Source organism: Bradyrhizobium sp., assembly GCF_019244115.1.
Lineage (GTDB): Bacteria > Pseudomonadota > Alphaproteobacteria > Rhizobiales > Xanthobacteraceae > Bradyrhizobium.
On the sequence record NZ_JAFATE010000110.1, the window covers coordinates 1 to 54,266 of the forward strand.

56 protein-coding genes and 1 pseudogene (1 of these 57 running past the window's edge) are annotated in these 54,266 nt (G+C 64.2%); 33 read left to right on the forward strand and 24 right to left on the reverse strand.

All coding sequences use genetic code 11. The features are described from left to right. The 5 genes and pseudogenes from JOZ76_RS05110 to JOZ76_RS05130 all read left to right on the forward strand — a co-directional run. A pseudogene (locus tag JOZ76_RS05110) lies at positions 1–505 on the forward strand (ABC transporter substrate-binding protein); the annotation flags it as partial. A gap of 230 nt (positions 506–735) precedes the next feature. After that, a complete protein-coding gene (locus JOZ76_RS05115) occupies positions 736–1,479 on the forward strand; it encodes an ABC transporter ATP-binding protein (protein WP_291697542.1) in 744 nt (247 codons plus the stop codon). 5 nt (positions 1,480–1,484) lie between these two features. After that, positions 1,485–2,189: an ABC transporter ATP-binding protein gene (locus JOZ76_RS05120; protein WP_291697598.1), complete on the forward strand. Its 705-nt coding sequence runs from the start codon at positions 1,485–1,487 to the stop codon at positions 2,187–2,189. A 2-nt stretch (positions 2,190–2,191) separates the two neighbouring features. Then, entirely contained in the window at positions 2,192–3,046 is an 855-nt protein-coding gene (locus JOZ76_RS05125; protein ID WP_291697543.1) for a branched-chain amino acid ABC transporter permease, read from the forward strand. Next, complete coding sequence (locus JOZ76_RS05130) at positions 3,043–4,068, forward strand: branched-chain amino acid ABC transporter permease (protein WP_291697544.1); 1,026 nt, start codon at positions 3,043–3,045, stop codon at positions 4,066–4,068. The genes JOZ76_RS05125 and JOZ76_RS05130 overlap by 4 nt, the downstream gene beginning before the upstream one ends. On the opposite strand, the gene JOZ76_RS05135 is transcribed toward JOZ76_RS05130, so the two are convergent. Both JOZ76_RS05135 and JOZ76_RS05140 read right to left on the reverse strand, forming a co-directional pair. Next, entirely contained in the window at positions 4,029–5,198 is a 1,170-nt protein-coding gene (locus JOZ76_RS05135; protein ID WP_291697545.1) for a Gfo/Idh/MocA family protein, read from the reverse strand. The genes JOZ76_RS05130 and JOZ76_RS05135 overlap by 40 nt on opposite strands. Positions 5,199–5,321: 123 nt before the next feature. Continuing rightward, positions 5,322–6,314, reverse strand: coding sequence for an NAD-dependent epimerase/dehydratase family protein (locus JOZ76_RS05140; RefSeq protein ID WP_291697546.1), 993 nt, complete (start codon positions 6,312–6,314; stop codon positions 5,322–5,324). 184 nt (positions 6,315–6,498) lie between these two features. Between JOZ76_RS05140 and JOZ76_RS05145 the strand changes: the two genes are divergently transcribed. Together JOZ76_RS05145 and JOZ76_RS05150 are read left to right on the forward strand one after the other, a co-directional pair. Beyond that, positions 6,499–7,848: an aspartate aminotransferase family protein gene (locus JOZ76_RS05145; RefSeq protein ID WP_291697547.1), complete on the forward strand. Its 1,350-nt coding sequence runs from the start codon at positions 6,499–6,501 to the stop codon at positions 7,846–7,848. A 420-nt stretch (positions 7,849–8,268) separates the two neighbouring features. Continuing rightward, entirely contained in the window at positions 8,269–8,403 is a 135-nt protein-coding gene (locus tag JOZ76_RS05150; protein ID WP_291697548.1) for a hypothetical protein, read from the forward strand. Between the two features lie 159 nt (positions 8,404–8,562). Here JOZ76_RS05150 and JOZ76_RS05155 read toward each other — a convergent pair whose 3' ends face one another. Continuing rightward, positions 8,563–8,889 (reverse strand): PRC-barrel domain-containing protein, encoded by a 327-nt coding sequence (locus JOZ76_RS05155; RefSeq protein WP_291697549.1) that lies wholly within the window; start codon positions 8,887–8,889, stop codon positions 8,563–8,565. 82 nt (positions 8,890–8,971) lie between these two features. On the opposite strand from JOZ76_RS05155, the gene JOZ76_RS05160 reads away from it, so the two are divergent. Together JOZ76_RS05160 and JOZ76_RS05165 are read left to right on the forward strand one after the other, a co-directional pair. After that, positions 8,972–9,226 (forward strand): hypothetical protein, encoded by a 255-nt coding sequence (locus JOZ76_RS05160; protein ID WP_291697550.1) that lies wholly within the window; start codon positions 8,972–8,974, stop codon positions 9,224–9,226. Between the two features lie 131 nt (positions 9,227–9,357). Then, a complete protein-coding gene (locus JOZ76_RS05165) occupies positions 9,358–10,071 on the forward strand; it encodes an HAD-IA family hydrolase (protein WP_291697551.1) in 714 nt (237 codons plus the stop codon). Here the strand turns inward: JOZ76_RS05165 and JOZ76_RS05170 are convergent. The 4 genes from JOZ76_RS05170 to JOZ76_RS05185 all read right to left on the reverse strand — a co-directional run bounded on the left by JOZ76_RS05170 (position 10,002) and on the right by JOZ76_RS05185 (position 13,558). Continuing rightward, on the reverse strand, positions 10,002–10,778 hold the full coding sequence (locus tag JOZ76_RS05170) for an AAA family ATPase (RefSeq protein WP_291697552.1): 777 nt from the start codon (positions 10,776–10,778) through the stop codon (positions 10,002–10,004). The genes JOZ76_RS05165 and JOZ76_RS05170 overlap by 70 nt on opposite strands. A gap of 90 nt (positions 10,779–10,868) precedes the next feature. Then, positions 10,869–11,729: a PCC domain-containing protein gene (locus tag JOZ76_RS05175; RefSeq protein ID WP_291697553.1), complete on the reverse strand. Its 861-nt coding sequence runs from the start codon at positions 11,727–11,729 to the stop codon at positions 10,869–10,871. A 3-nt stretch (positions 11,730–11,732) separates the two neighbouring features. Next, a complete protein-coding gene (locus JOZ76_RS05180; RefSeq protein ID WP_291697554.1) occupies positions 11,733–13,361 on the reverse strand; it encodes an acyl-CoA synthetase in 1,629 nt (542 codons plus the stop codon). Next, a complete protein-coding gene (locus JOZ76_RS05185) occupies positions 13,358–13,558 on the reverse strand; it encodes a hypothetical protein (protein WP_291697555.1) in 201 nt (66 codons plus the stop codon). The genes JOZ76_RS05180 and JOZ76_RS05185 overlap by 4 nt, the downstream gene beginning before the upstream one ends. A 223-nt stretch (positions 13,559–13,781) precedes the next feature. Here JOZ76_RS05185 and JOZ76_RS05190 point away from each other — a divergent pair, with 223 nt between their 5' ends. After that, positions 13,782–14,054 carry a GNAT family N-acetyltransferase gene (locus JOZ76_RS05190; protein WP_291697556.1) on the forward strand — a complete coding sequence of 91 codons (273 nt, stop codon included), beginning with the start codon at positions 13,782–13,784 and terminating at the stop codon, positions 14,052–14,054. A 162-nt stretch (positions 14,055–14,216) separates the two neighbouring features. Next, on the forward strand, positions 14,217–14,384 hold the full coding sequence (locus JOZ76_RS05195) for a hypothetical protein (protein WP_291697557.1): 168 nt from the start codon (positions 14,217–14,219) through the stop codon (positions 14,382–14,384). Between the two features lie 65 nt (positions 14,385–14,449). Here the strand turns inward: JOZ76_RS05195 and JOZ76_RS05200 are convergent, their stop codons facing one another. Beyond that, a complete protein-coding gene (locus tag JOZ76_RS05200) occupies positions 14,450–14,857 on the reverse strand; it encodes a DUF3597 domain-containing protein (protein ID WP_291697558.1) in 408 nt (135 codons plus the stop codon). A 421-nt stretch (positions 14,858–15,278) separates the two neighbouring features. Between JOZ76_RS05200 and JOZ76_RS05205 the strand changes: the two genes are divergently transcribed. Beyond that, positions 15,279–16,193, forward strand: coding sequence for a DUF2189 domain-containing protein (locus JOZ76_RS05205; protein WP_291697559.1), 915 nt, complete (start codon positions 15,279–15,281; stop codon positions 16,191–16,193). Between the two features lie 197 nt (positions 16,194–16,390). Here JOZ76_RS05205 and JOZ76_RS05210 read toward each other — a convergent pair whose 3' ends face one another. Further along, positions 16,391–17,671, reverse strand: a complete 1,281-nt coding sequence (locus JOZ76_RS05210; RefSeq protein ID WP_291697560.1) for an ArgE/DapE family deacylase — start codon at positions 17,669–17,671, stop codon at positions 16,391–16,393. Positions 17,672–17,781: 110 nt separating this feature from the next. On the opposite strand from JOZ76_RS05210, the gene JOZ76_RS05215 reads away from it, so the two are divergent. Beyond that, positions 17,782–18,024 carry a DUF6719 family protein gene (locus tag JOZ76_RS05215; RefSeq protein WP_291697561.1) on the forward strand — a complete coding sequence of 81 codons (243 nt, stop codon included), beginning with the start codon at positions 17,782–17,784 and terminating at the stop codon, positions 18,022–18,024. Positions 18,025–18,095: 71 nt separating this feature from the next. On the opposite strand, the gene JOZ76_RS05220 is transcribed toward JOZ76_RS05215, so the two are convergent. Then, a complete protein-coding gene (locus JOZ76_RS05220) occupies positions 18,096–18,461 on the reverse strand; it encodes a hypothetical protein (protein WP_291697562.1) in 366 nt (121 codons plus the stop codon). A gap of 12 nt (positions 18,462–18,473) precedes the next feature. Further along, positions 18,474–18,632, reverse strand: a complete 159-nt coding sequence (locus JOZ76_RS05225) for a hypothetical protein (protein WP_291697563.1) — start codon at positions 18,630–18,632, stop codon at positions 18,474–18,476. A 365-nt stretch (positions 18,633–18,997) separates the two neighbouring features. Between JOZ76_RS05225 and JOZ76_RS05230 the strand changes: the two genes are divergently transcribed. After that, on the forward strand, positions 18,998–19,246 hold the full coding sequence (locus tag JOZ76_RS05230; RefSeq protein ID WP_291697564.1) for a hypothetical protein: 249 nt from the start codon (positions 18,998–19,000) through the stop codon (positions 19,244–19,246). A gap of 30 nt (positions 19,247–19,276) precedes the next feature. Here the strand turns inward: JOZ76_RS05230 and JOZ76_RS05235 are convergent, their stop codons facing one another. Further along, entirely contained in the window at positions 19,277–19,795 is a 519-nt protein-coding gene (locus JOZ76_RS05235) for a CreA family protein (protein ID WP_441299979.1), read from the reverse strand. A gap of 231 nt (positions 19,796–20,026) precedes the next feature. Here JOZ76_RS05235 and JOZ76_RS05240 point away from each other — a divergent pair, with 231 nt between their 5' ends. The 5 genes from JOZ76_RS05240 (at position 20,027) to JOZ76_RS05260 (ending at position 25,749) form a co-directional block, all read left to right on the forward strand. Continuing rightward, entirely contained in the window at positions 20,027–21,577 is a 1,551-nt protein-coding gene (locus JOZ76_RS05240) for a L,D-transpeptidase (protein WP_291697566.1), read from the forward strand. Positions 21,578–21,612: 35 nt separating this feature from the next. Next, a complete protein-coding gene (locus tag JOZ76_RS05245) occupies positions 21,613–23,235 on the forward strand; it encodes a hypothetical protein (protein WP_291697567.1) in 1,623 nt (540 codons plus the stop codon). Positions 23,236–23,440: 205 nt separating this feature from the next. Next, positions 23,441–24,004: a glutathione peroxidase gene (locus JOZ76_RS05250; RefSeq protein WP_291697568.1), complete on the forward strand. Its 564-nt coding sequence runs from the start codon at positions 23,441–23,443 to the stop codon at positions 24,002–24,004. A gap of 177 nt (positions 24,005–24,181) precedes the next feature. Beyond that, on the forward strand, positions 24,182–25,147 hold the full coding sequence (locus JOZ76_RS05255) for a polysaccharide deacetylase family protein (protein WP_291697569.1): 966 nt from the start codon (positions 24,182–24,184) through the stop codon (positions 25,145–25,147). Positions 25,148–25,215: 68 nt separating this feature from the next. Further along, complete coding sequence (locus tag JOZ76_RS05260; protein WP_441299980.1) at positions 25,216–25,749, forward strand: dihydrofolate reductase; 534 nt, start codon at positions 25,216–25,218, stop codon at positions 25,747–25,749. Here the strand turns inward: JOZ76_RS05260 and JOZ76_RS05265 are convergent. Then, positions 25,746–26,198, reverse strand: coding sequence for a DoxX family protein (locus JOZ76_RS05265; RefSeq protein WP_291697571.1), 453 nt, complete (start codon positions 26,196–26,198; stop codon positions 25,746–25,748). The two genes, JOZ76_RS05260 and JOZ76_RS05265, sit on opposite strands and share 4 nt — an antisense overlap. Before the next feature lie 176 nt (positions 26,199–26,374). Next, positions 26,375–28,663 (reverse strand): NADP-dependent malic enzyme, encoded by a 2,289-nt coding sequence (locus JOZ76_RS05270; protein WP_291697572.1) that lies wholly within the window; start codon positions 28,661–28,663, stop codon positions 26,375–26,377. Positions 28,664–28,840: 177 nt separating this feature from the next. Here JOZ76_RS05270 and JOZ76_RS05275 point away from each other — a divergent pair, with 177 nt between their 5' ends. Then, positions 28,841–30,820, forward strand: a complete 1,980-nt coding sequence (locus JOZ76_RS05275) for a hypothetical protein (RefSeq protein ID WP_291697573.1) — start codon at positions 28,841–28,843, stop codon at positions 30,818–30,820. 337 nt (positions 30,821–31,157) lie between these two features. After that, positions 31,158–31,994: an alpha/beta hydrolase gene (locus JOZ76_RS05280; RefSeq protein WP_291697574.1), complete on the forward strand. Its 837-nt coding sequence runs from the start codon at positions 31,158–31,160 to the stop codon at positions 31,992–31,994. A 90-nt stretch (positions 31,995–32,084) separates the two neighbouring features. Here the strand turns inward: JOZ76_RS05280 and JOZ76_RS05285 are convergent, their stop codons facing one another. Both JOZ76_RS05285 and JOZ76_RS05290 read right to left on the reverse strand, forming a co-directional pair. Continuing rightward, complete coding sequence (locus tag JOZ76_RS05285) at positions 32,085–32,591, reverse strand: hypothetical protein (RefSeq protein ID WP_291697575.1); 507 nt, start codon at positions 32,589–32,591, stop codon at positions 32,085–32,087. 12 nt (positions 32,592–32,603) lie between these two features. Next, the gene (locus tag JOZ76_RS05290; protein ID WP_291697576.1) at positions 32,604–33,434 is read right to left on the reverse strand and encodes a class I SAM-dependent methyltransferase; all 831 of its coding nucleotides are present in this window, start codon (positions 33,432–33,434) and stop codon (positions 32,604–32,606) included. Positions 33,435–33,525: 91 nt separating this feature from the next. Here JOZ76_RS05290 and JOZ76_RS05295 point away from each other — a divergent pair, with 91 nt between their 5' ends. Next, positions 33,526–34,497: a LysR family transcriptional regulator gene (locus tag JOZ76_RS05295; RefSeq protein WP_291697577.1), complete on the forward strand. Its 972-nt coding sequence runs from the start codon at positions 33,526–33,528 to the stop codon at positions 34,495–34,497. 85 nt (positions 34,498–34,582) lie between these two features. After that, the gene (locus JOZ76_RS05300) at positions 34,583–35,425 is read left to right on the forward strand and encodes an amidohydrolase family protein (RefSeq protein WP_291697578.1); all 843 of its coding nucleotides are present in this window, start codon (positions 34,583–34,585) and stop codon (positions 35,423–35,425) included. A 152-nt stretch (positions 35,426–35,577) separates the two neighbouring features. Here the strand turns inward: JOZ76_RS05300 and JOZ76_RS05305 are convergent, their stop codons facing one another. Further along, a complete protein-coding gene (locus JOZ76_RS05305) occupies positions 35,578–36,639 on the reverse strand; it encodes a ketopantoate reductase family protein (RefSeq protein ID WP_291697579.1) in 1,062 nt (353 codons plus the stop codon). Positions 36,640–36,801: 162 nt separating this feature from the next. Between JOZ76_RS05305 and JOZ76_RS05310 the strand changes: the two genes are divergently transcribed. Both JOZ76_RS05310 and JOZ76_RS05315 read left to right on the forward strand, forming a co-directional pair. After that, positions 36,802–37,575: a DUF899 domain-containing protein gene (locus JOZ76_RS05310; protein ID WP_291697580.1), complete on the forward strand. Its 774-nt coding sequence runs from the start codon at positions 36,802–36,804 to the stop codon at positions 37,573–37,575. Between the two features lie 117 nt (positions 37,576–37,692). After that, entirely contained in the window at positions 37,693–38,442 is a 750-nt protein-coding gene (locus JOZ76_RS05315; protein WP_291697581.1) for a DUF899 family protein, read from the forward strand. Positions 38,443–39,569: 1,127 nt separating this feature from the next. Here the strand turns inward: JOZ76_RS05315 and JOZ76_RS05320 are convergent. Beyond that, on the reverse strand, positions 39,570–40,046 hold the full coding sequence (locus JOZ76_RS05320) for a GNAT family N-acetyltransferase (RefSeq protein WP_291697582.1): 477 nt from the start codon (positions 40,044–40,046) through the stop codon (positions 39,570–39,572). A gap of 279 nt (positions 40,047–40,325) precedes the next feature. On the opposite strand from JOZ76_RS05320, the gene JOZ76_RS05325 reads away from it, so the two are divergent. From JOZ76_RS05325 to JOZ76_RS05335, 3 genes are all read left to right on the forward strand, one after another. Further along, the gene (locus JOZ76_RS05325; protein ID WP_291697583.1) at positions 40,326–41,390 is read left to right on the forward strand and encodes an aminoglycoside phosphotransferase; all 1,065 of its coding nucleotides are present in this window, start codon (positions 40,326–40,328) and stop codon (positions 41,388–41,390) included. Between the two features lie 436 nt (positions 41,391–41,826). Further along, a complete protein-coding gene (locus JOZ76_RS05330) occupies positions 41,827–42,633 on the forward strand; it encodes a hypothetical protein (RefSeq protein ID WP_291697584.1) in 807 nt (268 codons plus the stop codon). 244 nt (positions 42,634–42,877) lie between these two features. After that, positions 42,878–43,129, forward strand: coding sequence for a hypothetical protein (locus JOZ76_RS05335; protein ID WP_291697585.1), 252 nt, complete (start codon positions 42,878–42,880; stop codon positions 43,127–43,129). Positions 43,130–43,308: 179 nt separating this feature from the next. On the opposite strand, the gene JOZ76_RS05340 is transcribed toward JOZ76_RS05335, so the two are convergent. Together JOZ76_RS05340 and aspS are read right to left on the reverse strand one after the other, a co-directional pair. Further along, positions 43,309–44,151 (reverse strand): class I SAM-dependent methyltransferase, encoded by an 843-nt coding sequence (locus tag JOZ76_RS05340; protein ID WP_291697586.1) that lies wholly within the window; start codon positions 44,149–44,151, stop codon positions 43,309–43,311. Positions 44,152–44,461: 310 nt separating this feature from the next. Next, complete coding sequence (gene aspS / locus JOZ76_RS05345) at positions 44,462–46,237, reverse strand: aspartate--tRNA ligase (protein WP_291697587.1); 1,776 nt, start codon at positions 46,235–46,237, stop codon at positions 44,462–44,464. Between the two features lie 150 nt (positions 46,238–46,387). On the opposite strand from aspS, the gene JOZ76_RS05350 reads away from it, so the two are divergent. Further along, positions 46,388–47,863, forward strand: a complete 1,476-nt coding sequence (locus tag JOZ76_RS05350) for a protein adenylyltransferase SelO (protein ID WP_291697588.1) — start codon at positions 46,388–46,390, stop codon at positions 47,861–47,863. A 472-nt stretch (positions 47,864–48,335) separates the two neighbouring features. Continuing rightward, positions 48,336–49,484 (forward strand): ribonuclease D, encoded by a 1,149-nt coding sequence (gene rnd / locus JOZ76_RS05355; protein WP_291697589.1) that lies wholly within the window; start codon positions 48,336–48,338, stop codon positions 49,482–49,484. Positions 49,485–49,505: 21 nt separating this feature from the next. Here the strand turns inward: rnd and JOZ76_RS05360 are convergent, their stop codons facing one another. Beyond that, the gene (locus JOZ76_RS05360; protein WP_291697590.1) at positions 49,506–49,679 is read right to left on the reverse strand and encodes a hypothetical protein; all 174 of its coding nucleotides are present in this window, start codon (positions 49,677–49,679) and stop codon (positions 49,506–49,508) included. Between the two features lie 29 nt (positions 49,680–49,708). On the opposite strand from JOZ76_RS05360, the gene JOZ76_RS05365 reads away from it, so the two are divergent. After that, on the forward strand, positions 49,709–49,882 hold the full coding sequence (locus JOZ76_RS05365) for a hypothetical protein (protein WP_291697591.1): 174 nt from the start codon (positions 49,709–49,711) through the stop codon (positions 49,880–49,882). A 124-nt stretch (positions 49,883–50,006) separates the two neighbouring features. Here JOZ76_RS05365 and JOZ76_RS05370 read toward each other — a convergent pair whose 3' ends face one another. The 3 genes from JOZ76_RS05370 to purM all read right to left on the reverse strand — a co-directional run bounded on the left by JOZ76_RS05370 (position 50,007) and on the right by purM (position 53,291). After that, a complete protein-coding gene (locus JOZ76_RS05370) occupies positions 50,007–51,161 on the reverse strand; it encodes an autotransporter outer membrane beta-barrel domain-containing protein (protein ID WP_441299978.1) in 1,155 nt (384 codons plus the stop codon). Between the two features lie 398 nt (positions 51,162–51,559). Then, the gene (gene purN / locus JOZ76_RS05375; RefSeq protein WP_291697592.1) at positions 51,560–52,213 is read right to left on the reverse strand and encodes a phosphoribosylglycinamide formyltransferase; all 654 of its coding nucleotides are present in this window, start codon (positions 52,211–52,213) and stop codon (positions 51,560–51,562) included. 4 nt (positions 52,214–52,217) lie between these two features. Further along, a complete protein-coding gene (gene purM, locus JOZ76_RS05380) occupies positions 52,218–53,291 on the reverse strand; it encodes a phosphoribosylformylglycinamidine cyclo-ligase (RefSeq protein WP_291697593.1) in 1,074 nt (357 codons plus the stop codon). Positions 53,292–53,440: 149 nt separating this feature from the next. Between purM and JOZ76_RS05385 the strand changes: the two genes are divergently transcribed. Together JOZ76_RS05385 and JOZ76_RS05390 are read left to right on the forward strand one after the other, a co-directional pair. Beyond that, complete coding sequence (locus JOZ76_RS05385) at positions 53,441–53,983, forward strand: CDP-alcohol phosphatidyltransferase family protein (RefSeq protein ID WP_291697594.1); 543 nt, start codon at positions 53,441–53,443, stop codon at positions 53,981–53,983. Positions 53,984–54,005: 22 nt separating this feature from the next. After that, positions 54,006–54,266: the start of a DnaA ATPase domain-containing protein gene (locus JOZ76_RS05390; protein ID WP_291697595.1), read on the forward strand. The gene runs 411 nt beyond the window's last position; 261 of the gene's 672 nt are visible here — the first part of the coding sequence; its start codon is at positions 54,006–54,008; the stop codon falls past the right edge of the window.

A 54,266-nucleotide genomic window follows, 5' to 3' on the forward strand; every position in this document is an offset into this window, starting at 1 on the left:
CGCCGGCTACAGCCAGCTCGACAAGCTGCGCACCACGTTTGGTGCCGACATCGACAATTTCTGCAACATCGATCCGGTGCCGGCGCAATTGCTCGATTCGGCAAAGCTCGCTCCCGGTCTCGGCGACCTCATCAAGACCATGGTCGAGCGCTACAAGCACAAGACCGGCGCAACCGACGTGCCGCCGCATTGTTCGATGGGTTTCAATCAGACCTGGGTGCTGCTCAACAACGTACTGCCCGTCGCCAAGGAAAAATATGGTGGCTTCGATCCTGAAGCCGTTCGCAAGGCGGCGCTCGACGTCGACATCCCGCCCGGCGGCACCATCCAGGGCTACGGGGTCAAGTTCTTCCCGCCGGGCACGCCGCTGTCAGGCCAGAACGAGCGCTCGACACCGGTCGTGATGCAAAATGCCGGCGAACATATTTCGGTGGTCTGGCCGACCAATATCCGCACCCAAGACCCAGTCTTCCCACTGCCAAAGTCCTCGATCTACGCGGCGTAGCGTATGGCGCGGCTTTCCAGATCGGCCAGAATGCGGACGCTCTTCACCTCTCCGCGCTTGCGGGGAGAGGTCGAAATTCACGCGGCACGCGGGAATTTCGGGTGAGGGGGACTTTCCGCGAGCTCAGGCCCCTGAGACTCCCCCTCACCCCAGCCCTCTCCCCGCAAGGGGGGAGCCGACCGTCGGCGCTGCGGCAGTGTCAACCTGACCTCACCAGGGTGTAGTCGCCGATGCTCGCCGTCGAAGGTCTATCAAAACGGTTCGGCGGCTTTCTGGCTGTCAACCAGGTGTCCTTCGAGGTACGTGCCGGCGAGATTCTCGGTCTGATCGGTCCGAACGGATCCGGCAAGAGCACGACGTTCAACCTGATCGCCGGCAATCTGCGCCCGTCCTCAGGTTCGATCCGTCTCGAAGGCGCCGAGATCGGCGGCCTGCCCGCTCACATGATCTGTCACCGCGGCATCGGGCGGACGTTCCAGATCCCACGGCCGTTCCGCAAGCTGTCGCTGGTCGAGAACGTCACGCTCTCGGCCTATTACGGCGAGGCCGGCCGGTTTTCGCGCGCAGAAGCCGAACATCGCGCCAGGGAGGTGCTCGAACTGGTCGGCCTGCCCTGCGATCCCCAGGCGACCACGCTCGGCCTTGGTGCGTCGGCGCTGAAAAAACTCGAACTCGCCCGCGCCCTTGCCACGAAGCCAAAGCTGCTACTCGCCGACGAAAGTCTCGGCGGGCTCGATCGCGCCGAGATGGAGCGCGCGGCCGATCTGCTCGGCGACATCCGCAAGCGCCTCGGCATCACCATCATCTGGGTCGAGCACATCATGGGTGTCCTGATGCGGGTCGTCGACCGCGTGATCGTGCTCGATCACGGCGAAAAGATTTTTGAGGGCGAGCCGGCGCATGCGGCTATCGATGCCCGCGTCACCGAGGTCTATCTCGGCAAGTCACACGGCGAGAGGGCACAACCGGTGTGACCAGCATGCTCGCGCTCTCCTCTGTCTCAGCTGCTTACGGATCGTTCCAGGCGCTGTTCAGTGTCTCGCTGGAGATTAAGCGCGGCGAGGCGGTCGGCGTCATCGGCCCGAACGGCGCCGGCAAGACCACGCTGATGCGGGTCATCTCCGGCCTGATCGCGGCACACGAGGGGACAATGACGCTCGAAGGCCGCGCCATCACGGGCCTGCCGGCGCATCAGGTGGTCGAACAGGGCATCGCGCATGTGCCGGAGAACCGGCGCCTGTTCCCTGCTTTGTCCGTTGAGGAGAACTTGCGGATCGGCGCCTTCATCCCATCAGCGCGCGCGCGCTTTTCCGAGCGGCTCGACTGGGTCTATCAGCTGTTCCCGCGGCTGAAGGAGCGCCGCGCCCAGCTTGCCGGCACCATGTCCGGCGGCGAGCAGCAGATGTGCGCGATCGCGCGGGCGCTGATGTCGAAACCAAAGGTGCTGTTGATGGACGAGCCGTCGGCCGGGCTGGCGCCGCTGGTCGTGGCCCAGGTGTTCGAGCTGGTGCGGAAAATCCGCGCCGAGGGCCTCACCGTGCTGATCGTCGAGCAGAACGTGCAGCAGGTGCTCGAGGTCGTTGATCGTGCCTATCTGCTCGAAGTCGGCGCCATCAGGCTTGCGGGAAGCGCAGCGGAGCTGAAGCAGAACAGCGTCATCCGCGAAGCCTATATGGGGCTTTAGCGATGGACATCTATCTCCTCGAAGCCATCATCAACGGGATCCTGCTCGGCGGCGTGCTGGCGCTGCTGGCGCTCGGGTTGAACCTGATTTTTGGCGTCGTCGACGTGGTCTGGATCTGCTACGCCGACATCGTGATGTGCGGCATGTATGCGATCTATTTTCTCTACGCCCAATATGGCGTTCCCCTGCCGCTCGCTTGCGCGATCGCAATATCAGGCCTTGCCGGGCTCGGCGTGCTCGTCCACGTCCTGATCATTGCGCCCGTGCTGCGCTCGCCGCCGCTCAATCAGCTCCTGGCGACGGGCGGGCTGCTATTCTTCCTGCAGAGCTTTGCAACGCTGCTGTTCGGGACCGATTTCCGCAACATCGGCGTGCGACTGCCGGTGCTGGAAGTTGCCACCATGTATCTGAGCTTTGCCCGCCTGATCGCCTTTGCGATCAGCCTGGTCGGCGCGGTTGCGCTCTATTTCTTCCTCAAGCGCACTTATCTGGGCACCGCGATCCGTGCCATCGCACAAGATCGCGAGATCGTCGGATTGATGGGCATCGACGACCGCCGCATTTATCTGGCGGTCTCCGCCATCGGCGGTGCGCTGGCGGGACTGGCGGCCTGCCTGCTCGCGCTGCAATACGACGTGCATCCGTTCATCGGCAACACGTTTGGTCCGGTCATCTTCATGATCTGCGTGCTCGGCGGGCTCGGCAACATGATCGGCGGCTTCATCGCCTCCTTCGTCATCAGCCAGATCATCGCGATCGGCGGCTACTACGGCAGCACCGAGCTCTCTTATGTCTTCGCCTTCACTTTCTTCATCGTGCTGATGCTGATCCGGCCGCGGGGACTGTTTGCGCCATGAGCGGCAGCCGCCTCGTCGCAGCCATCGTCCTGCTCGCGGTCCTGAGCGCAATCCCGGCTATCCTGCCGCCCTATTTCCTGCACCTCGTGATCCAGATCCTGATCTGGTCCTTCATCTACACCGCCTGGGCCCTGATGGGCCGGTTCGGCTTCGTCTCCTTCGGCCACGGCGCCTTCCTCGGCGTCGGCGCCTATGTGCCGGCGCTGCTCTGGAATTTTTACGGCCTGACGCCCTGGCTCGGGATTCCCTTGAGCATCATCGCAGCGGTGCTGCTCGCTGCCGTTGTCGGCTATCCCTGCTTCCGCCGCCGGGTGGTCGGACACTATTTTGCGCTGGTGACGCTGGCGCTCAGCCAGGTCGTGCTGCTTTCGCTGGTCGCGGCGCGCGACGTCACCGGCGGCTCGCTCGGATTTACGCAAAAGGCGGTCGGGCATTCCTGGTATGCCCTGCAGTTTCCGGAGAAGGGCTACTTCTACGCCATCGCAGTGCTGCTCTGGCTGGCCGGGCTTGCAATCTGGCGCTGGATCGATCGCGGGATCGGGCGCGAGGCGCTCGAGGCGATCTCGGAAGACGAGGACGCCGCAGCATCCATCGGCATCGACGTGATGCGGGCGAAGATGCGCGTCACCATCATCAGCGCAGGCCTGACCGCGCTCGGCGGCGCGATCTACGGGCAATATGTGATGTATCTCAATCCCGAGACGGTGGCGGGGATCGCGGTGTCGCTGCAGATCGTGTTCGCGGCGATCGCCGGCGGGGTCTATTCACTGCTCGGCCCAAGCGTCGGCGCCCTGCTGACGCTGTCGCTGACCGAGGGCCTTCGGGTGTGGTTCGGCACCAATTTCATCGGCGCCGCCAACACGATCTACGGCATCCTGCTCGTGCTCTGCATCATCTTCATGCCCCAGGGCATCGTCGGCGCCTTGCAGCGCGTGACGCTGCCGCGCCGCGCGCCGGCCAAGGCGAACGCGACCGAAACGCCTCAGAGCGTGACGCGTCGCCCCTCTTCGGCGGCCCAATAGCCGGCGTAGTTGACCTTGATCGTCTCGAAGGCGAGCGCCAGGTCGGACAGCGGCTGCCGCCCGGTCGCGACGCACTCCATAAAATCCTGGATTTCCTGCTGATAGCCACGCGTCCACTCCTCTTCGAGGCAGACATATTGCCAGCCGGTCTTCCGGTCGACCTTCTCGGTGATGTAGACGGAGGCGAGCTTCTCCTCGGAGGTCTGATAGCTCATCATGTGGGTGTTCGGCGTGATGTTGGCGAACAGCGAACCGCCCGAGGTATAGGTCTCGATCACGTTGCGCACGCCGCCCATGATCATGTCACCCGAAAACACCGCCGCCTTGGTGCCGTCGGAGAACGTGATGGTGAGCATCCCAAAATCCTCGACGTCGACCGGATTGGCCTTGATGTAGGCGCGTTCGTCGGGCCTCAGACATGCGGTGACATTGCCGACGTCGCAGGTCACGCTCGCAGCAACGATCGCCTCGCCCCGCGCGCGTGCCTCGACCTGCTTGAGATGGAGCACGGCCGAGAGCGGATGGCATCCCATCCGGATCAGCGAACCGCCGCCCGTCGTCGCCCACTTCGCCGCGTGCGCCGCGTGCGAACCGCTGTGGCTCTCCTCCGCCTTTATGAACAGGACCTTATCCTTCGTGGCCTTGAGGATCTCCGCGGTCTTTGTTACCGCCGGCGCATAGATCCAGTCTTCCGCGTACATGAAGAGTTTTCCGGTTTTCTCGATCGCCGCACGCGTCTCCTCCATCTCCTCGAGCACGCGCTGATACATCAGCGCCTTCGGCACGTGCCGGCCGATCGGCGCCGGATCGCCCTGGCGCCCAAAATAGCCCGCAAAAGGCTTTTCGCAGATCACATGCTTGCCGGCCTGCATGGCTGCAACGACCATCGACGCGTGCAGGTTGGGCGGCGTGCAGATGTCGACGACGTCGATCGCGCCATCGGCGATCAGGTCGGCAAAGCTCCGATACGTCGTGGAGATGCGATGCCTTTTCGCGAAGTCGACGACCTGGTTGCCGCGTGCTGCGACGGCGACCACCTCGGCATCGATGCCATAGACGCGCCGGTACGCATGCATGTGCAGCTCCGCAACGAAGCCGCACCCAACCAGACCGATCCTGATTTTCCTCAACGCAGATGCCTCCGATTAACGCTGGTCAGTACCCGATCATCGCCAATCGGAACCCCCTCTCTGGTAGATCCTCGTGCGATCGGTTTCAACTGGTGCAGCATCGGAAGCCTCATGCTCCGCACTTCAGCTTCCGGTCGGCTCGCCCCTCGCATGCCATGCGGCGAGCACGTCCCCCTCTTCCTCGGGAGTTAGACCAACGACCGGACCGTTGCTCGCCCGCAGCCAAGCGAGCGTGTCGCGCGCGGTTTCCGACGCTGGGCGCATGGTGAGGCCGGCATCGCGTGCCGGCGTCGTGTCGCGGGTCGCGAAGCCGGCATAATCCGGCAACGGGAGCCACAGCGGGAGCGACCGCGGGCCGGCCCAGCGCCGCACGTCGTGCTGCTCCAGGAACGTACGGTCGATCCAGGTGAACGTACAGGACGCGCCCAACGCCGCCGCGCATTCGGCCAGCAACGCGCCGCGCGTGAGTGGTGGCCCAATTCCGTCATAGATGCCTGTCAAGCCCGTCTCTGCGGCATGAACGATCCACTGCGCGAGGTCGCCTACATCGATGAACTGCACCGCATCTTCGGGCGCACCCGGCGCCAGCACGTCGCCTCCCCGCGCCAGCCGTGCCGGCCAATAGGTGAAGCGACCGGTCGGATCCTCGGGTCCGACAATGAGACCCGCCCGACAAATGAACGCATCTTCGCCCACCGCCTGCTCGCATGCGACCTTCGCGGTGCCATAGGTTTCGTCGCTGCTCTCCTCGACCTCCGGTGCGGTGGGTGGACGCAGCGGTGCCGTGTCCGCCCGCTGCCCGGGCGTGCGATTGTCCGCATAGACGCTGACCGTCGAGACGAAGGTCCAATGCACGCTCGGCCGCTTGAGTGCGGCGACGGCGCGCCGCACCTGGCCGGGATGTCGGGAGACGTCGACCACAGCGTCGAACTCTTCGCGCATCAGCGACTCAAAACCATTGGACGCATCGCGATCGATGCGAACAAAGCGCGCGCCCTGCGCAATCGGGCCCGCGAGCCCCCGCGCCGCGCACGTCACGTCGTGTCCCATGGCGCAGGCGTGGGTTGCAATCGCACGCCCAAGAAACTGACTGCCGCCGAGAATCAACAGACGCATGATACGGCCCTGCCGACTGATATGATTGCTTTCGATGCAACAAACCTAGCACCTCGTTCGGCGGGGAGCATCGTCCCAGCGCAGGAATCCTTGAAAAAGGGGTGGTTTTGGCGCTGCCCAGAGATACGCTTGCGGCGGGACACGGCTTGCCACAAACTCACATTATCCTAGGGAAGGTCGAGTCATGAGCGCCCGCAAGAGCCGCGTGTTGCACCGAAGCCTGCGCGAGACGCCGCCGCTCGCTCTCGGTGGCGAAGGAGTGTGGTTGATCGCCCACGACGGCCGGCGTGTAATCGACGCCTCCGGCGGCGCGGCGGTGTCATGCCTTGGCCATCAGCATCCGCGCGTGCTCGATGCGATCGCGCGACAGGCCTCAAAGCTCGCTTATGCCCACACCGCTTTCTTCACTTCCGAGCCCGCGGAAGAGCTCGCCGAGCTTCTGGTCGGCCACGAGCCCGGCGGCCTTGCCTATGTCTATTTCGTCAGCGGCGGCTCGGAGGCGATCGAAGCCTCGATCAAGCTGGCGCGGCAGTATTTTGTCGAGCGCGGCGAGCCGCGGCGGACGCATTTCATCGCGCGACGGCAGAGCTATCACGGCAACACGCTGGGAGCGCTGGCCGCCGGCGGCAATGCCTGGCGCCGCGAGCCCTATGCGCCACTGCTCGCATCGGCCTTCAGCCATGTGACGCCAGCATTCGCCTATCACGAGAAGCGCGAAGGCGAGAGCGAGTTCGATTTCGTCGCGCGGCTTGCCGCCGAGCTCGAGGCTGAGTTCGAGCGGCTCGGTCCCGAGACCGTGGCAGCCTTCATCGCCGAGCCGGTGGTCGGCGCGACGGCCGGCTGCGTGCCGGCGCCGGAGGGCTATTTCCGGATGGTGCGCGAGATCTGCGACCGTCACGGCGCGCTGCTCATCCTCGACGAGGTGATGTGCGGCATGGGCCGCACCGGAACCACGCATGCCTGGGAGCAGGAAACTGCCGCGCCGGACATCCAGGCAGTCGCCAAGGGGCTCGGCGGCGGCTATCAGCCGATCGGTGCGATGCTTGCCCGCGGCGAGATCATCGAGACGCTCCGAAAAGGTTCCGGCGCATTCCAGCACGGCCATACCTATCTCGGCCATCCCCTGGCCTGCGCCGCGGCGCTGGAAGTGCAGCGCGTGATCCGCGATGAAAACCTGCTGGACCGCGTCAAAGAGCTCGGAAAACATCTCGAGCGGCGGCTGACGGAGCGTTTTGGTAACCATCATCATGTCGGCGACATCAGGGGCCGCGGCCTGTTCCGGGCCATCGAGCTGGTGGCCGATCGCGGCACTCGCGAGCCGTTCAGTCCCGCGCAAAAGCTGCACCAGAAGATCAAGGCCGCCGCGTTCGAGGGCGGGCTCGCCTGCTATCCCTCCGGCGGCACGCTGGACGGCAAGAGCGGCGACCATGTGCTGCTGGCGCCTCCCTATATCGCCACGCCTGAAGACATCGACATGATCGTGGACCGGCTCGGTATAGCGGTCGACAGCGCATTGCGGAGCATCAATCATTAAAGACGCGTCCATTGTTGAGCAGAGCAAGATGAACACCAACTGATTATCGCGGCGGGCCTTCTTGCAACGATCCATGCGCCTTCGGTAGCGACGCACGTCGGGCGATCTCGGCTCGCGGCTCGGATTCGACGAAAAATGGCTGCTATCGGCGATCCAGGCCGGCGGCAATTACGGCGGGATTTTGAGCGCAACGCAGGCCAGGCGAGCCCGCTGAAACTCGCGCGTGGCTGAACGGGCTGTGGAGCTGGGCGGCCTGATGTATGCCGTTGCGCTCAAATAGCGGGGCTGCAACCAAGACCGAATCGCGGCGCTGGAGCCCGCCGCGCACCGTAACGGCACGCTCGTAATTCCACCGGGCGTGCAGTGGCACGATATTCGCTTCGCTGATGTGGACACGTCCTTCCGAAACGCGGAGCGAACATGGGCGAAATCGTACGCTTTGTCCCAAAATCAGAGCAGGAGCGGGCCCGCCTCATCCGCGAAGCCCGCGCGATCTATGAGCAGATTTTCCCGCCGGCCGATCAGGTGAGTGAGCCGCAGGTTCCGAAGAAATAGCGGCGCTTCACGCTCAAATCTATAGGGTGGGTTGAGCGCAAGCGATGCCTACCGCCCGGATGGCAACGGCCCATGATGGGTTCGCTCCGCGAACCCATCAAGCTCAAGCCGGATGGTGCGCTGCCGCTCAACCGGCCATATCTTTCCGGTTTTTCGCCCCTACACCGTCCAGTACTGCGCGTGCGGGCGCGAGCGGTCGCCCCAGTCGAAAGCGTCGCCGTCGAGCTCGCATGGACCGCTGCACAGGTCGTCCACCGTCAGCTCGGTCTTGTAGGCCCGGCGATGGGAGTCATAGCTGAGCGCGCTCCAAAGCACCGGATAATGGTGATGGCTGCCGAGCAGCCCGCCGGTCTTGATGACCGCATAGGCCACCGTTCCCGTCACCTTGTCGAGCATCAGCCGCTCGATTGTGCCGAGCTTTGCGCCGTCACGCCCGAATACGGCGGCATGCTCGACGCGATCACTGGGAACCAGGGTATGAGTCATGGCGTCCTCCCCGTTCGCTTGCTGCTTGGCGACACTATATCATGAATGCGACGGCAGGGTGGTTCGAGATCCCCCAGCCGCGATGGACCAACCAGTCGGCCGCTGGAATCCTGCCCTCATGGCTTCTACTACCTACGCGCTATTCCGCAACGCAATCCTCGCCAGCAACAGGTCACCCGCGTCTATGATGGCCGCACGCGCGCTGTGCCCGCACATCATCGACGGGAACAAAGCCGGCGAGGAGGTCGTGCTGGCCTGGCAGTTCGCCGGAGACAGTTCGGGTCCGCTGCCGCGGCCTCCTTTGAAAGGATTTTGGCAGAACCGCGAGGCGGGTTGAAGTTCCCGCCGCCTCGCAGCTTGATCAAGGTCGTCTCACCGGCGTCCGTCAGATGAATTTCGCAAGCTGGTCCGCCTTCCCTATTTCGGCACCACGCAATAGGCTCGGTATCTCCCGCCCCGCGACCCCTGATGCCCTATTCCCTCGTCATCTTCGACCTCGACGGCACGCTGGTCGACAGCTTTCCGTTCTTCATGCGCAACCTGAACGAGGTCGCCGACCGCTTTGGCTTCCGCAAGGTCGCCGCCGACGAGGTGGACGCGCTGCGTCATGGCTCGACATCGGAGATTTTGAGAAAGCTCGAAATCCCGCGCTGGAAGCTGCCGCGGGTCGCGCGCCACTTCCGGCAGTTGAAGGCCGAACAGGCGCAAGACATTCCGCTGTTTCCCGGCGTCGCCGAGATGCTGCAGGTGCTGTCCGACAACGGTCTGCGCCTGGCGCTGGTGTCCTCCGACAGCGAGGCCAATGCGCGCCGCAAGCTGGGGCCGGCGGCCGCGCTGTTTGCACATTACGACTGCACGGCCGCGCTGTTCGGAAAGCCCTCCCGCTTCCGCCGCGTGCTCAGGCGCGCGCGTGTCGATGCCGCGCAGGCGATTGCGATCGGCGACGAGACCCGCGACATCGAGGCGGCACGCGCCAACGCAATCGCCTGCGGCGCGGTCACCTGGGGCTACGCGGCGCCTGCGGCACTGCGCGCGCGAAAACCCGACCTGGTCTTCGCCGAGATTGCCGACATTCCCCGCGCGCTGCTCGCGGGCGCAGCCGGAGCCGGCGTTCACTCCGACAGCGCCGCCTCGACAAAGCCTTTGGGATCGGCGCAGAACTCGCGCATCGCCTTGAAGTGATCGGTGTCCTGCACCGTCACCGGCTCCAGCCCGTATTTACTGAGCCGCAGCAGCGTCGCATTGGGATAGGCCATCAGCACAGGCGAATGCGTGGCCATGACGACCTGGCAATGGCCGCTGTCGTCCATCCGCCGCATCAGCTTTAGGAATTCGATCTGGCGCGCCGGCGACAGCGCCGATTCCGGCTCGTCATACATGTAGATGCCCTGGCGCTGGCAGCGCTCCTCGAAGAAACGCAGAAAACCCTCGCCATGGGAATGCGAGAGGAAGTCGGGTGGGAGCGCTCGCCCTATCGGATCCTCCAGCGCCATCTGGTCCAGATAGCGCGCAACCGAGAAAAAGCTCTCGGCGCGGAAGAACCAGCCGCGGGCGATTTTTGGCAGCCAGCTTGCGCGCAGCGCTTTCGAAAGCTCCCCGCCCATTTTCTCGCGCGCCGAGGAATGGTCGACGGTCACGTAGCCCTTGCCGCCCCCGGCTTCGTCGTAGCCTGCAAGCGCGGCGATGCCCTCCAGCAGCGTCGATTTGCCGGCGCCGTTCTCGCCGACGATGATGGTGATGGCGCGCTCGAAGCGGAGTTCGAAATCGTCGCCCAGGAATGGCAGGCAAAAGGGATACATGGTGCGGTCCGTGATGCGCGAAGGCTCGAGCCACAGCCGCCTGAGATAGGGCGCGGGCAGGTTGATGGCGCGTTTCTTCCGCGAGCTCACATGGCCCCCATCGGTGCAAGGTGCGAAGATATTTGTGGCACAGCGCACGGAACGCAACAAGAACATTCGCGCGGAGATTAGGGGCGTTGTTTAGGTCAGCACCTCCAGCACCAGCTCCATGGTCATCAGCACGGGATTGTCGCCGCGGACCAGCCGCCCCTTGGCGAGACCGCCGGTGTAATCCACCAGCGCGACGTCGAGCTCGGCTGCGAGTGCGCCATCGGCGGTGGACGCGACGTGGCCGGAGGTCACCGTCAATTCCGTCGCAAACGGCTCGACGATGCGTCCATCAATGAAGCGCGCGCCGATGGTCGAGCCCACGCCGCCGCGAATTCTTGCCTGTGCAATGCCGCGCTCCCGGCAAAAACCTTCCAGTGCGCCGGCAAAATCCTGGTTGGGTTTCAGGCGCAGCGCAAATGCTGGCGTCTCTGCGCGGGCGCCGCTCAGAGGCGCGGCCACGGGACCGAACAGCTTGAAATTGGTCTCGCCGTCGGGCTCGGCTGCGAAGACGGCGCCGTCGATGCCAAACGCTTCCACACCGAAGGGTTCGGCAACAAGTGTCTCCTCCGGCAGGATGTGACCGCCGCCGGCGCGGCCACCCTGCTCCATCCACAGTCCATGGCAGTGGAAGAACGGAGCCTGATCGCGCACACCCAGTGTCATCGTCGCAGTGTTGAGACGCGTGACGCCCTCGGGACGAAAAGTTTGGCTGTAGAACGCCGCGTTCGCAGCGGTTTTCGACAGCGCCGGCATCACATATGCGAATGGTCCGAGCGCGCCGCCGGCGATGTTCAGCACGCCGCCGGAAAAGCCTTCCGCGGCAAAACCGCCCCGGGCCGCCTCGAGCAGCGGTTGGCCGGCTTCGAGGGTGAAGGAAAAGCCGCGGCCGCGTGCGGCCACCCACTGGATGCGCTCGGCCGCGGGCGGCCCGGGCTGCTTGATACTGCGCATCGCTCAAGTGCCCGCCGGCTTGGAGACGTCGAGCAGGCAGCGCGCCTCCAGTTCGTCGCGCACCATGCGTTTCGGGATCTTGCCGTAGCCGGATTTTGGCAGCGCCTCCCAGAAGAAGAAACGTTTCGGCAGTTTGTAGCGCGGCACCTTTGGCGCAAGGAACGCGGCCATCTCGGCTTCGGTCACTGATGCGGCGCCATCGCGCGCCACGCACACGGCAACCCCGATCTCGCCCCACATCGGATCGGGGACGCCGAGTACGGCGACCTCGCCGATCGACGGATGGGTCAGGATCTTCTCTTCGATCTCGCGCGGGTAGATGTTGGAGCCGCCGGAAATGTACATGTCCGAGGCGCGGCCGGTGATGTAGACAAAGCCTTCTTCGTCCATGTGGCCGAGATCGCCGGTGCGGAACCAGCCGTCGCGAAACGCCTTCGCATTGGCTTCGGGGTTGTCGTAATAGCCGGCGAACACCGCAGGCCCGACCACGCAGATCTCGCCGGTCTCGAACGGCTTTACTTCGCGGCCCTGATCGTCCTGGATCTGCACCTGCATGGCGGTGCGCTCATAGCCGCAGCTACCGATGCGCGCGCGCGGTCCATCCTCCTCCTCATGCAGCGCGGCCGGCAGCACGGTGATGTTGCCGGTGACCTCGCCGAGCCCGAAATATTGCACGATCACCCTGCCGAGCTTTTTGAGCGCCGCCTTCTGATCCTCGCGATACATCGGCGCCCCGGCATAGATGACATGGCGCAGTGAGGAATGATCGAACTGGTCGGCCGCGGGATGCTCGACCATCATCTTCAAGATGGTCGGCACGGTGAAGAGATTGCTGATGCGTCGCGACTCGATCAGGCGGAACGCCTCGGGAATGTCGAACTTCTCGCTCGGCAACAGCACCGTCGTCGCGCCCCGCGCCGTCTGCATCAATTGATGCACACCGGCGCCATGCGACAGCGGCGCGACCACCAGTGAGGCATCCTGCTCGGTGGTGCCGGGCGTCAGGTCGGCGAGATGGTTGGTGATCACAAAACCCATTTGGCCATGGGTCAGCACGGCGGCCTTGGAGCGGCCCGTGGTGCCCGAGGTGAAGAAGAACCAGCAGGGGTCGTCGTGCTCGACCGCGGCGTTCTCGACCCTTGCGCCGGCGTGCCCCGTAATCGCCTGCCGCACCGTCGTCTCGCCGAACCCACCCTCGTCGCCGATGCGCCAGGTGAAGGCAAGCGAGCGCCCTTTCACCACCGCGGCATGCTCGGGGAAAGCGCCATGGCAGAGGAACGCCTTTGCGCCGGAAGCGGTGGCGAGATAGGTGACCTCGTCGGGCATCAGGCGGAAATTGGTTGGCACCCACACCGCGCCAAGCCGGAATGCCGCAAACATCGACCAGAACATCTCCTCGCCATTCTTGGAATGAACGAGGATGCGATCGCCCTTTTCGATGCCGCGCGCGGAAAGCGCTGCCGCCAGCGCGGAGACCTCGGCATCGATCTCGCGCCAGGTCCAGGATTTCTCGCCCCAGACAAAGCCCGGGCGATCGCCGTGGCGGCGCGCGTTCTGGGTCAGCATGTAGGCCAGGTTCATGACCCGGCGCGACATGCGCAGCGGCGTCGTGGAGGCGGCCTCGCCGCTCATTTGCGTCCCATCCAGATGCCCGCGGCGATCAGCACCACACCGAGCACACCGGAGGCAACGCCGTGCTTGACATGAACGCGCGTCGCGCCGGCCTCATAACCCGGAAGAAAGCCCGGCAGCTGGTCGGCAGGAACCAGAAAATAGACGGCGGCAATCACGAGCAGGATGACGCCGAGCACGGTCAGCACGAGCTTCATGAGGTTTCCTCTTTCGAAGGGGACGCGGTTGCAGGCCTATATCTGCGCCCTGTTTATCGCCATCCGCCGATATCCCGCAAGGGCGCCGCTTGCGTGCATGCCGTGCGCAAGCGAGGCGTCTTGGTGTCCATATCGATCATGGTGGTTCGATCGGCGTCACGATAGATTCGCCGCGAAGAGCATCACCTCGTGCTGAAGAACTGGAATTTTCGGGAGGGACTCGATGAGCGACGTGGTCGACAACAAGGCGCAGCACCGTTTCGAACTCGCCGTCGAAGGCGGCATTGCCTTTGCCAATTATCGCCTGACACCGCAGGCGGTCATCATCACCCACACCGAGACGCCGCGCCCATTGCGCGGCCGCGGCATCGCGTCCGAGCTCGTCAAGGGAGCGCTGGAGTTGATCCGTGCCAACGGACATAAGGTGATCGCGGGATGCGGTTTTGTGGCCGACTTTCTCCGCAAGCATCCGCAATACGCGGATCTCATTATCTGAACGACCGCGCTTCATCATGAACGACCGCGGAGGCCCTCCCGCGCTGCACCGTAGGACTACGGGATCGGCTCCGCGGCAAATATTCATTAACCCGTTCGAGAGAGGGAAGGAGCTTCGACCGCCGCATACAACCGTGGCGGGAACGGGTGGAGGAGATCGGCCATGCTGCTAGGGATTCTGTTTGGGGCGATCAGGCGCTATTTTCGCTATCAGGAGCTTGCCAAGTGCATCGGCCAGGTCGACGATCGCATGCTGTTCGACATCGGCTGCAGCCGTAGCGAGCTCTATGCCGAGGCCTGGGTTCGCGCAGAGCCGCGCGCTGACGACTAAGGCTTGACGCGTGCGAAAGGCCCGCGTCATCACGCGGCCTTTGCACGGTCGTGCGACGGCCGGGGCTAATGCTTGATCTCCGGCGGCAGCTTGCCGCCGTTGGCCGCGAGCTTGCCCATCACCTGCTTGTGCAACCAGACGTTCATGCTCGCGGAATCATTGGTGTCACCGGAATAGCCGAGCTCCTTGGCCAGCTCCTTGCGCGCCGCGAGGCTAGAATCGATATCGAGCGCCTTCATCAGATCGACGATCGAGGTGCGCCACTCGAGCTTCTCCTTCTTGGCCGCGACCGCCTTGTCCAGGATCGCCGCCACATCGACGCTCTGGGGCGGAGCGACCGGAGCGGCGGACGGCGCGGCGGTCGAGGCCGGCCCGGAAGCTGACGGCGTCGTGCCGCCGCTGCCACCGCTCGCAGGCGCAGCATCAGCATGGCTGCCAAAGATTGCGCCCATAATCTTCCCAACTATGCTCATCGAATGCTCCCCAATGGAGCCCGGAGGCTCACGTAAAGTGTTAACGTCGTGTCTGCCGTCTTTGTTCCCGATTGCAGGTTCCAGGCCGGCTGCGCCAGGGACCCGGCCGCCCGCCGGCGATCCTGGCCACCGGCCGCGGAAGCCAGCGGCCGGCGCCCGGCTTGCCAACGAATACAACCCATCGGTCAAGCTTAGCCGCGGCAAAATGACGGCGGAATGACTTCACCCCGCTTGCGCCGCGGCACGTTTTTTCACCGAGGCGTGAGGGACGCGGCGTCGCTTTCAGCGTATGCTGAAATAATCAGTTCGCGACATGGCCTTGCCGGTTCTCGCGTCTGGCCTGATCGTGAGCGTTTTCAAGCTGCGCCCGCTGGCGCCGGTGTCGGTGCGGGCTGGGTGCGACGCAAGGGAGCCAACGACCATGGCCACGTCCTACCAAGGCAATGTCTCTCCACAGGTCCAACCGACCCAGGATGCCGCGGCTGGCTATTCCATACGAGCCATCAGCCTCTCCGACCTGCGCGACGCCCTGCGGCTTGGCTGGGACGATTTTATGGCGATCCCGAGCCATGCCATCATCCTCTGTGTGATCTATCCGGTGCTCGGTCTGGTGCTCGCGCGCGCGGTATTCGGCTATGCGGTGATTCCGCTGCTGTTCCCGCTCGCCGCAGGCTTTGCCCTGGTCGGCCCGTTCGCAGCACTCGGCCTCTACGAACTGAGCAGCCGGCGCGAGCGCGGCGAGGAAGCCTCCGCATGGGATGCCTTCGAGGTGCTTCGCTCACCCTCCTTCGGTGCCATGCTCGGTCTCGGCACATTGCTGCTCGCCCTGTTCGTGACCTGGGTCGCAACGGCACAGGCCATCTACATCGCCCTGTTCGGCTATGGCGGAGCGACCGGCTTCCAGGAGTTCATGCAGCGCGTTTTCACCACGCCCGAAGGCTGGTGGCTGACGGTGGTCGGCTGCGGCGTTGGCTTTCTCTTCGCACTGGCCGCTCTCTGCATCAGCGTAGTGTCGTTCCCCCTGATGCTCGACCGTCATGCCGGCGCGCTGGAGGCCATGGTAACGTCGCTACGCGTCGTCGGACGAAATCCCGTGCCGATCGCGGCCTGGGGCCTGATCGTCGCGGCCTTGCTGGTCGCTGGATCCCTGCCGTTCTTCCTTGGGCTTGCCATCGTTATTCCGTTGCTAGGTCACGCCACCTGGCATCTCTACCGCAAGGTCATCGCGATTGATCCGAATGCGCGCCCGATCCCGCCCCGTCCGCCGCGCGCGCGAAAGCCCGCGGCCGACTTCCCCGCCAACCTGTTTCCGTGGCGGCGCAAGGACGACGGTTAGCAACAGCTGCACGGTTCGCATGCGATGAGGAACCGCCGGTCGAGCCTTTGACCGGCGGTTCCCGTTTTGGTTCATCTTGCATACATTTGATCCAGTTTCCTGGTCGTGCAAACATCTCTGGATTGCTTCGCGGAGCCTGTCATGCGGCCGCGCTTCGCGCGGACAGGTTGGCTCGCAATGACGACTCGCGGTGACGCTCAGGCTTTTTCCAATCCGCACCACTCCGCGATGAACAGCGCGGTTGCCTTGGTGGCCTGCCGCAGGGAGGCCAGGTCGACATATTCGTTGAAACCGTGCAGCGCTTCGCCGCTCGCGCCAAAGCACAGGCTCGGAATATTGTAATTGAGCCCGTAGAAGCGGGTGTCGGTGAGCGCCGTGAACACGAGGTCCTGCACCGCGCCGCCATAGACGGCACTATAGGCCGTGCCGAACGCCGCTTCGGCGTCAGCGGCATTGGCGAGTTCATAGCCCTCCGAAAGGAAACCCGACCATTCGACCTCGGGCGGATTGTTGGATAGGAAGCGATGATCGCGCGCCGCGTGCGCGACGCAGGCCAAGATTTCCTTCTGGCAGTCGGCGACCGACCAGCCCGGCAGGATCGCAATCCGGCAATCGACATCGCACCAGGCCGGCACGCTCGAGGCCCAGTCACCGCCCTTGATGATTCCCGGATTGAAGTTGATCGGATGGACCAGCGTCTTGAAATGATGGTCGCTCGCAGCGCGCGCGTTCCACTCGGCCTCGAGCTTCTGCAGCGCTTCGATCAGATGATAGGCCGCCATGATCGCGTTCGAACCTGAGGTGGCATGCGCGACATGGACAGGATGGCCGCGCACCTTCAGGCGAAACCAGATCACTCCGACCTGCGCGCGCACCATCCTGCCGCCGGTCGGCTCCGGAATGAAACAGGCGTCCGCGCGGTAGCCCCGCTGCAGTGTCGACAGCGCACCGACACCGGTGCTTTCCTCCTCGATGACGGACTGAAAGTGGATCCGCGCGGTCGGCATGAAGCCCGCGGCCTTGATCGCCTCCAGCGCGTAGAGCGCGCCGATGGTGCCTGACTTCATGTCGAGGGCGCCGCGTCCATACATCCGGCCGTCGCGGACGACCGGCGAGAATGGCGGTGTGTCCCATAGTTCCAGCGGCCCGGCCGGCACGACGTCGCAGTGTCCCTGCAGGATCAGCGACCGTCCGGCGCTGCGCGAAGGCCTGTAGGTTCCGACCACGCTACGCGCCCTGGAAAAATCATGCGTGATCGGTCCAAAGCCGCGCAGGTCCTTCAGGTCGTCGATGTCGATGTGCCAGTCATCGACCTCGTAGCCGCGTGCGTGCAGGAGATCACCGATCATGTCCTGGCATGGCGCCTCGGCGCCACGGGTCGAGGGAATTGCGACGAAAGCACGCGTAGTCGCAAGCTGCGCATCGAAGCCGGCATCGACGGCTTCGATGATTCGTTTCTGATTGTCGCTCGGGGTCATGTGCGGTCCTTTCGTTCCGATCAAACCACACCTGGGCTGGCTTTTGCAGGCGCGCCTTTCAGAATCGACGCTGCATCCCTACTCTCCCGATGCAAGCAGATGGGCTCAGGATGTCGGTTTTACGCATCTGGTTTGGTTTCGCACTGGTGATCACGCTGACCGCGCCATCTTTGGCGCAATATGTCGGGCGGGAGCAGGACATCACGGGCCTGCGGCTCGGCCAGCGCGTGCTGGTCGATGACGGCACCTGCCCAGCCGGCGAGGTCAAGGAAGTTTCGGGAGCGAAAATGACGCCGACCGGCATCATGCCCGCGCGAAAATGCATTCCGCGCCTGGGTCCGAAGAAGAAATAGAGTCCGGGTCTGCTGATTTCAGACGCTCCGGCAATGGACCTGGCGGCGTGGAGCGGCGCCGTGTAGCGCGCCTATTTTGCTGGATCGAACATGCACTGCAGGGTCGGCTTGGCGATCTTGGTAAAGGTCGGACCGATCTCGGATTGCTTGGCCGGTGGCAGCCAAGCGGTCTCGATCGTGGGAACGCCGGTCTCGCTGATGCCGCGGAGCAGCGCTTCACGCAGGTCGCGGTCCTCGACGATGGCGACGGCATGGTCGAGCAGGCAACCGCACACTTCTTCGGGATGTGCCCAGCGCCCGAGCATGTGCGGCGCGCATTGCCGCACGAAATCGGCGCGCGGGTCGGGGAGGCGAAGCGGCGGCCTTGCCTGCGCCAGCGCGGCCTGTGTCGTGAGGAGTGAGGTGGCAAAAGCTACGGCGCAAAAACGAAACATCATGTCCTGACCGAACTAGCGCGCCGCCACGATCACCGACGGCGCAGCCGGTGCGATCGGAGTTCCATTATAGGAGAAAGCGCCGACGCCCGGTAGAGTCCCCTGGACTGTACCGGCCATCGTCGATCCCGCCAGCAAAAGGCCGGCGGCAACAATCAGGCTGAGCGGCCGCATTTCCATCAGTCTCCCGTCGAGGTCTCCCGGATCGGCTTTTGCCGCATGGTTAACGGGGTGATAACGACGCACCGTTTCCAGAGTTCTGCGCCACGGTCGCAAAATGGTTTCGTCGCGCCGGCGAATGTTTCGTCGGCCTCGCCTGGACGAAACAAAGCGAGGGGAAACGCCAATCTACCCAGTTACTTAAGAAAATTGTCGAGCAATGAGGTTGAATTTCGATCGGATCGGCGCGAGCCCGATGGCGCGAGCGGGGTTCCTGCCATCACGGTGGCGCGACAGGCCGAACTCTTCCGCGCCGACTTATTGGCGCCATTCGCGCCCTCTAGGCTGTGGACGCTGGATTTCGACGAGGACTGGCAGAGATGGTCAATGGCGACATCACTGTTCACGACAGGCTGACGCACGGCGATGCGCTCGACGCGCGCGAGAGCGCACCACACCAGCCGCAAAGCCGCCGTGCGCGCCGCATGTGTCCGGCGATGGCGCAGCAGCGCACCGATGTCGGCAACGAAGCCGCACCTCAGAAATTCATCCGGCTGACCGGGTGCCGAGATCCAAGACGGGCGGGATCGGCCGCCACGCTTTCGCCGACATTGGCGTCACGGGGCTGAACGCGTTCCAAAAAGCGCTGCAAGCCGGCCTCACTGAATGTAGTCGCCGCATTTCTGCACGCTGGCGTCGGACGGTCCCCATGGCATGATCGGCACCGACGAGGTCGAGTTCTTGGGCGAGCCTTCGATCAGCTTGTCGGAGTAGACCATGTAGACGAGCACGTTGCGCTTGGCGTCGCAGCCGCGGACGATCTGCATCTTCTTGAAGAACAGCGAGCGACGTTGGCGAAACATGTCGTCGGCCTGCCCCATCTTGCCCTTGAACTTGATCGGGCCAATCTGGCGACATGCCAGTGAAATGTCCGAGACCTGCTCGGCAAGCCCGAGCCAGCCGGTATACCCGCCCTTCTCCGGCACGGTGAAATGACATGCCACGCCCTCGACCTCAGGGTCGTCGACGCCATAGGTCGCGAGCTTGTCATTCGGGCTGAGCAGCTTGAACACCGTCGAGCGGCGAAAAATCAGGTCGGGTTCATCCGCCGCATGGGCCTGCACGGTCGGCCAGGACAGCCATGCAAAAAGCACGAGCGCAAGGCCTCCGAATCGCATGTGACGCCGGCCGATGGTCTTCGTTGTCATGAATGTCTCCGTGGGCACTGACGCCCATGTAGGCGCGAAAACCGCGGGCCGAAAGTCTTGCGCCTGCCCCGGCCATGGGCCGTTTAACGCAATGTGAGGCTTTTTTGCTACGCTTGGCGCAAAATCACTGGTCGGAGAGCGCCCGCCCTATTGAGGACGCAACTCGATTGCGAGACTGACCTTTGGTTTTGAGGATTTGGAATGACCCGCTTTTCCATCACGAATGGACGATATAGCTGCCTTGCCGCCTTGAGCGCTGCCGTCCTGGCTGGTGCAACCTCGCGCGCACAAGCGGCGCTCTATTATTGGACGGAGGGCGAACCCGCGCACTATTGGCCTGCGCCGAGATATCCGCATCCGCACAAGCCGCCGCATCAGCACACCCAGAAGGGCGACAAGCCTGCGAGAGAAGCGACCAAGCCGCAGGGGCCGCTGATCGTCGCGATCTCGATCAATGAGCAGAAGCTGAAGCTCTACGACGCCAACGGCTTCTTTGCCGAATCGCCGGTATCCACGGGCATGCAGGGTCATCCGACCCCGATGGGCGTCTTCAGCGTCATCCAGAAGCAGAAATATCACCGCTCCAACATCTACAGCGACGCGCCGATGCCCTACATGCAGCGGATCACCTGGTCCGGGGTGGCCATGCATGCCGGCGTACTGCCCGGCTATCCGGCCTCTCATGGCTGCATTCGCATGCCGATGGCCTTTGCGGTGAAAATGTGGAATTGGACCCGGATGGGGGCGCGAGTCGTCGTGACTCCCGGTGAGATCACACCGGCCCGGTTCTCGCATCCGCTTCTTCCGGCCTTCAAGATTGCGCCGCAACCCGCGCTTCCAGCAGAGGCGGAGACGAACGACCCGGCCGGCGCGAAAGCTGACAGGGGGGCTCCCGCGGCCAAGGCCGCGCCCGCCGAGGCCAGCCCCGAATTGCGCGCGACAATCGGTCATCAGGATGACGCCCAATCGGTAACCAACGCCCTTCCAGCGACGCTGCGGACCGAAACGCATACGGCGGATGCCAGTGGCGAGACACCCGCGACCAAGATCATGTCGGACGCCTCCCCGGTCGCCACCAGCGCCGAAGGTGACGAAAATGCGGCCAAGACCGGCCATCAATCGGACCCGGCATCGTCCAGCAGAGTCGCGGAGACGCCTGCCAAACCAGACGACAATGGCTTTGCCGCAGCGCAGCCCATCCCGGGTAAATCCGCGGACAAGCCGACGCCGGCCGCAACCGGCGCGGACAAAGCAAACGACGCCAAGAAGGACCAGTCCCGTCTGATCGAGCCAAAACGCGACGCGCCGAAACGCGGTCAGATCGCCGTCTTCATCAGCCGCAAGGATTCCAAGCTCTACGTGCGACAGAACTTCGAACCGCTGTTCGATGCTCCCGTGACGATCGCGTCGAGCGACCGTCCCCTGGGGACGCATGTCTTCACGGCCGAGATCGACAAGACCGATCCCAATGCGCTGCACTGGTCGGTGGTGTCCTTGCCCGGCCGCAGCGCCAAACGCGTGGACGACGAGGAGCGCCAGTTGCACCGGCACAAGGGCGCAACATCCGATGCACGATCGGTTGCTATGGCCGACAATCCAGCCGAGGCGCTCGACCGGATCAGCATTCCCGCCGACACTATGGCGCGGATCGCGGATGCGCTCACCAATGGCGGCTCGATCATCGTCTCCGACCAGGGCATCAACCAGGGCGAGACCGGCGAAGGCACCGACTTCATCGTGTCGCTGCGCTAGCTTCACAGCCAGGCGGCGGCTAAAACACCGCCGCCATGAACGCTCCCGTCGCCCAAACCGCCATCGTAAAGCCTCGCGATACCTTTGACCGCCTGACATTCCTCGGCTGGACGTGGGGCCTGCTGGCGATCGTCGCGGGCCTTGCCGCGTCATTTCTGCTGTTCGGCTACTTCGTCATCTATTGGCGCAATGCCGACATGGATTTCATGGTGATCTACAGCGCGCTCGCCATGAACGGCGGCAAGCCGCAGCACTTTCTCGATCACACCGCCTATCTGACGATCATCGCGGTCAAATCGTGGTTTCATCTGCTGCATGATCTCGGTCTGCTCGATGCCTGGACGCTGCCGGCCATTCCGCCAGCTGCCGACACCACCGCCTTCGATGCGGCGATGACGCAGGCGGTGCGCGCGGCCCGCGTGCTCGCGTTCCTGATCGCGACCGGCTCGGTCGTGATCTTCGCTGGCCTGTCGCGCCTGATCCTGCGTGACTGGCGCGTCGCGATGCTCGCCACGCTCGCCTTCGCGCTGTCCGGCGGGGTTGCCGTGCATCTGCGCATCCTGCGTAGCGAACTGGTTGCGGCGATCCCCGTGATCTTCGCGCTGATGATCCTGATCGCGGCCGGCCGCCGCGCCACGCCGGCGCGGCCGCTGGCGCTGGCACTTGCCGCCTTTCTCTGCGTGCTCGGCCTGGAAAACAAGGTGCAGGCCATTCTCCTGATCGGCGTGCTGCCGGTCGCGATCCTGCCATTCGGCAGTGCCGCCGGCGCGAGCGTCGGTTTCTGGCGAAATACGCCGACCGCCTGGCTCGTCAGCCTGCTCGCGACCGCCGCGGCGATCGCTGCCGTCTTCGCGGCATGGCCGCTGATCGCGACCGGCTTCGACCGCGCGCTGCTCGATACGGCGCATTTCAAGCCGCTGTTGGGGCGCTACGGCCTCTACCAGGCCGGATTGCTGGTTCTGATCGGCGTCTGCATGATCGCCTATGCCGCGCTCTGGCGCGTGAGCGCCGCCGAGACGATCGCTTCCATCGCAGCGGTCGCACTCGGCACGGCGACCGCATTGTTCGTGCTCGATCTCGACTACAATGCCGGCAACGTGATCGCGGTGTTCAATCCGCTGGAAAAAATGCTCACCTTCGCCGACACCAATACGTCGAGCGCCGCTGGCGGATCCAATCCGCTCGCGATCATGTGGCTTCTGTTTGACGGCGTGCTGTCGGTCCTGGCGCGCGACACATTCGTGCTGCATTCATCGGCGCGCCCGACCGTATTTCTCACCTGGCTGATTGCGCCCGGCATCGTCATCGCCTGGCGACGCGGCGAAACATTGGCAGCATTGCAGGCCACCGCGCTGATGTTGGCTGCACTCGCGATCGAGACGCTCGAAGTGCGCCGCGGATTGAAGTCGGAATATTTCATCTTCACCGATCCGCTGATCATTCTGTCCGCCGCCATTCTGCTGGATTGCCTGCGCGACCTGCGCTTTCACCGCTTTGCCTATCCGATCGCCGCGACGCTGTTCGCTCTGCACATCGCGGTCGGACAGGCCGAGCCCGTCAAATACGCCTTCAAGCGTACCGGACCGCAATCGATCTGCGAGTGGAGCGGCTATTACGCCCCGCTGTTGCCACTGCCCTGGTGTTTCACATCCCGCTGATCGCGGCTTGTTGAGCGGCGGCAGGCCTCCCCTTGGACTATGGTCCCCTCGAGTGGCGGATCTGACATTCGCTGCAGTATCGCGGCGAGATTTCCCTGCGAATGTCAGATCCACGCCACACTAGGATGTTGATTGAGCCGGCGTCCCTTTCGCTCACCTTCGTAAACGAGGCGGGACACGCGTGCATCGCTTCAGGAGGAACTTGATGATCGACCGCAGGACCATGATCGGAGGCGGCCTCGCCGCATTGAGCGCCTCCCTTGCCGCTGCACGTGCGGAAGGCGTGAGCCGGATGACCGCCTATGCGTTCTCCTTTCCGGCGCTTAGCGACGGCGAGATCCACCTCGCCGACTATACGGGCCGGCCGCTGCTCGTCGTCAACACGGCCTCGATGTGTGGCTACACCCCGCAATATGCCGGGCTGCAGCAATTGTGGAGCGAGTTTCAGGGACGGGGCCTCGGCATGATCGGGGTGCCCTCGAACGATTTCAACCAGGAGCCGGGCAGCCCCGCTGACATCGCCGATATGGCCGAGCACCAATATGGCGTTACCTTCCCGATGGCCGGCAAAGTGGTCGTGACGGGGCCGAATGCACATCCGTTCTACAAATGGGCGGCCCAGGCCCGTCCGAAGGAAACGCCGGGCTGGAATTTCCACAAATACCTGCTCGGGCGGGATGGCTACATCGCCGAGGTGTTCCCATCCGCGGTCGAGCCGACCGACACCCGCGTCAAAACTGCGATTGCACGGGCGCTGGCGGACAGCTGACACCCGTTTGCCACGGTGTCACCTGATCTGTGACAATTCGGCGGTTGTGAACCGTTTTCTTTGCGGCTTTCGGCCGGCCTGAGCTAGTATGTGCTTCGACAGCAGCGGCGCGGAGAAGCAGTGGCAAGTCCGCGACTGAGGGCGGAACAGGTCAAGAAGGTCAAGAGGACAGCAAAGATGCGTGTTGCGGCAGGTTTGATCATCGCGGTTTCGCTCTGCGCGTCGAGCGCAGTTTTGGCGCAGTCCGCTCCCCCAAAGACAGCGGCCGCGCCGCAGGCGGCGCCGGCCCAACAAGCAGCGGCAATGCCGCTGCCCGCACCAGCGGCGCCTGTAGCGGCCCAGCCGGCCAGGGCGCCTTGCAACAATCCGAACGCGCTTGGAGTGGCGCGCACGGTCGAGATCGACACCACGGGCGGACCGGGCTTCGGCTTCGAGCATTTCAAGGAGCTCGATTTCCTCCGCGACCATGAAGTCGTGCTGACGTTCGATGACGGTCCGTGGCCGGAGAACACGCCGGCGGTGCTGAAGGCGCTGGCGGACGAATGCACGACCGGCATCTTCTTCTCGATCGGCAAGCACGCGACCTACTATCCCGAGATCCTGAAGCAGGTTTATGCGGCGGGCCACACCGTCGGAACGCATACCTGGTCGCACGAGAACCTCAATAACAAGAAGCTGACCGAGGACCAGCGCAAGGAAGAAATCGAAAAGGGGATCAGCGCGGTCAAATGGGCGCTCGGCGGGATTTCGCCGGCCGCGTTCTTCCGCTTTCCGGCGCTGCAGCATCCGCCGGAGATGGTCACCTATCTCGGCCAACGCAACGTCGCGATCTTCTCCTGCGATCTCGACTCCTTTGACTTCAAGGCCCGCAACGCCCAGCAGGTCATCGACGTCACCTTCAAGAAGCTCGACAAGCTCGGCAAGGGCATCATCCTGATGCACGATTTCCACAAGCACACTGCCGAAGCGCTGCCTGAACTTCTGCGTCGGCTGAAGGCAGGAGGCTACAAGGTGGTCGCGATGCGCGCCAAAGCCCCGGTGCAGTCGCTGCCGGAATATGACGAAGCCCTCATGAAGGACGTCAAGCTCCCGACCGTGAGCCAGCGGCCGGTCTCGAGTGTGGTCACTACGGTTTCGGAATAGCGCGCACGACGTTTCCAGCCGTGCCTGCGCTCCGGATCGAAGGCTATGTGATCGTATCGGCGGATGGCATGCTGGCAAATGCCCAGCATGTCATGCCGGATGAACTGAAATTCGAGGGCGACAAGGCCTTTTTCTCGGCCGCCCTCGATCGCGCCGACCTGATTGTGCACGGCCGCAATTCCTACGAAGACCAGCCGAACTCGCCCAATCGCAAGCGCCTCATCCTGACCCGCAAGATCGCTGCGCTGGCGTCCGATCCCGCAAATCCCAACGCCGTGCTGTGGAATCCGCAAGGCGGGACGCCCTTCGAGACAGCCTGCGAACAAGCCGGCGTCCATACCGGCATCGTCGCGATCATCGGCGGCCCCGGGGTTTTCGACATGTTCATGGACCGCTACGACACGTTCTGGCTGTCGCGGGCGCCAAAGGTCTACCTGCCCGGCGGCGAGCCCTGCTTCGCCGGCGTACCCGCCCGTTCCCCGGAGCATGTGCTCGCGGCGCACGGCCTCGATGCTGCCGAAACGATCATGCTTGACGATGCCTTCGACGTCACTGTCACGGCGTGGCGGCGCGACAATGCGCGAGGCGCGGTCGAGCGCTAAACGTCGCCATAGGCGGCCTCGGCCATGTCAGCGCCCCGGCCGTAACCGGCAATCATGAACAGCGCGCCTATGAGCGACAGATTCTTCAGCGCGTCGATCAGCGTCTGGGCGTTGCCGGGCGGCACCTGATTCCAGAAATCATCGGAATAGAACGTCACGACGCCGATGAAGATGATCAGCAGGATGGCGAAGAAGCGCGCGCCGAAATTGAGCGCAATCATCAGCCCCGCGATGATCTCGAAGGCGCCCGAGGCGATCGCCAGAAACTGCGGCGTCGGCATCCCCGTCAGCGTCTCGAGCTGGGCGCTGTAGGGCGCGAGTGCGGGCGGGATCGTCAGCTTCGCCGCGATGGAATCGGCGGTCGCCTGAATGCCAAAGAGCTTGGTCGCCCCGGAATAGATGAAAAGCACGGCGAACACGATTCGCCCGAAAGTAATCAATGCTGGCATCATCGGCCTCTTCCAATACTCTGGGGGGCTTCTCTAAGACTGGACCCCGCGATTATGGAGGTTTCGCCTGCGCTTTTCAAACAATCTGATCGGGCGCCGGCGTGGCGAGCCCCCGACCTCTCAGGTCTCCATTATGACAATATTTTTGCGCAGGCGCGCGCCGCTGTCCGCTGTGGCTAGCGGGCACTGCGCTCCTGCGCCTCGACGGCTGCGACCGCCGTCATATTGAGGACACCGCGCGCGGTCACCGACGGGGTGAGGATGTGCGCCGGCCGTGACGGTCCGATCAGGATCGGGCCGACGGGGAGCGCGTCCGCCAGCGCCTTGATCATCTGATAGGCCACGTTCGCCGTGTCGAGATTCGGCATGATCAGGATGTTGGCCTCGCCCTCCAGGTTGGAGTGCGGCAGCACCAGTTTTCGCGCTGCAGCGGAAAGCGCGGTGTCACCTTGCATCTCGCCATCGGCCTCGAGCTCGGGATGCTTGTCCTTCAGAAGCTGGGTGGCACGGCGCATCTTGCGCGAGGAGTCGGTGTCGTAGCTGCCAAAGTCCGAATGGGACACGAAGGCGATTTTTGGCTTGATGTTGAAGCGCTGCACGTGGCCGGCGGCGAGCGAGGCCATCTCGGCGAGTTCCTCGGCGCTCGGATTGGGCCGCACCTGGGTGTCGGCAATGAAATACGCGCCTTTGCTGGTGATCATCAGCGCAAGGGCTGCGAAATCGCTCACGCCCGGCTGGAAGCCGATGATCTCCCGCACATGCCGCAGATGGCTCATGTAGCGGCCCTCGACCCCGCAGATCATCGCCTCGGCCTCGCCGCGCATGACCGCGAGCGCCGCGATCACGGTGTTGTTGGTACGCACCACCGTGCGCGCCGCATCCGGCGTCACGCCGCGCCGGCCGGCGGCGTCGATATAGGACTGCACATAGGAGCGGTAGCGGGGATCGTCCTCGGGATTGACGAGGTCGAAGTCGCGGCCGGGCTTGATCGAGAGGCCAAAGCGCTTGATCCGCACCTCCACGACAGCCGGGCGCCCGACCAGGATCGGCAGCGCCACCTTCTCCTCGAGCACCACCTGCGTCGCCCGCAGCACGCGCTCGTCCTCGCCCTCGGCATAGATCACGCGGACGGCCTGGGTTTTGGCCTTGGCAAAGACCGGCTTCATGATCAATCCGGAGCGGAACGCAAAACGCTCCAGCAGCGCGCGGTATTCATCAAAGTTCTTGATCGGCCGGGTCGCGACGCCGCTGTCCATGGCGGCCTTCGCCACCGCAGGCGCAATGCGCAGAATGAGCCTGGGATCAAACGGGCTCGGGATCAGCGATCCCGGTCCAAATCCCTGTGCCTCGCCGCTGTCAAGCCCGCGCGCCACCGCATCCGACGGGGCGTCGCGTGCAAGCTGCGCAATCGCGTCGACCGCGGCGTGCTTCATCGCCTCGTTGATCGCGGTCGCGCCGACATCGAGCGCGCCGCGGAAGATGAACGGGAAGCACAGCACGTTGTTGACCTGGTTGGGGAAATCCGACCGCCCGGTGCAGATCATGGCGTCAGGTCGCGCCGCGCGCGCGTCGTCCGGCATGATCTCGGGCACCGGATTGGCCAGCGCCATGACCAGCGGCCCATCCCCCATCTGCCGGACCATGTCCTGGGTCAGCACGTTCGGCGCCGACAAACCCAAAAAGATATCGGCGCCGCCGATCACGTCGGCCAACTTCCGCTTGTCGGTCTGCTGCGCGTAAGCCCCCTTCCAGGGATCCATCAGCGTCGTGCGGCCTTGATAGACCAGGCCCTCGATGTCGCAGACCCAGATGTTTTTTCGCTGCGCACCCATCGAGACCAGGAGATTGAGACAGGCGATGGCCGCCGCGCCGGCGCCCGAGCAGACGATTTTCACCTCGGACAGTTTTTTGCCGTTCAGATGCAGCGCGTTGGTAATCGCAGCGCCAACGATGATCGCCGTGCCGTGCTGGTCGTCATGAAAGACCGGAATCTTCATCCGCTCTTTCAGGCGCGCCTCGATCTCAAAACATTCCGGACCCTTGATGTCCTCCAGATTGATGCCGCCAAAGGTCGGCTCCAGCGCCGCCACGGTCTCCACCACGCGATCGATGGTGTCGGCGGCGATCTCAATGTCGAACACGTCGATCCCGGCGAATTTCTTGAACAGGACCGCCTTGCCTTCCATGACAGGCTTTGAGGCCAGTGGCCCGATATTGCCCAGCCCAAGGACCGCGGTGCCGTTCGAGACCACAGCAACCAGGTTGGCGCGAGCCGTGAGCGAGGCCGCTACGCCGGGCTCTTTCGCGATTTCGGTGCAGGCGGCGGCAACCCCGGGCGAATAGGCCAGCGCCAGGTCGCGCTGATTGGCGAGGGGTTTTGTGGCTTGGATTTCCAGCTTGCCCGGCTTGGGCAGCCGATGGTACGCCAATGCCGCCGAATGGAGGTCTTCAGAATTGGACGACATGCATACTCCAGCGCTTCCGGCCCAACGTTTGTCTGCTTTCTTCACGCGGCCCCGAGGCCGATGGTCCGGCGCACCGCGCCGGATGTGAAGCACTCCACCTCCTACCCCGGCCGTCCCTTCAAAAACAAGACCATGACAGAGTGTCTTTAGAGATCACGAGGCGTCGGAGCAGACCGAATGATGAAAATTCTGTTGGGCCTTGTCGCCGCAGTCGTCGTCGCGACCGGAGGCTTTTTCGGCTTCGAGCTTTATGCGCAGCACCGCATTGCGAGCGAGATCGACACCGCCTTCGCGCAGATCCGCGCCGCCGGCGGCAAGGCGAGCCACGGCCCGATCTCGTTTGACCTGCTGAAGCGCACCGTCACGATCGCGGACATCGCGACTGAAACGGCCGCACAAGCTCCTGTTAGCGTGAAGATCGCCACCATCACCGCCTCCGGCGTCGGCCAGGCCGATCCGACGCGCTTTTCCGCCGACAGCATCGACGTGTCAAACGCGGAAATCGGTGTCGGAATGTCGGGCGCCATGAACCTGCGTGTCGTCTACAAGTCGCCGCGGATCTCGGTGCGCGACTTCTCCGGCCCGGCTGGCGTGAAGCCGCCGGCCTTCGAGTCCGGCGTCGACGCCATTCGCTTCGGCCTCGAACAATTCGCGCACATCACGGCCAGCTCGGTCACGGCGGAGGGGATGACCGGGACGGTCAACTTCGTCGCGGCCCCGGACGTCAGTGGCAAGGGCGACTTCAGCTATTCCGGCGTCGCGATGGAGGGCATCAAGGACGGCAAGATCGCCAGCGTCAGGGTCGATGGGGTCAATTTCACCTTCACGACGCAAGCTGCTGACAAGGCCGACAAGCGGACCGGCAAGCTCGAAAGCGCGGCGTCCTATGACGTCGATACGGCCGCGCTGGCTGCCATCCTCAATCCGCAGCCGGGCGATGACCACTACGTCAGGGCCTACCGGCAGGCCACGATGGGGGCCTATACGTTCACCTCCGCGCAGGGGGTGCGGGCCCATATCGATGGAGTCACGATCGATGACGTCGGTGCCCGCCCGGCCAGGATGCAGCTTGCGGCCCTCCTCGCCATGCTTCCCGCGGCGGGATCGCAGCCAACGCCGGCCGAGGCGCGCAAGATGATGGAGAAGGTCGCAGGCCTCTATGAGGGGCTGCATCTCGGTAATGCCGAGATCCGCGGCATGTCGGTCGAGACGCCGCAAGGGCCGCTCAAACTGTCCGCGATCCGCTACAATCTCGACGACGGCAAGGCCGATTTTGCGATCGAAGGAGTGGATGCCAACACGCCCGCGGGCCCGTTCAAGATGGGGCGCCTGGCGCTAAAATCGTTCGACATCGCGGGGATGATGCGTCAGTTCGCACAACTTGCGACGCCGGGTCAGCCGCCCTCGCCGGCCGAGGCGCTCGCGCTGTTGCGGGCACTCGAAGGCATCGAGGTCAAGGGCGTCGTTGCGCCGTTCAAGACCACTGGCAAGCAGGTCACGATCGACACGGTGAGCCTGAACTGGGGCCAGTTCGTCGGGGTGATCCCGACGCAGGCGCATCTGGTTGCGAAAATGGTCTCACCGGTGGATGCGACCGACGCCAACCAAAAGCCGCTCCTGGATGGCGGTCTCGACACACTGGCCGTCGACCTCGATCTCGGCGCGGCCTGGACGGAGGCCTCGGGAAATTTTGCGCTGTCGCCTGCGGCGATCGATATCGGCAACCTTGTCAAGGCGTCTGCCGGCGTATCGCTTGCCCATGTGCCGCGCGGGGTGTTTTCGCCCGAGCTGCCGCAGGCGATGCAAAACGCCGCTCAGGTCGAGATCGGGACGCTGGAGCTCAATTTGCACGATGCCGGCGCCGTCGACATGCTGGTCGCGCAATTTGCTCGCAGCCATAATGTCGGCCGCGACGCTGCACGCGCCGCCATCGTCGACAACATCAAGGCGAGCGGCCAGCAGATCGCGGGCGCCACCCCCGAAGGCACGGCCGCGGTCGAAGCTATTAGCCGCTTCGTCGAAACGCCGGGGCAGACGCTGCTGATCAGGCTGACACCGCGCGCCAAGGCTCCCGTGCTTCAGCTCCTGCAATTGCTGAAGACCGATCCCGCCTCGGCGCTGGCGGAGTTCAAGATCGAGGCCTCGACCGGGCTTTAATTCGGACCGCCCGCACTTTCCCTGCAAGCGTTGTTAAGCCTTTATTCCGTCCATCGCTCGCACTTCGCATATGGAATGCGGCGGAACCGGACAAGCCGGGCCGGCAGCCGCAAGAAGGGGTCGGCGGCATGACGTCCGCCGGCCTTTTCTCGTTGGGACTCGGACGACGACGCCGGCGCTCAATGCGCGCGGTTGGTGGCGCAGCGCAGCCGCAACTGAACCATGGTTGCAGTTCAATCAATTTAATGCTACATGCTGTAACGGTCAACTTCGCTTGCACGACATGAAGGCGTGTTGTTCTCTTGGCACATCTCAAACGTGCAAGGGGAGCGAAGCAATGTCCAGTAAGCCGGCCTGCTTTTTCACGCGTTATGCTCTGGCCTTCGGCGTCGGCATGGCCGCCGTCTGCGGCGCGTCGACGGCAGCGCGCGCTGCCGATGCCGAGGCGGTGACGATCGATACCACCTTCATCGTCAAGACGCCGCCCGTGCGTCTCGACCACCCGGCGCGCGAAGCACGCGCCAGCGTGGTCCTGATGACCGGCGGCAACGGCCTGCTCGCCCTCGACGCCACCGGCACCATGATCGATTCCACCGGTAACTTCCTGATCCGCTCTGCCGATCTGTTTTTGCGCCATGGCCTCAACGTCATGATGGCCGATAGCGCGCCGACCCATCCCGCGGGCCTCACCGATGCCAACCGCCTGAGCGCGACGCATGCGGCGGAACTGCAGGGTTTCATCAATGCCGCGCTCAGCCGGTGGGGCAAGCCGGTCTGGGTGGTCGGCACCAGCGCTGGCAGCATCTCGACGGTCACCGCGGCGGGCTTCCAACCGGCGTTGTCGGGTCTCAGCGGCGTGGTCCTCACATCGCCGGTCACCGTACTGCCGACAGCCCTTGAGCCGACCTTCAACCTCTATGCCTCGCGTATCACAGTGCCGACGCTGGTCGCCTGGCACAGGGATGACCATTGCACGGTCAGCCCGCCCACAGGTTCGGCTGCGCTGTTCACGTTGATCCCGTCGGGGCACAAGGAGAGCCGGTCGTTCGTACATGGTCATTCCGTAGCCACCGATCCCTGCGGTGCCTTTTCCGAGCATGGCTACGCCGGTATCGAGGAGGAAGTGGTCGAGCAGCTTGCCGACTTCATTCGCGGCGACCGCCGCAATTATTGAGGCGGCCTGCGGCTGACACCGTGGATGATCGCGACAGGCACATCGTGCATGGCGAGCATACGAGACGTGCCTGTCGGGGCATCCGATCTCTCAAGCGCTGACCCGCGCGGTCTCGCGCGCGGGGCGCAGCAGCAGATAGAAGGCGGCGACGTGGGTGATCATCAGCAGCGGCACATAGATGATCGGGATCGCGTAGGTCGAACCGAGCTCGCCCGCCAGCGCCGCAAGACCGATCTGGTTGCCATGGTAATAGTCGACGATGATGTCGACGGCTCCCACAACATTGAAACCGGTGACAAACAGCCAGAACAGCGGCCGTACCTTGACCGTCAGAAGCGCCGACATCGCCAATAGTCCGGTCGCAAAATCACCATAGGCAGCGAACGTGGCGAAGGCTGCGGGCAGATTGGCACCGATGACGCCGGGAACGATGAACACCAGCCCGAAGAAGCGGAAGCTGTGCAGCGTTGCGATCGCACGGTGCGCCTCGACCGGGTCCAGAGACCTGAGCCTCGGCCAGATGTACACGCCGAAGCAGAGCAGCCAGGGCACGTAACCGAGAACGAGATGGATTTGGAAGACTGACGCCGTCGACATCGCCGCCTCCGATCACCTGCTGACTGACGCGGCTTCGAACACCGCGGTCAAAATGCCGATCCGGTCTTCGCCGAGATTTCGCGCCAGATTGGCGGTAAGCGCGGGGAATTCCGGCCCCATCACCACACTCAGATTGGGCGACGGCGGCGGCCCGGACGCGCGCACGCGCTCAAACCAGGCTTTTGCCGCCTCGCTGTCGTCCTGCCAGACCAGCGTCCGGAAGCCGGCCTGTTCGACCGCCTCGCGCGTCGCGGCGGCGCTGAGCAGAAAGCTCGTTGCGGCTGTCCGCGCCCAGGGAACGGGATAATGCAGCTCGGCATCGTTCGACACGACGTCATAGGTCGCAAACCTGCCGGCCGGCTTCAGCACACGGCGGATTTCGCGATAGAGCCGCGGCCGGTCAACAATGTTCATCGCCACGTGCTGCAGGAACACGGCGTCGAAAGCGCCGTCGCCGAAGGGAAGCGCGAGCGCGCTCGCCGCTTCGAAGGTCACCTGCCCGCCCAGATCCGTGCGTTCGGTCAGATAGCGCGCGGCCTCCACGAAGGGTTCGCTGAGGTCGACGCCCGTCACCCGGCACCCGGCAGTGGCGGCCAAAAGGCGCGCCGGGCCGCCGACGCCCGAGCCGACATCCAACACCGACATATTCGCGGTGATCCCGGCCAGTTTTGCAAGCTCTGCGCTCGCCGCTATCCCCCTGGTGTGAAAATGGTCGAGGGGTGCGAGCTGCTGCGGCGTGAGCCGCTCGTCCTCGGGACCAAACACGGCCAGGGCTGTTTTCAGCCGTTCGGCGAGGCCGGTCGCACGATAATGGTCGCGCACGCCTTCGAGTGCATCGTTCATGGTTTCCTCCGGAGTCCGGGACAGCGGACCTGCAAACCATGAGATAGGCCGGCTTCCCAGAGACGACTATTCGCGATAATGTCAATGAGCCATGAAGCAGAACTTCACAGTCCGGCAAGGTGCGCTCGACGGCGTGGAGGCATTTCTGAGCGTTGCCCAGCATCGCAGCTTCCGCAAGGCGGCCGCTGAGCTCGGCGTCACGCCGTCGGCCATTAGCCAGGCGGTGCGCGCACTCGAGACGCGTGTGGGCGCGGCGCTCTTCATCCGGACGACGCGTAGTGTCGGCTTGACGGAAGCGGGCGAAAAATTTCTGTCGCGCGCGAAGCCTGCTTTCGAGGAGCTCGTCGCCGCAAGCCACGTCGCGCGTGAGCTCGGGCAGCGGCCGGCCGGACTGTTGCGACTGTCGGTGCCGCGCGCTGTGGTACCGATCCTGCTGGAGCCGCTGGTTGCATCGTTCTGCCGCGCCTATCCTGAGATCGAGGTCGAGATCGCCGCGAGCGAAGAACTGGTCGATCTCGCCGTGTCGGGTTTCGACGCCGGCATCCGGATGGGCCAGTTCGTCGCCGCCGACATGGTCGTGGTGCGGCTGACGCCGCCGTTCCGCCTCGTGATCGTCGGCAGCCCCGCCTACTTCGCCCGCAACGGACGCCCCGAACGCCCTGACGATCTGCGCCACCACGCCTGCGTGCGACACCGCCGCTCCAATGGCGCGCTCGCGCCATGGTCGATCGAGGACAACGGCCATGCGACCGAAATCGCGGTCTCCGGCCCCTTCATCGCCAACGATTTTCCGACCATGCTCGGCGCAGCGATCGAAGGTGTGGGACTGGCGCAGCTTCCCGCGCCGCTCGCCGCCGAACCGTTGCAGGCAGGACGCCTCGTGCAGGTGCTGGCGCCGTTCGCGCCGACGGCGCCCGGTGTGTTTCTCTACTATCCCGGCCACCGGCAGATCCTGCCGAAACTGCGCGCTTTCATCGATCACGTGAAGAGCCATTCGCGCGCTGGACGGGCTGTCGGGGCCAGCACGGCTCGATCTTCCCCGACCTCTGGTCGTCGCCGCTGACCGCCCGGAGGTTGTGGACACGGGGCCGGTCGCGATGCCAAGCTCGCGCGGCGCAAACTCGCCCGCTACAGAAGAGCGTTCCGCCATGACCATCATCGACTCCCAGGTCCATGCCTACGAAGCGAACACGCCAAAGCGTCCCTGGCACAACGTGCCGAACTGGCCCGATCACGTCACCGGCGACGAGATGGTGACGGCAATGGACAAGGTCGGCGTCGACGGCGCGATCTTCATCTCGGCCTTTACCATGTACCGCTACGACGCGAGCTATGCGGTGGAGGTGCAACGCGCCCATCCCACGCGGTTTGGCCTCGTCAAGCCGGTCGACCCCGATAATCCCGCGCTGGACGACGTCGTCGCCGAGTGGAAGCAAACGCCGGGCACGGTGGGCATCCGCATCATGCTGACCAAGGAAGCGAAGCGCGCGCCTGATGATCCGGGACTCGACCGCATCGCGCGCGCCGCCGTCCGCCACGACTTTCCAGTCAACATCCTGTGCTGGGACAATCTCGACGCGGGCACCGCGCTGATCGATCGCCACCCCGCTACGCGATTCATCCTCGACCATCTCGGCATCCTGCAGCCGCGCGTGCCGCCGGCGCCGCCAGAGCCCTGGGCAGAGCTGCCAAAAGTGCTGGCGCTTGCGAGGCGGCCGAACGTGGTGATCAAAGTGAGCGGTGCCTGCACCTTGTCGCAAACACCCTATCCGTTCGCGGACATCTGGGACCCGCTGGCGCGGATATTCGATGCCTGGGGTTTTGAGCGCTGCCTGTGGGGCACCGACTGGACGCGCGCCTTCGCCGTGGTCAATTACGAGCAGGCCGTCAAACCGTTCCTCGAAACCGACCGTCTGAGCGCGACGGAGCGCGCCATGCTGATGGGCGGCGCGTGCGCCAAAGCCTATCGCTGGTCGCCCGCCAAACCCTAAGGAGCGTTCAGTCAACTCACGCCGAACCGGATCCTCCCACCCCGATCTTCTCATTCAGTTTCTGATCGACGATCTGGACCGTGCGGTCGATCTCGGCACTGGGGACGCCAAGCTGATCCGCGATCAATTTCACCAAAAGTGCCGGAGACAAGCTAGTTCAGCCGGAGCTCCGTGATGTGCCGCGGGTCGGCGCTGAGTTCGCCTCTCTCCACGCGCGTCACGAGATCGGTCAAGACCGCATTGGCGCGGCAGGAAATGCCGACCTTGGCGCCCTCGCGCACCACGAGGCCGTTCATGAAATCGATCTCGGTGCGCCGGCCCTTCTGCATGTCCTGCCCCATCGACGGCCGCTGTCCGGACGAGATGCGCTTGCCGTCGGCAAAACGTTGCGCGTCGCAGGCGCGCATCGCGTCCTCATCGCCCTCGCCGGCGCGCGCGATCGTCTCCGGGGCAAGATGCAGGATTTCCTCGAGCTGATAGCCGTGCGCCTGGCCGACACGGATGGCCTCGCTGCCGAGCCGGGTGGAGAAGCGGCGGATCGGCTCGCTCTCCAGCATCTCGCCGCCTGACAGGCCCGTGCACGCCGAGAGCCCATTGCCCATCACGTTGGCGACAAGCTTCGACCAGCGCTCGCCCCAGAGGTTAGGTGTGACGGTCGCGCTATCGGCGTAGCCGACCAGGCGGCAGATCTCGCTGGCGCGCTCGGTGATCCGGCCGTGCACCTCGCCGGCGCGAAACACGGTATGAGCCGCCCCGCCCTTCCCGGCGCCGCGGTGAACATGGCCGGGCTCGGGCAGGTTCACCGTGATGCTGCTCGCAATGCAGCCCAGCGTCTTGCCCCAGCCGACGACGCGCGCGACGATCTCTTCGTTCATGCAGTTTTGCAGCGACACCACAAAACCGTCGGGCGCGAGATATTGCGCAATCAGCGTGGTCGCCCACGCCGTGTCGTAGGATTTTGTGCACACGAAGGCGATGTCGACCGGCTTCTCCCTGGACAGTTGCTGCGCATCCGTGATGTGGAGCGCTCGCACGTGCACCGAAAATTCCGCCACGTCCCGCGCATGCGTCACGCGCAGCCCGTGCTTTTGCATGTGCGCGACATGCTCCGGCCAGGGATCGATGAAAGTGACGTCCTCGCCCGCCTGCACCATATGCGCGCCCGCATAGCCCCCGACGGCGCCCGCTCCCATGATCGCGATCTTCCGGCCCATCCTTGTCCTCCCGCATTCTTGTTGCGCCAGCATAGCGCGCCCATAGGTTCCCTCACAATGTCGTGCGCGACGCGCGCGTTCTCGCAAATCCCGACACACTTGTAACTCTCGCAGCACCATCGCGGCGACTACGTTTTCTGCGAACGGCAACGGGAGAGACCCATGAACAAGACCAACGCGAGTAACACGCAGCAGCGAATGAACACGCCTCCGGTGGTGTCGCCAGACGCCTGGGAGGCGGCGCGCCAGGAAATGCTGGTGAAGGAGAAAGCACAGACGCGGGCCCGCGACGCGCTTGCCGCCCAGCGCCGGCGGATGCCGTGGATGGCCGTCGAGAAGGCCTATGTATTCGAAGGGCCGAAGGGCAAGGTCAGCCTGCTCGACCTGTTCGAGGGCCGCCGGCAGCTCGTCCTCTACCGAGCCTTCTTCGAGCCGGGCGTGTTCGGCTGGCCCGAGCATGCCTGCCGCGGCTGCTCGCTCGGCGCCGATCAGGTCTCGCATCTGTCCCACCTGAATGCGCGCGACACCACGCTGGTCTACGCCTCGCGCGCACCGCAGGCGGATATCGCGCGCCTGAAGGCGCGGATGGGCTGGGAGATGCCCTGGTACACCATCACTGACAGTTTTGATAAGGACTTTGGCGTCGACGAATGGCACGGCCACAACGTGTTTTTCCGGGACGGCGACAAGGTGTTCCGCACCTATTTCATCAACAACCGCGCCGACGAGGCGATGGGCACCGTCTGGAGCTATCTCGATCTCACCGCGCTCGGGCGTCAGGAAGTCTGGGAGGACTCGCCGGAGGGCTATCCGCAGACCCCTCCCTACAAATGGTGGAACTGGCACGACAATTACGAGGCCGAGGCCACGCCGAACCAGAAATGGGTCGAGGTCTCCGACGCCGGCGAAGCCGCCTTCCGCAAAAAAGACGCCTGAAGCGAAATTTTCGAGAAAACACGTCAAATTAAAAACCGCATCCCGTTCCGATTGCATCGGAACGGGATGGCTGGCCGAGACATCTCCACCCAAAGCCCGGCAGCAAGGGAGAGAACGATGAAACACACCACGACAGATGAGACTGCAGCGCCCGAGATTGTCGATCGCAGCACCTTTCAGTCCGAGCTCGACGCACTGCGCCTTCGCGAGAAGGCCCACACCCGGCAAGGCGATGCGATTGCCGCCGCCCGCCGCCGGCTGCCGATGGTCAAGGTGGATGGCGCCACGCCGCTGGTTGGCGATCATGGTGCGGTGACGTTGCTGGACGCGTTCGAAGGACGCCGGATGCTCGTCGCCTACTATTTCATGTGGCACGCCGGCCGCCCCGCGCCGGAACAGTGCGAGGGCTGCACCTTCTATACATCGCAGCTTCGCGAGCTGTCCTTCCTGCATTCGCGCGATGTCACCTACGCGACGTTCTGCCAGGGCCCCTACGACGAGAGCGCAGCCTATCGCGATTTCATGGGCTGGACGATGCCCTGGTATTCGGTCCCTCGGGCCTCGCTCGATGTGCTCCTGGTTGGCCGCCGCGTCGGCATGATGCACATCGTCTGCTATCTGCGGCGCGGATCCGACGTGTTCGAGACCTATTGGACGACGCGTCGAGGCGTCGAGGCGCTGGACAACAGCTACCGCCTGCTCGACCTGACCGCCTACGGCCGGCAGGAGCAGTGGGAAGATTCGCCGGCGGGCTGGCCGCGCTGGCCGAAAGGCGAACACCCTTACCGGACCGATGGACGTCCGATTCCGCAATGGCCGCGCCTGAATGCGGGCTATTCCGACCAGCTTGGAAGCGGCGGCCGCTGAACAGCCCTTGCGCCGCTCCAAGCCCAGCGTCCGACCCGGCCGGACGCCGGTTGGTCCCTGCTCGCCTTGTCTTCGCGAGCTTCGGGATCGCGCGAGTGCTCCGGTCGGCGCAAGGCGCCGACAGGCCGCGATGGCCGGCCAAATCTCAGGACAAGCCGTACGATACCGTGCCGGGATGATGTTTAAGATTTTATTAACCACCTATCGCCTAGACTTTGCACATGGAATGCGGCGGAACCGGACAAGCCGGGCCGGCAGCCGCAAGAAGGGGTCGGCGGCGTAACGCCCGCCGGCCTTTTCTCGTTGAGGCGCCATCGTTTGATCGCAGCGCTTTCCAAACACACGTCGTGCAGCAAGTAGCAAGTAGCCCGCGTGAGCGCAGCGACATGCGGGGAAAGTGGTTACCCGGATGTCGCTTCGCTCATCCGGGCCACGCTTGCTTCCCGGCGCACCGCAATGGAACGTGTCAAAGAGCGAGAGGGTGAGCGTCCGCGTTCTCGCGGCGGAATTCGCCCGAGTGATGCTGGATAGAAGACCCTCCAAGAATGAGAGGGCGCAGGGAATGCCGGGAGCTGGCTGCCCCCATGGCCCGCCTGCAAAACAAAAAGCAGGCGGCAGTCACCACAGGTCAGCCAATCAACCGGCATTCCCTGCGCGATGGTTTTAACGGTGTCCTGCGTGCTCTCCCTGGGAACCGGGCTTTTTTGCTCCCATCGCCGCGCGAAACCAGGTTTTGCGCAACTTGACACCAGCGTCGGGGTGTCAGGACCACACGCCTTCTCCGTCCGCATCAGCGCCGTTCGTCCGCACGACCAATCGTGCGCGCCGCCAACGCGTCCATCGCATCCTGACCCGCGTTTCGTGACGACGCGCGATCCGCCCCTCTTGCCGGCTCAGGACGGGCGGATCATGCATCTGATTTGGGTCGGCGTCAAGGTGTTTTCTGTAAATCAGAACCAGCCTGCTGCGACAAACTGGCACGACGGGCAATTCGCGCATGACATGCATGCGCAGATTGCCCCGTCGTGCAGGAGCAGCAAGTAGCCCGCATGAGCGCAGCGACATGCGGGGAAAGCGGTAACCCGGATGTCGCTTCGCTGATCCGGGCTGCGCTTGCTCCATTCCCTTCAGCCGGCGGGAATTTCAAACGCAAACATTGATAGCTTTACGTCAGGGGAAAATACGAACGGGGTAGTGCCTATCTTGTTGGCTCCAAGACGGGCGTAGAAACCAACAGCACTCGGGTTCGAGTTGATTAGGATCACACTTCCCGCCATTTTTCTCGAAAGCTCCACAACGGCGGCAAAAAGTCGGCTGCCAACACCCCTTCGCCAAAAGGCTGGATCAACAAAAATGCCCTCCAGGAGAATTAAGCCTCCGATTCCAGTCGGTCGTGCAGCTACATAGCCTTGCCGAATGCCGGCTTCGCCCTCAGCCACAAACACCAGTCCTGCTGCGATAAGCGCAAGGTTGACCTTGAGTCCGGGCATGAAGCGAACGATGGTGTCATCATCGTATCCGTCATGCTTCGTAGCGCGCACTGCGATTTCGGTAAGCTCTGCGGCCTCATCAACGCGTGCAGGTCGAACTCGATTGTTTGTCATGGTTGATCCTTACTCAACATCGCTCAAGTAGCCGTAGTGGACTGAATTTCAAGGCGCTGGGGCAGCAAGTAGCCCGCATGAGCGCAGCGAGATGCGGGAAAGCGGCGAGTCGGATATCGCTTCCGCCTTCGCTCTTCGAGCTTCGGCGCACAAGTCGCTCATCCGGGCTACGTGGGCCGGCCTCAAGCCGGCAGCGACTGATTCAGAACGAGCGTTCAGCGTTTGCGAAAGCCCTGATTGGTGCGATATTGGTCCTGACCCTGGGCAGGACGATTTTCGATGACAACGGGCTCATTGCCGGAAGCAGCGACCGCCGAGCAGGTGACAGATGCGCTGCGCAAATCCGGTGTCCTTGTGGACGGCAGGGTCACCCATGTTGCGATTGAGAGATCGTTCGCAACCGTGCTCTCGCATTTCTTTCAGTTGCGTTTGACTTATGACACTGACGCTGTCGATGCGCCTGCATCCCTCATGCTCAAGGCTGGTTTACCTGATCGCGCTGGCGGCCCTTGGCTAGGCGGCCGGCATGAAGTCTCGTTCTACAAGGAGGTCGCCTCAGCGATGCCCACGGGCTACGTCCCGCGCTGCTACGACGCTCACTGGGATCAAGACACTGGCGCCTGGCACCTCCTGTTTGAGGACCTGTCGAAGTCTCATTTTGTAGCGACGCAATGGCCGTTGCCGCCGACGCTGGCACAATGCGAAAGCATCATCCGGACGCGGGCGCGGTTCCACGCACTCTGGTGGGACGATGCTCGCCTGGGAGCGACTGTCGGAACCTGGCAGGATGCTGGCGCGACCGAGCAATCGTTCAAGCGTCTGATGGAGCAGTATGGTAGCTTTGCCGATGCGCTCGGCGACCGGCTTTCGACCGAGCGGCGCGAGCACTACGCGCGATTATTCGACGCAGCACCGCGCCTGATGGAGCGTTATCATTCGCATCGTCACATGACCATCATTCAGGGCGATGCTCACGTCTGGAACTGCTTCTTGCCGATTGGCGACAATGCTGACACCAGGATTTTCGACTGGGATGCCTGGCGGATCGACGTCGGCTCCGATGACCTTGCCTATATGATGGCTCTCCACTGGTATCCCGACCTGCGTGTCCGGTTCGAACGGCACTTGCTGGATTGCTACCATGAGGAGTTGGTCATCCAAGGTGTGCAAGATTACGACCGGCGCGCGTTGCAGGACGATTATCGACTGTCGGTCCTGTGGCAGACAACCACGCCGATCTGGCACCACGCTGTCGGTATTCCGCCGCTGATTTGGTGGAACAACGTTGAGCGCATCCACCTCGCCGTTGATGATCTCGGGTGCCGCGACTTATTTGGCGATTGAGCGAGCAACTAGCCCGCATGAGCGCAGCGACATGCGCGTGAGCGGTGACCCGGATATCGCTTCCGCCTTCGCTCTTCGAGCTTCGGCGGACAAGTCGCTCATCCGGGCTACCCCTGCTACGCTCGCTGGAGGTGCGGACCAATGATCCGGGTCCGCGGCGGCCTGCCTGGTCCAATGGAAACAGCAACACGTCCCGCAGGCGCGGGATGCCGCGGAGCACCATGACCACGCGCCGCGATGCTGCCGCCATCCGACCCCACACTCTCCGCCGTCCGGCCATGCTTTGGTCAAGACTTCGCTGAAACTTTGGCCGTTCGCCGACCTGGCGGAACCACCTGCTTTAGTGTGGCGGATCTGACATTCGCTACAGCCCGCGGCGAGATCGCCTGGCGAACGTCAAATCCGCTCCACCAGCTGACATTGGACGGAGCTCGCCATGAACTCCATGCCGGACCCGACAGCAACTGATCCCAACGATGATTTGGTCGCGCGCGCGGACAAGCGGCTCGCCCATGCTTATGAACAGATCGCACGCGCGGATGAGCAACTCGCGCGCGTCACCGAAAATCTGTCCAATCTCGACCGGGACGCCGCGCCAAAACCTTCGGCCGTCCGCGCCGCGCGCGGCCGGCCGGCACGGCGCGCCCTTGCCGGCCTTCTGCTCGCAGCGTGCATCTTTCTGGCTGCTTTCCTTTGGCAGTCGCCGCAAGGCGATGCGGGCCGGCTGATGCTCGGCCGGTGGGTGCCGTCGCTGGCCTCGACATCCCCGCCGCCGACAGACAACCCCTCGCCCTCCTTGCCGGCCCCCCGGCTCGCCGCTGCGGCGTCAACATCTCCAGCAGCTTTGGCTCCGACCGCATCTCCAGCAGCTTCGGCTCCGACTGCGCCGCAAGATGTCGCGCCGACAGCAGCGCCGCTGCCTCCGGAGCTTGCGCAGACGCTCCAGACGATGGCGCGCGATCTCGCCAATCTGGAGCACGGACTGGAGCAGCTCAAGAGCGGCCAGGAGCAGCTCGCCAGCGACAATGCAAGGGCCATCGAGCAGCTCAAGACCAGCCAGGACCAGATGGCGCGCGACAATGCCAAGACCGCCGAACAGCTCAAGGCCATGGCGAGCTTCACGGCCAGGGTCTCCAGGCAGAACCTGCAGCCCACACCATCAGCGCCACCGCCGCGGACGACTGCCGCCGCGACGCGCCAGCCGGCGGCAGCGCGTCCGCCTCAGACCAGAGCGCAGCCGTAAGCGCCGCCGCGTACTGATCTCGTTGCAATCGCATCCTGCACCGTGCGCACGGCAAGTGGCCTGCATGGCCGCGGCGGCATGCGAGGTCACCATCGAAGCCGAGGCTGAACGCGATCTACCCCGCGAAGGCCAGTGAGAGCCGCTTCGCGCTGCGAGCCTCGCAAAAATCGCCGTTCCGGCGCGGAACTGAGAGCCGTCCAACGTGGTTTGCACGCGGGGCAAAGGACAATGGAGACAAGCTGAGATGCTCAGAAAAATCCTTTCTGCTGCCGCAATCGGCGCAGGCGTCATCGTGGCGTCCACCTTCGGCGCCTCCGCGGCGATCGTATGCCAGGGCCATACGTGCTGGCACACGCACGAGGCGTACGACTTTCCCCATGAGGCCGGTGTCGTCGTTCACGAAGACAATTGGCATTGGGGGCCGCGCGAAAGGTACAGCTTCCGCGAACACGAGGGGCGCGGCTACTGGCGCGGCGGCAGATGGGTCGTGTGGTAATCCGCCGATCTTTTGCATGACGGGAGGCCGCCACTAGGCGGCCTCATTGTTTCGCAGACACCCCGCCGGAGCGATCGCAGCTGCTTCCGACCACGGGACCGATCGCCGTCGATCCCTGTTCGTCTTGCCGCAAGCCTCTGATCGATCATCATGAAACAATAGCCCGCATGAGCGCAGCGCTAGAGCCCGGTTGCACTCCGTGCCGTTACAATCCAGGTCGCAGCATTTAACCTGACACCATCGGGCCCGTCGTGGGCCGCAAGCGCGGATCGCACGGCAGGCAGCGTTTTGGCTCGGAGCTCGGGATTGTCCCGAAGAATTTTGCCGAGAGCTTCGAGCCTCGAACAAACCGCCAGCATCGAATCGAGGTCGCCGCTTCCAACCAACTCGTCGTGGGCCGTGAGCTCGATGTCGCTGAACCCCGCGCTTTCCAGAATGCGGTGCACGCGATCGGGGCTAGCGAACGCGAAGGGGCCTGGCGCGTCCGGAGCGTGAGCGGGCTGCGACGGCAGCCGGATGGAGGCGGCCCGAAGCGGCAGGAGGTCGAGCGCATTTTCCTCCAGCGCGCGCCAGCAGACGAACGCCAGTCGCCCGCCCGGTTTCAGGCTGCGACGAATGTTGCTGAACGCCGCGATCGGGTCAGCGAAGAACATCACCCCGAACCGCGAGAAAGCGGCGTCGAATGCGGCCGGCTCGAACTGGAAGACCTGGGCGTCCGCATGGACGAAACGCACGCGTTCGCAGCCGCTCGCCGCGCGCCTGGCGAACGCCAGCACCGCAGCCGACAGATCGATCCCCACGACGGTGCCGTCGGGCGCGACGGCCCGTGCAAGCTCGAGCGCCGTCTCGCCTCCGCCACAGCCGATGTCCAGGACGCTCTCACCAGGACCTGGCGCCAGCGCCCGCAAAGCCCGCCGGCCGAGCGGAGCGAGTTGGCGTTCGAGCAGCTCCCGGACCTCTGCCCACGCACGCACGCGTACGTCGTCCTGTGTCAGCGCCGGAACGACTCTGCTTTCAGTCATGCGGGGATGATTGCCCGAGGGTTGGGGAATGTCGAGGCCGCTTTATGGCGCGCAGCTTGTAGGCGCAGCCTGGTCGACATGCCGGTTGATGTTTGCTTTTAACGGGGGCATGCTCCCCTGACCTCAGCTGCGGTTGAGCCTCACGACTGCGCCGGACCCGCAGTCCATGATGTGACGATGTTTGGCTCACTAAGTTGTCCCGGCGAACCGCGCTCTCACACGCTCGACCGAACATCCACCACGCCATGCAGGCCGGCGCCGCTCTCGTGCAAGCGCGGTGCGCTTACACGAGTGAGTGTCTAACTAGACCCTATCCCTTGTTCGGCAGGTTGAGGCGGATGTGCAGCTCGCGGAGCTGCTTTTGCGTCGCCTCGGACGGTGCGCCCATCATCAGGTCAACAGCCTGCTGGTTCATCGGGAACAGCGAGATCTCGCGCAGGTTCGTGGTGCCGCACAACAGCATCACGATGCGGTCGACGCCCGCGGCCATGCCGCCATGCGGCGGCGCGCCGTACTGGAACGCGCGATACATGCCGCCAAAACGCTCGACGACCTCGGTCTCGCCATAGCCCGCGATCTGGAACGCCTTCACCATCGCTTCCGGCTTGTGGTTGCGGATGCCGCCGGAGGCGATCTCGTAGCCGTTGCAGGTGATGTCGTATTGGAACGCCTTGATCGAGAGCGGATCGTTGTGCATCAGCGCATCAAGGCCGCCCTGCGGCATCGAGAACGGGTTATGCGAGAAATCGATCTTCTTGTTCTCCTCGTCGTACTCGTACATCGGGAAGTCGACGATCCAGGCGAGCGCGAACTGCTCCTTGTCGACGAGGTTCAGCTCCTCGCCGACCCGGGTGCGGGCAAGGCCCGAAAACTTCCAGAACTTGTCGGGATCGCCGGCGACGAAGAACGCCGCGTCACCCTCCTTGGTGCCGAGCTGCGCGCGGATCGCCGCCGTCCGTTCCGCACCGATGTTGTTGGCGAGCGGGCCTGCGCCCTCGCCGCCCTCCCGCCACATGATGTAGCCGAGCCCCGGCTGGCTCTCGCCCTGCGCCCAGGAGTTCATCCGATCGCAGAAGGCGCGGCTGCCCCCGCCCGGCGCCGGGATCGCCCAGACCTGGTTCTTCGGGTCCTCCAGCATGCGTGCAAACACCTTGAAGCCGGAGCCGCGGAAATGTTCTGACACGTCCTGCATCACGAGCGGATTGCGCAGGTCCGGCTTGTCGCTGCCATATTTGCGGATGGCTTCCGCGAACGGGATGCGCGGCCAGTTTTTCGTGACCGGCTTGCCGCCGGAAAACTCCTCGAACACGCCGCCGACGACCGGCTCCATCGCCGCGAACACGTCGTCCTGGGTGACAAAGCTCATCTCAATGTCGAGCTGATAGAACTCGCCCGGCAGGCGGTCGGCGCGCGGATCCTCGTCGCGAAAACATGGCGCGATCTGGAAGTAGCGGTCGAAGCCGCTCATCATCAAAAGCTGCTTGTACTGCTGCGGCGCCTGCGGCAGCGCGTAGAATTTTCCAGGATGAATGCGCGATGGCACCAGAAAGTCGCGCGCGCCCTCCGGCGAGGACGCGGTCAGGATCGGGGTCTGGAACTCGAAAAAGCCCTGCGCCTTCATGCGCCGGCGCATGGAATCGATGATCGCGCCGCGCGTCATGATGTTCTGATGCAACTTTTCGCGACGCAGGTCGAGGAAACGGTATTTTAGCCTGATGTCCTCAGGATATTCCGCCTCGCCGAACACCGGCAGCGGCAGCTCGGCGGCGGCGCCCAGCACCTCGATGTCGCTGACATAGATCTCGATATGGCCGGTCGGCAGCTCCGGATTGTCGGTTCCCGCAGGTCGGCGGCGGACCTTGCCCTCCATCCGCACCACCCATTCCGACCTGAGCTTTTCGGCATCCTTGAAGGCAGCGGAATCCGGGTCGGCGACGCATTGAGTGATGCCGTAATGGTCGCGCAGGTCGATGAACAGCACGCCGCCATGGTCGCGAATGCGGTGGCACCAGCCCGACAGCCGCACCGTTTCTCCGATGTGGCTCTCGCGGAGCGCGCCGCAGGTATGGGTCCGGTAACGATGCATGGCAGTCCTGAAAAGCTGTCGAGGGTGGAATCGGCGGCGGTCACGCCCGCCGAAGCGAGGCAGGGTTTACCCGACGCTTTTGGGCGCGGCAACTGAAGCCGGGGCGGATCTGGCCTCGAAAAACGCCCTCCCCGCGCCTATCTTGGTTCTATGACCGTGCATTTCCCCTTCCAAAACTCCTACGCGGCGCTGCCGGCGAATTTTTTCGCCCGTGTGGCGCCGACGCCGGTCGAGAAGCCGCGCCTGATCAAGCTGAACCGGCCGCTCGCGCTTCATCTCGGGCTCGACCCGGACCAGCTCGATACGTCGGAGGGCGCCGAAATCCTTGCCGGCAAGACGCTGCCTGACGGCGCCGACCCGATCGCGATGGCCTATGCCGGCCACCAGTTCGGGCATTTTGTTCCCCAGCTCGGTGACGGCCGCGCCATCCTGCTCGGCGAGGTCATCGACAAGGACGGCGTCCGCCGCGACATCCAGCTCAAGGGGTCCGGGCCTACTCCGTTCTCTCGCCGCGGCGATGGCCGCGCGGCGCTCGGACCGGTCCTGCGCGAATACATCGTCAGCGAGGCGATGGCCGCGATGGGCATCCCGACCACGCGCTCACTCGCCGCCGTGATCACAGGCGAGCCGGTCATGCGCGAAACCGCGCTCCCCGGCGCGGTGCTCACCCGCGTCGCCGCGAGCCACATCCGCGTCGGCACTTTTCAGTATTTTGCGGCGCGCGGCGATACCGAAGCGGTGCAGCGGCTCGCCGACCATGTCATCGAGCGCCACTATCCGCATTTGAAGGCGGCCGAACGGCCCTACCCTGCGCTGCTGTCCGCGGTGATCGGCCGCCAGGCCGAACTCGTGGCGCGCTGGCTTTTGATCGGCTTCATCCATGGCGTGATGAACACCGACAACACCTCGATCTCGGGCGAGACCATCGACTACGGCCCCTGCGCCTTCATGGACGCGTACAATCCGGCGACGGTGTTCAGCTCGATCGACGAGTATGGCCGCTACGCCTATGCCAACCAGCCGCGCATCGCGCTGTGGAATCTGACGCGCTTTGCCGAATGCCTGCTGCCGCTGTTGTCGGATGACCAGGACAAGGCAGTTGCGGAGGCGCAGGATCTGCTCGGCGCTTTCGGCGAAGCGTTCAACGATGCCTATAAGGCTGGCCTGCGCAAAAAGCTCGGACTGTTCACCGAGCGCGACGACGACCAGCTTTTGGCCCAGGCCCTGCTCGACACGATGGCTGCCGCCGGTGCCGACTTCACCCTCACCTTTCGCCGCTTGAGCGATGCCGCCGGCCGCGGCGACAATGCCGAGGTGCGCGCCCTGTTCGAGGAGCCTGCGGCGTTCGACGAATGGGCGGTGCGCTGGCGCGCGCGGCTTGGCGAGGAGCCGCAATCCGCCGAGGAGCGGCGGGCGGCGATGCGCACGGTCAACCCCGCCTTCATACCGCGCAACCATCGCATCGAGGCGGTCATCCAGGCCGCCGTCTGGAATGACGACTACGCCCCGTTCGAGGAGCTCCTGGCCGTGCTGGCCCGGCCTTTCGAGGACCAGCCTCAGTTCGCCGCCTATGCCGATCCGCCAAAGCCGGAAGAGCGCGTCTGCCAGACCTTTTGCGGCACGTAGGGCGCACGCGGTCTGCCTCTCCCCGCTCGCGGCCGCTCGCGGGGAGAGGGGGGCTGACCGCTGATGCGCAAACGAGCGAGCCCGAACTTGTCGAGCGTCTACACCTTAACCCCACGTCCACCATCCGCGCAGGCTGGCCCGACCGCTTAACAGACGGTCAATGCGCCCCCGACAAATTGAGCCGGCTTTTTGAGAGGACATTGCCGTGGACGCATTGGTGTTCGAATTCATGGGGCCTGGTCATGCTGGCGCTCTGCGTCGTCGTCGTCGCTACCCCCATTAGCCGGCGGCCATCGGAGCGCGCGCGCCACTCCTAAAGGCGTCGCCTTCGCCCGAAAGCGAGGCCGGACCACCGCAGTCAAGCCGCGACCGACGCGACCGACCACAAAAGCAGGCCGCGAATTCGCTCCAACCCCCTTGACAGACCAGCGCTTTCGGCGGAACGGCTGTTGCAGGGGATCAACGGATCGTTATGGACTTGATTACGACTACTTCGGAACTCGCGGCGTCGTGCGCCCGTCTCGCCCGTCACGAGGTCATTACGGTCGACACCGAGTTTCTGCGTGAGACGACCTATTATCCCCTGCTCTGCGTGGTTCAGATGGCCAGCGCGGACGAAGCGGTCGTGATCGACGCACTGGCCGATGGGATCGACCTGAAACCGTTCTTCGAGCTGATGGCGAATGAGAAGGTCCTGAAAGTCTTTCATGCGGCGCGTCAGGACATCGAGATCATCTTTCACCGCGCCTGCACCATTCCGCATCCGATCTTCGACACCCAAGTCGCCGCGATGGTACTAGGCTACGGCGATTCCATCGCCTACGACCAGCTGGTCGAACGAATTACCGGTTACCGGCCCGACAAGACCCACCGCTTCACCGATTGGGCGCGACGGCCGCTGACGGAAGAACAGCTCCACTACGCAGTGTCCGACGTCACTCATCTGCGCGATGTCTTCGTCGCCCTCGATGCCGACCTCAAGAAGCGCGGCCGCAGCGACTGGGTCGGCTCGGAGATGGAGGTTCTGACGTCGCCTCGGACCTATGACTTCCACCCCGAGCGCGCCTGGGAGCGGCTGAAGACGCGGGTGCGCAAGCCCAAGGAGCTCGCCGTGCTGATGGAGGTCGCCGCCTGGCGCGAGCAGGAGGCGCAATCGCGCGACGTGCCGCGCAGCCGCGTCCTCAAGGACGACGCGGTCGGCGATATCGCGACCCACGCCCCGGCCTCGCTCGAGCGGCTTGGCAACCTGCGTTCATTGCCGAAGGGTTTTGAGCGCTCGAAATGGGGCGCGGAGATTCTGGCGGCGGTGCAGCGCGGCCTGGCGCGGGATCCCGCGACGCTGCCGAAACTCGAAAAACCGCGCGGCAATTCCAACGGCACGGCGATCGTCGAGCTGTTGAAGGTGCTGCTGCGCATGACGTCCGAACGCCATGCCGTCGCCTCCAAGGTGATCGCCACCGTCGACGATCTGGAGCAGATCGCGGCCGACGACAACGCCGATGTCGGCGCCCTGCATGGCTGGCGCCGCGAGCTGTTCGGTGAGGCTGCCCTGGCGCTGAAGCACGGGAGGGTTGCGCTCGCCATCGAGCGCGGCCGGGTCATCAAGGTCGAGCGAACCTGACGTTGCGCGATCGGGCGGCTTCTAGTTCAGCTTGTCGCCCTCGCGATCCGGCTCCGCCGCCTCCAGCGCCTGCGAAACCTCGACGAGGGCCATTGACAGGATATAGGCGCTGGTAGGTAAGTTGAGCGCGCGCGCTTTTGCTATGGCCGCCTGAAGATCGGCCGCCAGCTCGTTGAGATCGTCCTCGCGAGTCATCTGCTACTTCTCGTATCGGGAGCTTTGGTGTGAGCACGGACGAATGCGACCCACCGGGTGCGAAGCTGCTGCAATTGCTTTCCGAAAATCAAATCAATCTAAACGTTGCAGAGGGGTTAAGACTGATCGTTGCTTTTAACAAAATACGAGATTCGAGCGACCGGCGCATCCTCATCGAGCTCGCGGAACGGCTTGCCAGGTAGCGAGATGTGGATGGCAGCATATCACACTCCTGCGAGTTACGAGAGACTGCGTTTTTGCACGAGGTGAGCGACGCGGCATGCAGCATCGAAGCAGCTCAGTTGTCTTCGGCTCTGATCGTCATACTTACCACTTGAGCTCGAGGCCGAACGTACCCTGGTGCGATCGTAGCGCGGAGCGGAACTTGCCGTCGTAGTTGAGATAGAGGCGCGCGGTGTTGCCAAGGCTCAGCGACGTGGACGCGCCGGCGTCGGCGCCGTACCGGCTCTCACCGATCCCCTGCACCGTGATGCTCTGCGCGCCGAGGCTGACCACGACAGAGCTGAAATTCTGCGAGACATTGTCGACGAACTTGCCATACGCCGAGAGGTCGAGGATCTTCTGGTCGAGCAGCCAGTAATGGCCGATCTCGGCGCCCAGCAGCAGACGCGACCGTTCGAGCGTCGCTCCGCTCTCGGCGACGGGATCGAGACCGCCGACCTCCTGCAACGCTCCGGTCGTGGCCCGCACATATTCCAGGCCGAGTTTTGGAACGATGCGGCTTTCGTGCAAGGTCCAATAGTAGTCGAGCTCGGTCAGGGCGCCGCTCAGCTCAGCACGATAGCCCGCGCGCGCAACGCCGCCGCCGGTGTCGCGGCTGGTATTGATCGAGCCGAACCCGTGCACCAGCGCCACCGCCCAGGTCCAGGGTCCCTTGTCGACGGAGGCATTGAAGCCGAGCTGGGTCAGGTCCAGCGTCGCCGACTGCAACGCAAGGGGAACATCGACATCGGTCCGGCTCTGGTCGGCCGAAAAGCCGATATTGACCCCGGGGGCCACGCGCGCACCGAGGCCCGCGACTGCGCCGCCCGTCGTGCGCCTGTCGCCGAAAAATTCGCCCTGGTTGTCGGTCCGCGAGGAGATTCCGTAGGTCTCGCCCCAGGCGCGAACCCAGGATCCTTCGGTCGCCTCCGAGGCGCCACCGCCGCCGGGATTGGTGCGCAGCGTGCGATCAAACCCGCCGGTCGCCTGAGCGCCGAGCCGCTCCAGGAAGTTCGAGCCGAGATTGATCAGCGTCGAGCCTGACGAGATCCGCGCATTGATCTGCGTCGGGGTGGGCACCGGCACGCTCGGTGTTGGTGTTGGTGTCGGCGTCGGCGAAGCCGTCGGTGTCGGCGTGGGCGTCGGCGACGATGTCTGCGCCCGGGCGACCTGCGCGGTCATCGTGAGAGCCGAAAGCAGGACGACGTTCACGGCAGGGAGCCTCGTGAGCCCTCGCATTCCCCTTTTCCCAGGCTTCATCGATCTCGATGCGCGGCACATGAATCCGACTTCCGAAACAGCGAAACCCGCCTACGGCCAAAAACCCGACTACGACGCTGATTTGCCTGGAGTCCGAACGGAGGGTCAACCAGTCGCGGACCCGCCTGGAGCTTGATTGCTCATCATTGTGGTTCCAAGGCCACACGACGCTGCCAAACGATGAGTTGAGGTTTCGATCATTGCCGCGTCGGCGGTGCACTCCCTCTCCCGCTTGCGGGGAGAGCGTTGGGGTGAGGGGGACTCTCCAAGCACCGCGCCCGGTGGAGAGTCCCCCTCGCCCGCATCGCTGAAGCGATGCGACCTCTCCCCGCAAGCGACGCAAGCGGGGAGAGGTGAACCGCCGCCGCGGGGTCGACTCAACCAAACTTCATTCTGATCTAGCCGGCGACGGGCGAGATCAAAAAGTTGCCGGAAGCTGCGCCGTCGGCGGTGCGGCAGACATCGCCGTCGAGCCGCACCTTGCCGCTGGCGAGCAGCCGCAAGGCATCAGGATAGATGCGGTGCTCGACTTCGAGAATCCGCTCGGACAGCGTGTCGACGGTGTCGTGATCGCTGATCGCAACCGCACCCTGCATCAGGATCGGCCCCGCATCGGTCTCGGGAATCACGAAATGCACGGTGGCGCCTGATATCTTGACGCCGGCGCGCAGCGCCTGGCCGTGCGGGTCGAGGCCTGGAAACGACGGCAGCAGCGAGGGATGGATATTGAGCATCCGCCCGTACCACCGCTTGACGAAGTCAGCCGTGAACAGGCGCATGAAACCGCCGAGACAGACCAGTTCGATGCCGTGTCGGTCGAGTTCGCCCTGCAGCGTCGCCTCGAAGGCCGCGCGATCCCTGCCGAACGGCTTGCTCTCGACGACGACGGTGGGAACGCCGGCCGCCCGGGCTTTCTGCAGGCCCGGCGCGTCAGCACGATTGGAGATCACAACCGCGATCTCGGCCGGAAAATTTTCCGCCGACGCCGCCTGGATCAGCGCGGCCATGTTCGATCCGCGGCCGGAAATCAGGATCGCGACGCGCCGCTTCATGCCCTTACCATGTGAGGTCGAGGTGTCCGTTATAGACGACGCGGTGCTCGCCCTCGGCCGGGATCACCTCGCCCAGCAGGGTGACGCTCTCCCCGCTGCCGGCCAAAACTTCGGTGACCGCATCGACCGCATCCGCCTTCACGATCGCGATCATGCCGATGCCGCAATTGAAGGTGCGCAAAAGTTCGAGCTCGGCAATGCCGCCCTGCTCCGCGAGCCATTTGAAGACGGGAAGCACCGGCAGCCGCGCCAGATCGATGCCGACGCCGAGCTGCTTTGGCAGCACGCGCGGAATATTGTCGGTGAAGCCGCCGCCGGTGATATGGGCGAACCCTTTCACCGCGCCGGTCTCGCGGATCGCGCGCAGGCATGATCGCACATAGAGCCGGGTCGGCGCCAAAAGCGCGCCAGCGAGCGTCATGACCGGCGAGAACGGCGCCTGCGCCTCGAAGGCGAGCCCAGAATTTTCCACGATCTTGCGCACCAGCGAAAATCCGTTGGAATGGACTCCGGACGAGGCAAGCCCGAGCACCGCATCGCCCGCCTCGATGTCGGCGCGCGGCAGCAGCGTGCCGCGCTCGGCGGCGCCGACCGCAAAGCCCGCCAGATCGTAATCGCCGTCCTTGTAGAGGCCGGGCATCTCCGCGGTCTCGCCGCCGATCAGCGCGCAGCCGGATTCCCGGCAGGCTTCCGCGACGCCTGCGACGATCGCCGCGGCGGCTTCCGGATCAAGCTTGCCGCAGGCAAAATAGTCCAAAAAGAACAGCGGCTCGGCGCCCTGCACGACGAGGTCGTTCACCGACATCGCCACGAGATCGATGCCGATCCCCTCATGCAAGCCGGTCTCGATCGCGATCTTCACCTTGGTGCCGACACCGTCGGTAGCGGCAACCAGCACCGGATCCTTGAAGCCCGCGGCCCTGAGGTCGAACAGGCCGCCGAATCCGCCGATTTCCGCATCCGCGCCCGCGCGTGCGGTGGCGCGCACCATCGGCTTGATGAGATCGACCAGGCGATTGCCCGCATCGATATCAACGCCCGAATCCGCGTATGTGAGCCCGTTCTTGCGCTCGGCCATGCCAGATGAACCAGATCAGGGCCGCTGGTTACGTCGGAATCCGCCGCCACGCAATGGCTCGCAAGCCGCCCGGGGCTATACTATGTAGATAACGGCCGGTTCACCAAAAGGGGGCATCGTTGCAGGGACCGGCAGCCGGGACGTGCCAGGTGAGTATTCCAAATATCATTACCCTCGGACGGATCCTGCTGGTGCCGTTCATCGTCTGGGCCATCGCTTCGAACCAGATGGAAATCGCGTTCGCCGTGTTCATCGTCGCCGGCATCAGCGATGCGGTCGACGGCTTTCTTGCCAAGCGTTTCGACATGGCGAGCGAGCTTGGCGCCCTGCTTGATCCCTTGGCCGACAAGGCGCTGCTGGTCTCGATCTACATGGCGCTCGGGATCGGGGGTGCGATCCCGCGCTGGCTGGTCATTCTGGTGGTTTCCCGCGACATCATGATCGTGACCGCCGTGATTGTGTCATGGTTGTTCGACAAACCTGTTGCGATGAAACCGCTGATGGTGTCGAAGCTCAACACGGGCGCGCAGGTGGCATTTGCCGCCCTGATCCTGGCTTCCCTCAGCTTCGGCTTTCAGCCGGCGCCCTATGATTCGATCCTGATGGTTTTCGTGACGGCTTTTACCCTGGTTTCGGTGTCCCTCTATCTGGTGGAGTGGGTGCGGCACATGGGCACGATCGAGGCGAGATAGCGCGATAGAGGGAGTCTTTCGCGTGGCAGGCAGTGGTCCTCCCCGTCAACTCGCATTCACGTTGCCGCATGCGGAGAGCCTGACGCGCGACAACTTTCTCGAAGGCCCCGCCAATGCGGCAGCGCTCGCTTTGATCGACGCCTGGCCCGAATGGCCGAGCCGAACCATGATGCTGGTCGGGCCGGAGGGATCGGGCAAGAGCCATCTCGCCGCGATCTGGGCGGGCGAGGCGGGCGCGCGTTCGACCGCGGCGCACGCGCTCGGCGCGGCTGACGTGCCCGAC

What these genes read in the sequence shown, in the direction of transcription:
- JOZ76_RS05300 (WP_291697578.1), top strand. Translation starts at nt 34,583, where the DNA reads ATGACCATCATCGACTCCCAGGTCCATGCCTACGAAGCGAACACGCCA.
- JOZ76_RS05235 (WP_441299979.1), bottom strand. Translation starts at nt 19,795, where the DNA reads ATGCGATTCGGAGGCCTTGCGCTCGTGCTTTTTGCATGGCTGTCCTGG.
- JOZ76_RS05210 (WP_291697560.1), bottom strand. Translation starts at nt 17,671, where the DNA reads ATGACCCCGAGCGACAATCAGAAACGAATCATCGAAGCCGTCGATGCC.
- JOZ76_RS05270 (WP_291697572.1), bottom strand. Translation starts at nt 28,663, where the DNA reads ATGTCGTCCAATTCTGAAGACCTCCATTCGGCGGCATTGGCGTACCAT.
- JOZ76_RS05220 (WP_291697562.1), bottom strand. Translation starts at nt 18,461, where the DNA reads ATGATGTTTCGTTTTTGCGCCGTAGCTTTTGCCACCTCACTCCTCACG.
- JOZ76_RS05275 (WP_291697573.1), top strand. Translation starts at nt 28,841, where the DNA reads ATGATGAAAATTCTGTTGGGCCTTGTCGCCGCAGTCGTCGTCGCGACC.
- JOZ76_RS05195 (WP_291697557.1), top strand. Translation starts at nt 14,217, where the DNA reads ATGCTGCTAGGGATTCTGTTTGGGGCGATCAGGCGCTATTTTCGCTAT.
- JOZ76_RS05360 (WP_291697590.1), bottom strand. Translation starts at nt 49,679, where the DNA reads ATGACTCGCGAGGACGATCTCAACGAGCTGGCGGCCGATCTTCAGGCG.
- JOZ76_RS05285 (WP_291697575.1), bottom strand. Translation starts at nt 32,591, where the DNA reads ATGTCGACGGCGTCAGTCTTCCAAATCCATCTCGTTCTCGGTTACGTG.
- JOZ76_RS05240 (WP_291697566.1), top strand. Translation starts at nt 20,027, where the DNA reads ATGACCCGCTTTTCCATCACGAATGGACGATATAGCTGCCTTGCCGCC.
- JOZ76_RS05250 (WP_291697568.1), top strand. Translation starts at nt 23,441, where the DNA reads ATGATCGACCGCAGGACCATGATCGGAGGCGGCCTCGCCGCATTGAGC.
- JOZ76_RS05140 (WP_291697546.1), bottom strand. Translation starts at nt 6,314, where the DNA reads ATGCGTCTGTTGATTCTCGGCGGCAGTCAGTTTCTTGGGCGTGCGATT.
- JOZ76_RS05310 (WP_291697580.1), top strand. Translation starts at nt 36,802, where the DNA reads ATGAACAAGACCAACGCGAGTAACACGCAGCAGCGAATGAACACGCCT.
- purN (WP_291697592.1), bottom strand. Translation starts at nt 52,213, where the DNA reads ATGAAGCGGCGCGTCGCGATCCTGATTTCCGGCCGCGGATCGAACATG.
- JOZ76_RS05215 (WP_291697561.1), top strand. Translation starts at nt 17,782, where the DNA reads ATGTCGGTTTTACGCATCTGGTTTGGTTTCGCACTGGTGATCACGCTG.
- JOZ76_RS05265 (WP_291697571.1), bottom strand. Translation starts at nt 26,198, where the DNA reads ATGCCAGCATTGATTACTTTCGGGCGAATCGTGTTCGCCGTGCTTTTC.
- JOZ76_RS05340 (WP_291697586.1), bottom strand. Translation starts at nt 44,151, where the DNA reads ATGACTGAAAGCAGAGTCGTTCCGGCGCTGACACAGGACGACGTACGC.
- JOZ76_RS05330 (WP_291697584.1), top strand. Translation starts at nt 41,827, where the DNA reads ATGAACTCCATGCCGGACCCGACAGCAACTGATCCCAACGATGATTTG.
- JOZ76_RS05145 (WP_291697547.1), top strand. Translation starts at nt 6,499, where the DNA reads ATGAGCGCCCGCAAGAGCCGCGTGTTGCACCGAAGCCTGCGCGAGACG.
- aspS (WP_291697587.1), bottom strand. Translation starts at nt 46,237, where the DNA reads ATGCATCGTTACCGGACCCATACCTGCGGCGCGCTCCGCGAGAGCCAC.
- JOZ76_RS05350 (WP_291697588.1), top strand. Translation starts at nt 46,388, where the DNA reads ATGACCGTGCATTTCCCCTTCCAAAACTCCTACGCGGCGCTGCCGGCG.
- JOZ76_RS05315 (WP_291697581.1), top strand. Translation starts at nt 37,693, where the DNA reads ATGAAACACACCACGACAGATGAGACTGCAGCGCCCGAGATTGTCGAT.
- JOZ76_RS05305 (WP_291697579.1), bottom strand. Translation starts at nt 36,639, where the DNA reads ATGGGCCGGAAGATCGCGATCATGGGAGCGGGCGCCGTCGGGGGCTAT.
- JOZ76_RS05160 (WP_291697550.1), top strand. Translation starts at nt 8,972, where the DNA reads ATGGACCAACCAGTCGGCCGCTGGAATCCTGCCCTCATGGCTTCTACT.
- JOZ76_RS05245 (WP_291697567.1), top strand. Translation starts at nt 21,613, where the DNA reads ATGAACGCTCCCGTCGCCCAAACCGCCATCGTAAAGCCTCGCGATACC.
- JOZ76_RS05120 (WP_291697598.1), top strand. Translation starts at nt 1,485, where the DNA reads ATGCTCGCGCTCTCCTCTGTCTCAGCTGCTTACGGATCGTTCCAGGCG.
- JOZ76_RS05335 (WP_291697585.1), top strand. Translation starts at nt 42,878, where the DNA reads ATGCTCAGAAAAATCCTTTCTGCTGCCGCAATCGGCGCAGGCGTCATC.
- JOZ76_RS05175 (WP_291697553.1), bottom strand. Translation starts at nt 11,729, where the DNA reads ATGCGCAGTATCAAGCAGCCCGGGCCGCCCGCGGCCGAGCGCATCCAG.
- JOZ76_RS05165 (WP_291697551.1), top strand. Translation starts at nt 9,358, where the DNA reads ATGCCCTATTCCCTCGTCATCTTCGACCTCGACGGCACGCTGGTCGAC.
- JOZ76_RS05295 (WP_291697577.1), top strand. Translation starts at nt 33,526, where the DNA reads ATGAAGCAGAACTTCACAGTCCGGCAAGGTGCGCTCGACGGCGTGGAG.
- JOZ76_RS05370 (WP_441299978.1), bottom strand. Translation starts at nt 51,161, where the DNA reads ATGAAGCCTGGGAAAAGGGGAATGCGAGGGCTCACGAGGCTCCCTGCC.
- JOZ76_RS05230 (WP_291697564.1), top strand. Translation starts at nt 18,998, where the DNA reads ATGGTCAATGGCGACATCACTGTTCACGACAGGCTGACGCACGGCGAT.
- JOZ76_RS05255 (WP_291697569.1), top strand. Translation starts at nt 24,182, where the DNA reads ATGCGTGTTGCGGCAGGTTTGATCATCGCGGTTTCGCTCTGCGCGTCG.
- JOZ76_RS05200 (WP_291697558.1), bottom strand. Translation starts at nt 14,857, where the DNA reads ATGAGCATAGTTGGGAAGATTATGGGCGCAATCTTTGGCAGCCATGCT.
- JOZ76_RS05205 (WP_291697559.1), top strand. Translation starts at nt 15,279, where the DNA reads ATGGCCACGTCCTACCAAGGCAATGTCTCTCCACAGGTCCAACCGACC.
- rnd (WP_291697589.1), top strand. Translation starts at nt 48,336, where the DNA reads ATGGACTTGATTACGACTACTTCGGAACTCGCGGCGTCGTGCGCCCGT.
- JOZ76_RS05290 (WP_291697576.1), bottom strand. Translation starts at nt 33,434, where the DNA reads ATGAACGATGCACTCGAAGGCGTGCGCGACCATTATCGTGCGACCGGC.
- JOZ76_RS05260 (WP_441299980.1), top strand. Translation starts at nt 25,216, where the DNA reads ATGCTGGCAAATGCCCAGCATGTCATGCCGGATGAACTGAAATTCGAG.
- JOZ76_RS05115 (WP_291697542.1), top strand. Translation starts at nt 736, where the DNA reads ATGCTCGCCGTCGAAGGTCTATCAAAACGGTTCGGCGGCTTTCTGGCT.
- JOZ76_RS05180 (WP_291697554.1), bottom strand. Translation starts at nt 13,361, where the DNA reads ATGAGCGGCGAGGCCGCCTCCACGACGCCGCTGCGCATGTCGCGCCGG.
- JOZ76_RS05130 (WP_291697544.1), top strand. Translation starts at nt 3,043, where the DNA reads ATGAGCGGCAGCCGCCTCGTCGCAGCCATCGTCCTGCTCGCGGTCCTG.
- JOZ76_RS05185 (WP_291697555.1), bottom strand. Translation starts at nt 13,558, where the DNA reads ATGAAGCTCGTGCTGACCGTGCTCGGCGTCATCCTGCTCGTGATTGCC.
- JOZ76_RS05190 (WP_291697556.1), top strand. Translation starts at nt 13,782, where the DNA reads ATGAGCGACGTGGTCGACAACAAGGCGCAGCACCGTTTCGAACTCGCC.
- JOZ76_RS05225 (WP_291697563.1), bottom strand. Translation starts at nt 18,632, where the DNA reads ATGCGGCCGCTCAGCCTGATTGTTGCCGCCGGCCTTTTGCTGGCGGGA.
- JOZ76_RS05155 (WP_291697549.1), bottom strand. Translation starts at nt 8,889, where the DNA reads ATGACTCATACCCTGGTTCCCAGTGATCGCGTCGAGCATGCCGCCGTA.
- JOZ76_RS05320 (WP_291697582.1), bottom strand. Translation starts at nt 40,046, where the DNA reads ATGACAAACAATCGAGTTCGACCTGCACGCGTTGATGAGGCCGCAGAG.
- JOZ76_RS05125 (WP_291697543.1), top strand. Translation starts at nt 2,192, where the DNA reads ATGGACATCTATCTCCTCGAAGCCATCATCAACGGGATCCTGCTCGGC.
- JOZ76_RS05325 (WP_291697583.1), top strand. Translation starts at nt 40,326, where the DNA reads ATGACAACGGGCTCATTGCCGGAAGCAGCGACCGCCGAGCAGGTGACA.
- JOZ76_RS05280 (WP_291697574.1), top strand. Translation starts at nt 31,158, where the DNA reads ATGTCCAGTAAGCCGGCCTGCTTTTTCACGCGTTATGCTCTGGCCTTC.
- purM (WP_291697593.1), bottom strand. Translation starts at nt 53,291, where the DNA reads ATGGCCGAGCGCAAGAACGGGCTCACATACGCGGATTCGGGCGTTGAT.
- JOZ76_RS05150 (WP_291697548.1), top strand. Translation starts at nt 8,269, where the DNA reads ATGGGCGAAATCGTACGCTTTGTCCCAAAATCAGAGCAGGAGCGGGCC.